Source organism: Alistipes finegoldii DSM 17242, assembly GCF_000265365.1.
Lineage (GTDB): Bacteria > Bacteroidota > Bacteroidia > Bacteroidales > Rikenellaceae > Alistipes > Alistipes finegoldii.
In genome coordinates, this window is record NC_018011.1 from 2,302,844 (window position 1) to 2,360,514 (window position 57,671).

The window sequence follows — 57,671 nt, forward strand, 5'->3', positions numbered from 1 at the left end:
ACGGCTACGGCCATCAAGCGCAACGACGACGTTGTGCAGACACTCTACGACCGTATTCTCGGCCGTACGGCACTGAACGACGTGATCCATCCGCTTACGGGCGAAGTGATCTGCAAGGCCGGCGAGGAGATTACCGAGTCGATCGCCGAAGCGATCGAGAAGTCGCCGCTGGAGTCGGTCGAGATCCGCTCGGTGCTGACCTGCGAGGCGCGCCGCGGCGTATGCGCCAAATGCTACGGCCGCAACCTTGCCACTGCCCGCATGGTGCAGAAGGGCGAAGTGGTCGGCGTGATCGCCGCCCAGTCGATCGGCGAGCCGGGTACGCAGCTTACGCTCCGTACGTTCCACGTCGGCGGTGTGGCCGGCGGTACGGCCGTCGAGACCAATGTCGTTTCGAAATACGAAGGCCGTCTGGAAATCGACGAGCTGCGCACCGTCAAGGGCAAGAACGCCATGGGCGAGGCGATCGACATCGTCATTTCGCGTCAGTCGGAGTTCCGCATCGTCGATCCCAAGACCGAAATCGTTCTCTATACGCACAACCTGCCTTACGGCGCGACGCTCTTCATGGCGGACGGCGCCGAAGTCAAGAAGGGCGACATGATCTGCGAGTGGGACCCCTACAACGCCGTTATTATTTCGGAGTACGAGGGCCGCGCCGTTTACGAAAACATCATCGAGGGCGTTACCTACCGCGATGAGCGCGACGAGCAGACCGGACTTTCGGAGAAGGTGGTCACCGAGTCGAAAGACAAGACCAAGAACCCCGTCATCAAGATCGTCAACAAGGAGGGCGAGGAGGTTAAGCAGTACAACCTGCCCGTTTCGGCCCACGTCGTGGTGAAGGACAACGCCAAGATCAAGGCCGGCGATATCCTCATCAAGATTCCGCGTGCCGTCGGCAAGTCGGGCGGTGACATCACCGGCGGTCTGCCGCGTGTTACCGAGCTGTTCGAAGCCCGCAACCCGTCGAACCCCGCCATCGTTTCGGAAATCGACGGCGAGGTGTCGTTCGGCAAGATCAAGCGCGGTAACCGTGAGATCATCATCACCTCGAAACAGGGCGATATGAAGCGTTACCTCGTGCCCCTGTCGCGTCAGATCATTGTGCAGGAGAACGACTACGTGAAGGCCGGAAGCCCGCTGTCGGACGGTGCCATCACTCCGAGCGACATCCTCAATATCCTCGGCCCGACGAAGGTGCAGGAGTACATCGTCAACGAGGTGCAGGAGGTGTACCGCATGCAGGGTGTGAAGATCAACGACAAACACTTCGAGGTCATCGTCCGCCAGATGATGAACAAGGTGCGGATCGAAGATCCGGGAGACACCCGTTTCTTCGAGGACCAGACCGTCGACAAGTGGGAGTTCATGGACGTCAACGACGAACTTTACGACAAGGTGGTCGTTACCGACGCCGGCGATTCGACGTCGCTGCAGCCCGGACAGATCGTTTCGCTGCGCAAGCTCCGCGACGAGAATTCGAGCCTCAAGCGCCGCGACATGAAGCCCGTGCAGGTGCGCGATATTATTCCCGCAACCTCGACGCAGGTGCTGCAGGGTATTACCCGCGCCGCGCTGCAGACTTCGAGCTTCATCTCGGCCGCATCGTTCCAAGAGACCACCAAGGTGCTCAACGAAGCTGCCATCCAAGCGAAGGTCGATCCGCTGGAGAACCTCAAGGAGAACGTTATCTGCGGTCATCTGATCCCCGGCGGTACGGGTCTGCGCGAGTACGACAACCTCGTGGTCGGTTCGAAAGCCGAGCTGGAATCGCTTCAGCAGGCGCAGTAAACCTACGTTATATATACGATTCGAAAGAAGCCGTTCCAGAAGGAACGGCTTCTTTTTTACCTTGTCCGGATTATTTCATTGTCTTTATCACGTCATTGTCCCGATAATTATGCGTAAATCGAAATGGTTCATAATCCCGGCGGCTTGGCTGGCTGTTTTCTTATCGGTCGGATGCGTTGGCTGCCCCAAACCGGGTGTTTCGGCGCAAGCGGAGATGACCGCTGACGGAGTTGCTGCGGATAGCTGAAAACCCTGTACGCTGCAGCGAAGCGTGCTTGGCGCTGTTCGAACTTACGGGACCGGCGAAAACCTGCCAAGCAGAGAGCTGGCAGACCGGAACTGCCGAAAAAGAGTGCGAGGAGTGGAGAGGATGCGCAGGCCGGGATGTCGGCGTTGCTGCCCTGTGATGCCGCAGGCCGGATCGTTGCGCAGAGGCTCGAATACGGGGACGATGCGGTGGGGGACGGCGAGCGGCCTGCCGAATTTTCATACGATGACGCCGGGCGGCTGACGCGGACCCATGCGAATCCCGGCCCGCAAAAACTGCGGGTTCCTGCCGGGGAGAGCCTGTCCGGGTTATTTTTTGTCGTTGTAACGCTTGGCGAGACCTCCGGTCGATGTTTCGCGGTAGAGACTCGGCAGGTTGTGGCCGGTTTCGTTCATCACCTCCACGACCTTGTCGAAACTGACCATATGCGAACCGTCGGAGAGCGTGGCGTAGGCGTTGGCGTCGAAGGCTCTGGCCGCGGCGATCGCGTTGCGTTCGATGCAGGGGACCTGCACAAGTCCGCAGACGGGGTCGCAGGTCAATCCCAGATGGTGTTCGAGTCCCATCTCCGCGGCGTATTCGATCTGCGCAGGCGTGCCGCCGAACAACTGGCAGGCCGCGGCGGCAGCCATGGCGCAGGCCACGCCGACCTCGCCCTGACAGCCGACTTCGGCGCCCGAAATCGAAGCGTTGGTCTTGGCGACGTTGCCGAAGAGTCCCGCCGTGGCCAGCGCCCGCAGGATGCGGATGCGCAGGAAGTTGCGCGAATTGGCCAGATGGTAGAGCACCGCCGGGACGACGCCGCACGAGCCGCACGTCGGGGCCGTTACGACGGTGCCGCCGGAAGCGTTCTCCTCCGAAGTCGCCAGCGCATAGGCGTAAATCTGGGCGCGGGATTTCAGCGAGTCGGTGTAGCTCTTCGATTTGACCCAGTAGGTGCTGGCTTTGCGGGCGACTTTAAGCCCTCCGGGCAGTACGCCGTCGTTGTTCAGGCCGCGCTGGATCGTCTCGCACATCACGGTCCATATCTCGTCGAGGTAATCCCAGATTCCGGGACCTTCGCAGTCGGTTACGTATTCCCAGTAAGTCTTGCCTTCGTGGCTGCACCACGCTTTGATCTCGCTGACGGTAGTCAGCGGATAGATGCTGTGCGGCGTTTCGAGACGCGACGTCTCGTTTGCCAGCGCACCTCCGCCGATGCTGTAGATGGTCCAGCTGTCCGTGACATTGCCTGCCTTCAGCCCTTCGAACAGCATGCCGTTGGGGTGGAAGGGCAGCACGACCTCCGGTTTCCAGACGATTTCGGTTGGAGCGAGAGGTTCCAGCACCGAGAGGATCGCGGTGTCGGTAAGGTGGCCTTTGCCGGTGGCAGCCAACGACCCGTACAGCGTCACGCGGTAGGCGTCCGCATCGTGACAGCGTTCGGCGAAACGTTCGGCGGCTTTCTTGGGCCCCATCGTGTGGCTGCTCGACGGGCCGTTGCCTATTTTGTACAACTCCTTGAGTGATTCCATCGTATCGTTGTTTTCGGGGCAAAGACAGTGCAGGCCGGGGGCAGAGACGAATTTATTCGAACCGTGCCGGGACGCCGCCTGTCTGAGCGGAGGTTTATCCGCCGCAAAGATAATGTAAATGTCGGAATTTTCTCTTCCCGAAAGAGATTTGAAGAGATCGGAGGCCTGCCCGGCGGGTTTATAAAACAGGAGAGAAGCCTCGGTTTCTCTCCTTGTAGTCTCACCGCGACTCGAACGCGAATCTAGGGTTTAGGAAACCCTCGTTCTATCCCTTGAACTATGAGACCCTGAAAAAAGCGGTGCACCTCCGACGAAGCGCACCGCAAAGATAATAATTTTTCCCGTTTTTAGAAACTGAAACCTACGCCGATCGAGAACGTGTGGGCGCGGGCGGTGTAATTACCCGAAAAATCGGCGATCGGGCTGGTGAGCTGGCTTTCGGGAACGCCTGCCGCCGTCAGTTTTTCGTTCACGATGCCCAGCACCGAATTGGTGTAGGGATAGGAACCCGTGCGCTCCGGATCGGCCGAATTGACATAGCCGTAGGCGATGTCGATGTTCATCCATTTGATCGGGCGGAAGGTGACGCCGGCCGTATAGGCGAGCTTGGTCATCGACGGGGTTTCGGGATTGAGGTAGTCGCTGCGCACGGGGCTTTCGTCCACGTACATACCCATGCGGGCCGTCAGCCAGTCGAGAGCGTGGTACTGGCCGCCGAAACGGAACGCCAGCGTATTGGAGTATTTCTTGTCGCTGACCGGAATGTTCAGCACGGGCGTATTGCTGTCGGGGTCGAGAATCCGGACGTCGAGCTGGTCGTAGGCGCTCCAGAGCACATATTGCAGATCGACGGCGAATTCCCACTTCGGAACGGGGCGGAAGCTGACGCCCCACGTCAGCGACGCCGGCAGGGGCAGTTCGGTCTTCACGACGGCCGACGTGAGTTTGGCGGGGTCGAGACCCAGCTGGGGCAGGAGCTGGCCGATTGCCTGAGCGATCTGGGCGTTGTCGATCATACGCAGGTCGATCGAACCCGAATCCACCTTCATTTTGAGTTTCGAACGGTAGGTGAAGCCCAGCGACCACTGTTCGTTGATGTCCCACATCATGCCGAGGTTGACGCCGACGGCCATCTTGGCTTTGCCTTCGAGGCCCAGCGACATCAGATTTTTGTCCCCGGCCATTTCGAAGAGGTTGGGCATTTGCTGCGGATTGAGCATTTGCAATGCGCCCATGAGCGCCTTGTTCTGTGCGTTGTCCGGACCGATAGGCAGCAGCGAACGCGAAAGGTCGAATTTACCCCACGTCATCATCAGACCGCCGCCGACGGAGAGGTGCTCGCAGAGTTTGAACGAGACGGTCGGCTGGACGTTGTATGCCTTGAGATTGATCGACTGCACGAGCTGTGCTCCCGGCCAGTTGTTGCCCCAGTCCATCGAGGAGCCGAACGGCGTGTTTAAGGCCAGACCGACCGACATCCAGTCGAGGGGTTTGTAGTTGAAGTAGGCGTAAAGCGGAGTGGCTATGCTGTTGTCCGAGGTGTAGTGCTGCGGTTTGGTCTTGCCCGTATAGTCGGGGAGCGACGTATAGGTAGCCTTCGAAGCGATACCCGTGATGCCGACCGAAATGTCGAACTCGGAGTCCTGAAACGAAGCGGCGGCGGGGTTGAACCAGATCGATTCGGAGTTGAGTTTCATGGCTGTACCCACATGGCCCATACCGTTCTGCTTCGAGGAGAGGTTGTTCACCTGATATCCTTCGGCGTATGCTCCGGAGGCGGCGGCAGCGGCGGCCAGAAGTAGGAAGATTTTTTTCATAACGTATTGGTTTGGTTTATACTGTCCGCACTGCGGAGTGCGAAAAATCGAGGGCAAAAGTATAAAAACTATTCCCGCCGCCCAAACTTTTTGGCCTAAATTTCCTGAAAATTGACCTGAATGGTATAGGATTGGCCGAAAGGACGGGTGGGGCGGGGGATGCGCTGCCGCATGAAAAAAGTGCGGCATGTTTCATGCCGCACCTGAGTCTTCGTTCCATGCCGGATTATTTCCGGTTGTTGTACGCTTCGAGCGCCTTGCCCAGAATGAGCAGCGAGCGTTCGAGGTCCTCTTTCTTGAGGACATAGGCGATGCGGACCTCGTTGCGGCCGCGGGTCGGGTCGGAGTAGAAGCCCGAAGCCGGGGCGAGCATGACGGTCTCTCCCTCGTATTCGAAATCCGAAAGACACCATGCGCAGAAGTCGTCGCTGTCTTCGACCGGGAGCCGCGCCACGGTGTAGAAGGCGCCCATCGGAATCGGCGAATAAACGCCCGGAATGCGGTTGAGACCGTCGATCAGGCATTTGCGGCGTTCGATATACTCTTCGTAGACTTCGGTGCTGTAGGAGCGCGGAGCGTCGATCGAAGCTTCGGCGACGATCTGGCCGATCAGCGGCGGCGAGAGCCGCGCCTGACAGAATTTCATCACCGCGTCGCGCAGTTTTTTGTTCTTGGTGATGAGCGCGCCGATGCGGATGCCGCATTCGGAGTAGCGTTTCGACACCGAGTCGATCAGCACGACGTTCTGTTCGACGCCTTCGAGGTGGCAGGCCGAAATATAGGGCGAACCGGTATAGATGAACTCGCGGTAAACCTCGTCGGAGAAGAGGAAAAGATCGTATTTCTTCACCAGATCGCGGATGCGCTCCATCTCCTTGCGGGTGTAGAGGTAGCCCGTGGGGTTGTTGGGGTTGCAGATCAGGATGCCGCGCGTGCGCTCGTTGATCAGTTTTTCGAACTCCGCGACGTCGGGCAGCGCAAAACCCTGTTCGATCGACGAGACGACCGGACGGATCACGGCGCCCGCCGAGATGGCGAAAGCCATATAGTTGGCGTAGGCCGGTTCGGGCACGATGATTTCGTCGCCGGGGTTCAGGCACGACATGAAGGCGAACAACACCGCTTCGGAACCTCCCGTGGTGACGATGATCTCTTCGGGCGAAAGTTTGATCTGGTATTGTTGGTAGTAGCCCGCCAGCTTTTCGCGGAGCGACCGGTAACCGTCGCTGGGGCTGTATTCGAGTACGTTGCGGTCGATCTTCTTCAACGCTGCGAGTCCCGTCTGGGGCGACGGCAGATCGGGCTGGCCGATGTTGAGGTGGTAGATTCTGATTCCCCGCGACCGGGCGGCTTCCGCCAGCGGAACGAGTTTGCGTATCGGAGATGCCGGCATCAGCTCGGCGCGTTGTGAGATTTCGGGCATGCGTAAAAAGGTTTTGAATGGCGCAGCAGACTATTCAAGCTCGATCGTCGGACGGAATTTGACGGCCTTGCGGGGCGGGATCTTCACGGCCGCACCCGTGCGGGGATTGCGGCCTACGCGCGCGGCTTTCTGCTGCACGCTGAACGTTCCGAGACCCGTGAGGGTAAGACGCTCCCCTTCGCGGAGCGACTGTACGGTCACCCGGATAATGGCATCGACGGCTTTGCGCGCGTCGATTTTCGAAATGTTCGCATCGAGAGCGATAGCCTCGACCAACTGCGCTTTGTTCATATTATTTGCGTGTGAAAAGTTGCGTCTCTTCCTAACCTATTGGCAAAGATATGCAATTTTCCTAAAAGTCAAAAATTATAGTGCGGAATTGGAACTTTGCCGCCCTCCGTCGGGAATAAACGGGATAAAGATTTGGCAGAATGGAAAATCCGTGCTACTTTTGTCTCCGGAAAGATGGCAGAGTGGTCGATTGCGGCGGTCTTGAAAACCGTTGAGCTGCGAGGCTCCGGGGGTTCGAATCCCTCTCTTTCCGCCAAGGAAGAGTGCAACATTTAGGTTGCACTCTTTTTTATATGTTTCAATTCGGAAGGGAGGGGATGAACAAGCCCCGGATTCCGGGGCTTGTTCTATTGCGCTTATTTGCGTTTCTTGCCTTTGGCGGCGATTCGCTGGGCTGCCGTGACGGTCCGTTTGGGTGTCTTGCGGACGCTTTTGGTGCCCTTGCCTTTGCCGTTCTCGTCGCGGCCCCATGCCGTGCCGTCGTCGAATTTCATGAAGGCCGACCAGTCGAAGCCTTCGTTCGACATTTTGCTGAAATCGGGGATTTCCGGACGGGGTTCGGTTTGGATCTTGGTTTTGAGCTTGCGGCGCGGCGCGGCGGATTCGTCGCCGGCGGCCGGGGCGGTTTGTGCCGGGGCGGCCGGTTTCTCCCTGCGGACGGATTTTTTCGGGGCCGGGGCGTATTCCTCTCCGCCGGCGTCGGCCGTTTTCGCGCGCCGGGGTTTGCGGGCTGCGGCTTCCTCGCCGTCGCGGGCGATTTCGGCTATCGGCCGGCGGCCCCGGTTCAGGCGGTTGAGCTTGCGGACGATCTCTTCGGCATCGTGGAACGGCACGCTCACGAACGAGAAGTTGTCCGAGATCTGGACGTCGTTGATGTATTTGTCGCGCAGGCCGCACTTGAACTTGAGCATATCGACCAGCTTGCGCGCCGTGTAGCCGTCGCGTCTGCCCACGGCGAGGAACAGCCGCGCCGTGCCTTTGCGGTCCACCGAGAACGAACGGATTTCGGGGTAGTTGCTCTGGTCGAGTTCGCTGCGGAACGCCAGACGCAATAGGGCGCCCAGCGCCACGTCGGGCGTGTATTCGGCCAGCAGTTCTTCGGCGAACTCCCGGTATCCGTCGTAACTTTCGTTTTCGACGATCTCCTGCATCTCATCCTTGATCTTCAGCCGTTTCATCTCGACGATGTCCTGCGGCGAGGGGAGGGTTTCGCGCTTGATCTCGACCTTGATGTCGCGCATCAGGTTGTTCAGTCCCCGGAATTCGGAGGGCGAGACGAAGGTGATGGCTGTGCCCTGCTTGCCGGCGCGGCCCGTGCGGCCGATGCGGTGCACGTAGCTCTCGGAGTCCTGCGGCAGCGAGTAGTTGATGACGTGGGTCAGATTGCCCACGTCGATGCCGCGCGCCGCCACGTCGGTGGCGACGAGGATATTGACCGAGCGGTCGCGGAACTTGCGGAGTATCTTTTCGCGCTGGGCCTGCGAGACGTCGCCGTGCAGCACCTCGGCGGCATAGCCGCGGGCGGCGAGCCGCGATGCGGTTTCGTCGGCCCCGATCTTGGTGCGGGCGAAGATGATGCCGTAGAATTCGGGCTCGACGTCGATGATGCGGGTCAGGGCGTCGAACTTGTCGGCTTCTCGCACCTCGAAGTAGATCTGCTCGGTGAGGTCGGTCGTGAGCTGCTTGTTCTCGACGCGCACGATCTCCGTGTCGCGCATGTAGGTTTTCGAGAGCCGGATGATGCGTTCGGGCATCGTCGCCGAGAAGAGCAGCACGCGCCGCTCCTCGCTGGTGTGGCTCATGATCTCCTCGACGTCCTCCACGAAGCCCATGTTGAGCATTTCGTCGGCTTCGTCCAATACGAGGTAACGGACGTTTTCGAGTTTCAGCGTGCCGCGGCGGATGTGGTCCAGCACGCGGCCCGGCGTGCCGACGACGATATCGACGCCTTTGGCGAGCCGGCGCAGCTGTTCGCTCATCGCGGCGCCGCCGTAGATGGCGGTGATCGAGAGCCGTTTTTCGCGGTTGTAGGAGAGCAGCTCCTCGGCGGCCTGCAGCGCCAGTTCGCGCGTCGGCACGAGGATAATGGCCTGAACCGGTCCGCGGGCGGGTTCGAGCGACTGGAGTATCGGCAGGCCGTAGGCCGCGGTTTTACCCGTACCGGTCTGCGACTGGGCTATGATGTCGTTGGTTTTGGTAAGCAGGTGGGGGATTGTGAGCTTCTGGATTGCGGTGGGCGTCTCGAATCCCTTGGCGCGGACTGCGGTGAGCATCTGCTCGGAAAGCCCCAGTGCGCTGAAATCGTCTGTAATGGTCATGTGCATATTTTAATCGGGGGCAAAGGTACGATAAATAAAGCAGATAGATACTGCGGCGCGCGAAAAAAGATGAAAGTCCGGCGGCGGGCGTTTGCCGGGATGCAGCCGATTTATACCCGATCCGGGCGGTCGGCGCGGTCGATTGAAATATTTTTGTTATATTTGCCCGAATTTTTAATCTAAATAGGATGGCATACAATTTATTGAAAGGCAAGAAGGGCCTTATTTTCGGAGCACTCAACGAGCAGTCGATCGCATGGAAAGTGGCGGAACGCGCCGTTGAAGAGGGTGCCGAAATCGTCCTCACGAATACTGCCGTATCTATTCGCATGGGTACAATCGGCCGGCTGGCTGAAAAATGCAATACGATCGTCGTTCCGGCCGACGCCACGAGCGTCGAGGATCTGGAGAATCTGATCGACAAGACGATGGAACATTTCGGGGGCAAGTTCGACTTCATGCTCCACTCGATCGGCATGTCGCCCAACGTCCGCAAGGGCCGCACGTACGACGATCTGGATTACGATTATCTCTCGAAGACGCTCGATATTTCGGCCATTTCGTTCCACAAGGCGATTCAGGTGGCACGCCGCAAGGACGCCATCAACGACTGGGGTTCGATCGTGGCGCTGAGCTATATCGCCGCGCAGCGTACGCTTTACGGCTACAACGACATGGCGGACGCCAAGGCGCTGCTGGAGTCGATCGCACGCAGTTTCGGCTATATCTACGGTCGTGAGAAGCACGTGCGCATCAACACCGTATCGCAGTCGCCGACCCCGACGACCGCCGGAAGCGGCGTGCTGGGACTGGGCGACCTGATGGAGTTCGCCGAGAACATGTCGCCGCTGGGCAACGCTTCGGCGGAGGACTGCGCCGACTATGTGCTGACGCTCTTCTCGGACCTTACGCGCAAGGTGACGATGCAGAACCTCTACCACGACGGCGGTTTCTCGTCGATGGGTATGAGCCGCCGCGCCATGAAGACCTACGAGAAGGGACTTCGTTTCGACGACGTGCACCAGAATCAGTATCCGTTCGGCGATGGCGAAAAATAGCCGGCGGAAAAGGTCGGAATAAAAAAAGGGGGAAAGTCTCAGACTTTCCCCCTCTTTCGTGTCAATACATATGGTCGTTCCCGCGTATCTCTTCGCGGGTGATCGGCTTGCGGTTCATGGCCCGCCATGCGTACCAGATATAGGCTGCGACGAACGGGATCATCAGCGAGACGACGCTCATCACTTTGAGCGTGAATTCGCTCGACGACGAGTTGTAAATCGTCAGCGACGACTGCATCTCCGCCAGCGACGGGTAGTAGGCCGTGTTGTTCCATCCGGCGCACAGCAGCAGGGCCAGTACCGTCAGCACGGTGCCCGCGCCGCCGAACCAGACGGCATTGCGTTTTCCGCGCCAGCCCGAATAGATGCTCCACAGCACCGATACCACGCCGATCAGCAGCGCTGCGGCCACATAGGGCATTTCGAGCATGTTGTGCAGGTATTTGTAAGGCTCGGCCGAAATGCGGCCTGCGGCATCGACCGCCAAACCGTCGGAAAAGAGCAGCCAGACGAAGAATGTCAGGAAGAAGACGAGGAACGGGGCGGCGAGGGTCAGCATGCGCCTGCGGGCGCGGGCGAAGAGCGTCTCGTCGGCGATGTTGTTCATGAAGTACTGGCAGGCCAGCATCCCGGCGAGGAACATCACGGCCAGCCCCAGCGCCACGTTGCGCATGTCTCCGAGCGCTTCGAGACCGTGCCACGGCGTGGTCCACTGCGAGATGACCGTTGCGCTGCCGCTGCCTGCGCCGTTGGCCAAGTTGAGGCGGTCCACCGTGAAGTTTGCACCCGTGAAGAGCGTCCCGACGGCTGTGCCCAGCAGCAGGGGACCTGCGATGCCGTTGATCGTCAGGAAGACATCGAACGTCTTTTCGCCGAAAACGTTGCCTGCCTTGCGGCGGAACTGGTAGGCGACGGGCTGTATGACGAAACTCAGCAGAATGGTCATCCACACATAGTAGGCGCCGCCGAACGAGGTGGAGTAGAAGAGCGGGAACGAGGCGAAGAACGCGCCGCCGAACGTCACGAGCGTCGTGAAGGTGAACTCCCATTTGCGGCCCAGCGAATTGACCAGCATGTTGCGTTCCTCCTCGGTCCTGCCGAGGCAGTAAAGCAGTCCCTGTCCGCCCTGCACGAAGAGCAGGAAGACCAGCAGCGCTCCCAGCAGGGAGATGATCAGCCACCAATAATGTTGCAAGAGTGTTATAGTTTCCATAGTAGTTTATTCTTTTTCTTGTTCGGGACCGATTTTAATCTGACGGAACAGAATGCTCAGTTCGGCGATCAGCAGCGCCGTGAAGAGCGCGAGGAAGATGAAGAAGGTCGCCGTGACCGACGTGCTGCCGATCTTCGACGCGGCGATGCCCACGGGCATCAGGTCCTGAATGGCCCACGGCTGCCGGCCGACTTCGGCCAGCACCCAGCCCGCCTGCGACGCGAGGTAGGCCAGCGGTACGGACCATACGGCGATCCATAGCAGCCAGCGTTTGTCCGCCAGCCGGTCCTTGCGGTTTAACCACCAGACGAGTCCCAGCAGCAGGATGAAGAAGCATCCGGCGCCCACCATCACGCGGAACGAGTAGAACAGCAGCGGCACGTCGGGAACGATGTCCTGCGGTGCGTCGAGGTAGCCGTAACCGAAGTAGGCGAAGTATTCGCGCAGGAACTCCTCGCCTTGGGGCGTTGCGGGATCGAATTTGGCGGTGACTTCGTCGATCGTGGCTTGGTCGCCCTCGTCGAGCGCCTTGCGGTAGCGGGCCAGCTCGCCGACGGCCACGCGGCCGCGTTCGATTTTCTCGCCCGCCGACATGACGCCGTACCGCTCGTTGCCGTTCACCAGATCGTTGATGCCCGCCACATAGGCGTCCGCATCGCGGAAACTCATGATGGAGAGCAGTTTCGGAATGTCGATTTTGAAGTAGAACGCGTCTTCGTTCGACGTGCGCTCGGCTTCGGGCTTGACGATGCCGATCGCTGTCAGGGGGGCGCCTTGCGAACCGTCGTAGAGGGCCTCCATGGCCGCGAGTTTCATCGGCTGCACGCGGGCGATGACTGCGCCGGACCGGTCGCCGGTCGTGGCCGTGACCAGCGCGAAGATGAAGCCGAAGGCCGAAGCGATGGCGATGCTCTTGCGGGCCATCTTCTGCTCGCGCCGCCTGAGCAGGTACCATGCGCTGACGCCCACGACGAACAGCGACGCCAGCACGAACGACGAGGTGACGGTGTGGAAGAACTTGTTCATCGCCACGGGCGAAAAGAGCACGTCCCAGAACGAGGTCATCTCGTTGCGCACCGTTTCGAGGTTGAACGTACAGCCTACGGGATACTGCATCCATGCGTTGGCGACCAGAATCCACAGGGCCGAGAGGTTGGCCCCGATGGCCGTGAGCCATGTCGCCGTGAGGTGGAAGCCCTTCGAGACCTTGTTCCATCCGAAGAATATGATGGCGATGAAGGTGCTCTCCATGAAGAAGGCCATGATGCCCTCGACAGCCAGCGGGGCGCCGAAGATGTCGCCCACGAAATGCGAGTAGTTGGACCAGTTGGTGCCGAATTCGAATTCGAGGATGATGCCCGTCGCCACGCCGATGGCGAAGTTGATGCCGAACAGGCGCATCCAGAATTTGGTGGTCCGTTTCCAGAATTCGTCGCCCGTGCGGACGTAGAGGGTCTCCATGATGGCGAGGATGAAGCCCAGTCCCAGCGTGAGCGGCACGAAAAGCCAGTGGTAGATGGCCGTCATGGCGAACTGCGCACGCGACCAATCGACTGTTTGCAAGTAATCGGATAGCATAGATACGGAGTTATTTTTCGGGGGTTAGTTCCTTCATCACCGAGCGGCTGCGCTCTTCGGGGCTTTGGCCGGCCAGAAAATCGGGAAAGAAAAAGAGTTTGAGAATGGCGAACATGATGAACAGCTTGACCAGAATGATGGCCCAGAGCGTCTTGCCTACAGTCATGCTGCGGAAGCCGTCCACATAGAACCGGAACACTTTTTTGAGAGTCTGAACTGCCATTGTGTCTGCATATTTAATCAAAAATAGATAAAAAATCGGAAATAAAAAAGAATGCCGCTCCGAAAAGCCGCACCCGTATATTATCCGGCCGGAAATGCTTATCGCCGGTCATGCCGCAGGCGCTCTTTCGCCCGTCTGCGGGGAGTGTCGTATTTGCTGGGCGCCCGAATTGATTCTGGAAAACGATAAATATTTTCTATATCTTCGGTTGAAAGAAAATTTATTTACTAAGCATTTTGGGGTGATGTTTTGGGTTAATTGTCAGATATTTAATATGTTTGTGTGATTGTGTTCTATAAAAATATTTTATTTATGTTTATTTTAAAGTAAAAAATATTATTATAAAAGTTTTGTGTAATAATTTTAATTATTACATTTGTTGGCGAACATACAATAAATCTGTTCAGAATATATATAAGGTATCCGAACCGAACCAAAACCCAATGCTGACTGAAATATGAAACTAAAATTTCTTGGCTTCGCCCTGCTTGCTGTCTGTGTCTGCGCCGTGTGCTGTATGTGCGGCAGCGATTCGAAAACGCCCGACTATGAATTTCCCGACGGACCCGATCCCGACCCGCAGCCGGGCGATTATCCTGCCGGCCTGACCGTAACCGAGTTTACGGACGATCTGGGCGGAGGAAAACAATGTCTCGGATTCGTGGCCGTGGCCGACCTGAAAGCCAATCCCAAACTGCGCTTCAACGCCGTGCATCTGCCGCAGCAGAAAACTCCGTCGCGCATTCATGCCGAATTCGCTTCGGCCAACCGGGGAACGGCTTGTGTGACGATCAATGCCGGGTATTGGTGGGCCGGGAACTCGCTGAGCCTGCTTGTTACCGGCGGTACCGTCAAGTCGATCGAGAATCAGACGGTGACACGTAACAATCAGACGGTTTATCCCGTGCGTTCTTCGTTCGGGCAGATGGCGTCCGGAGGGTTCGAGACGCACTGGATTTACTGCGTTCTCGACGACGGCAACAAGCCTTATGCCTTTCCGTCCGCACTCGACAACGACGAACGTACGAATACGTATATGTCCGCGCCGCCGACTTCGAAGACGCCCGGCGCCGTGCTCTGGACGCCGCAGGAAGCCGTCGGAGGCGGTCCGATGCTGGTCAAGGAGGGGAAGAACGTCGCCGTGGAGAATTATTGGAAAGAGGTGTTCGACGGCGGCGGCATCGCCGGGACTTCGCGTCAGCCGCGTACGGCGGTCGGCGCCACGGCCGACGGAAAACTGATCCTGCTGGTGTGCGACGGACGCAATATGCGGGGCAGCGCCGGGTTTACGCTGGCCGAACTGGCCGACAAACTGATCGAGCTGGGTGCCGTCGATGCGGTCAATCTCGACGGCGGCGGATCTTCGACCATGGTCGGCAGCGACGGCAAGGTGCTCAACCGTCCCAGCGACACGGGCAGCGCCGAGGTGATCGTCGAGCGCAAGATTTCGACGGCGGTCGTCATCTCCGAAGTGAACTAATCCATAAAGAATCATATGAAGAAACTTCTCCTTATCTGTCTCGCGGCCTTTGCAGCCGCCTCCTGCACGCAGGAAAAACAGCAGTCGAAACCGCTTTACATGTGGTTCGACTGCGAAGGCAATTACGCTACGCTGAGTCATCCCGATTCGATCCGTTATTACGTGTCCAAAATCCACGACATGGGCTTTACCGATGTGGTGGTAGACGTGAAGTCGATCATGGGCGAAACGCTCTACAAGAGCGATATTGCGCCTTACATGGGCGAATGGGACGGCGTGACCCGTCCTGAGAACTACGATCTGCTGGGCTATTTCATCGAGGAGGGACACAAGCTGGGCATGCGCGTGCACGGTTCGCTCAACGTGTTCGCCGGCGGTCACAACTTCTTCGACCGGGGAATCATCTACGGCGATCATGCCGACTGGCAGTCGCAGGTCTACACCGAAGGGAAGATCGTGCCGATCAGCGAAATAAAGAGCAACTACAACGGCATGCTCAACCCGGCTAATCCCGAAGTGCAGGAGTACGAGCTGGCGATTCTGAGGGAGTTCGCCGAGAAGTATCCCGATGTGGACGGCATCGTCTTCGACCGGGTGCGTTTCGACAATATCACCTCCGATTTCAGTCCGCTGTCGAAGGAGCTTTTCGAAGCCTATGCCGGAACGAAAGTCGCCGATTATCCCGATGACATTCTCCGCTGGACGCAGGATGCCGACGGCAAGTGGGACTGGTCGCAGGGCCCGCTGTTCCGCAAGTGGATCGAATGGCGCGCATCGGTTATCAAGGACTTCGTGACCGAAGCCCACAGGCAGCTCAAGGAGATCAATCCCCGGCTGCTGATCGGGGACTATACGGGCGCATGGTACCCGACCTATTATTACGTGGGCGTCAACTGGGCCAGCGAACAGTTCGATCCCGCCCGCTATTTCGATTGGGCGACGCCCGAATACAGGAATACGGGTTATGCCGACCTGCTCGACATCTATATGACCGGGCTTTACTATACGCTGGTTACCAAAGCCGAAGTCGACAAGGCAAACGGAGTCGTCGGGCAGCGTACCGAAGCGGGAATGTCCGACGAGCAGAATTACTGGTACTGCATCGAGGGCGGCGCCGAATGGGCGAAGAAAATCACCTGCGGCGTGGTTCCCGTGACGGGTTCGATCTATGTCGAGCAGTACGAGGGCGATGCCGCGCAATTCACCCGCGCCGTGGCGCAGGCGCTCCGCGACACCGACGGACTGATGATCTTCGATATCGTCCATATCATCAACCGCGGCTGGTGGTCGGAGCTGGCGGCCGGAATCGCCGAAGGGAGCAACTGATCTGCAACCAATATAAAACACTAAAAACTTAACCTTAAATGTAATTCTATGAAAGAGTTCTTCTCTAGATTCAGAGATTCTCTGGCGGCGAGGACGTGTCTGTGGACATTGTTCCTGCTGTTGGCGGGGGCCGGGACGGCCTTTGCGCAGCCTACCGTCGGGGGTACGGTTACCGATGAACAGGGCAATCCGCTCGTCGGTGTGACCGTGGTGGTCGTGGACTCGAACAAGGGTACGACGACCGACATAAACGGACAGTATTCCATTGCGGTTCCCAAAGGCGGTATACTGGAATTTACGTATATCGGAATGTTCTCACAGAGAATAACTTGTGGGGGGGGGGATTTCCAACCTTGACGTTACGATGAAAGAGGATGCCGCCCGTTTGGACGAGGTCGTCATCCTCGGTTACGGCTCGCAGCGCCGCGCCGACGTGACGGCGGCCGTGTCGCAGATCGACGGCAAGGAGCTTCAGAAGATGCCGATGTCCAATATCTCGCAGGGACTGGCCGGCCGTCTGCCGGGGCTTATCTCCGTGCAGAATTCCGGACAGCCCGGTCAGGACCAAGCCAGCATGACCATTCGCGGCGCGAAGTCGGGTATTCTCTATATCGTCGACGGCGTGCAGCGTTCGATCAATGACATCGACCCCAACGATGTGGAGTCGGTATCGCTGCTGAAGGACGGCGCCGCCGTAGCGGTTTACGGTCTCGAAGCAGCCGGCGGTGTGATGATCGTAACGACCAAGAAGGGCAGACAGGGTGCGATGAATCTGACTTACAAGGGGTCCTACGGTGCGTCGTTCAATACCTCGTATCCCGAATTCCTCGACGGTCCGGGTTATGCTTACTGGTACAACAAGGCGCTCGAACTCGACGGTCAGGAGCCGATCTTCACGGCCAAGCATGTACAGATGATGCGCGAAGGCACGAACGGCTGGGGCAACACCAACTGGATCGACGAAATTTTCGGAACCGGTACGATTCAGCAGCACAGCGTCACTTCGACGGGCGGCAGCGACCGGATCAGTTATTTCGCTTCGCTGGGCTATATGAATCAGACCGGTAATGTCAAGAATTTCGATTACGACCGCTACAACCTGCGTACGAATATCGAAGCCAAGATTGCCAAGAGTCTGACCTTTACGTTTGGAGTGGCAGGTCAGATAGGAGATCGGAAGGAACCCGGATTCCCTGCCGGAGGAACTTCCGGCACCAGCGTTTCGACGGCCCCGTGGCTCTCGATTGCCGAGCAGGCCGCCTATGCGCATCCTTATCTGCCGAAGACCTATGACGGACTTCCGACCGCGAGCCAGAATAATTACGGGAATACGATCAATCCGATTGCCGCTACCGAACTGTCGGGCTATTCGAAATCACAGACCGTAGCCGTACAGACCAACGCTGCCCTGCAATGGGATCTTCCGTGGGTAAAGGGTCTCAGCCTGAAGGTTATGGGTGCGTACGACCGCAGCTCTACGACATCCAAAATCCTGAGTACGCCTTACTTCCTCATGTTGGCCAGCACGCCGAATTCGACCAGTCAGGATATCACTTATTCCAAGGCGTCGGATCCGCGCAACAATGCGAACGTCACGACCGGCAAGAAAACCAATAACCTGACCGAAGGATTCTCGCAGTGGCGCCGAATTACCTCTCAGGCCAGCATCAGCTATAAAAATACCTTTGCGGAGAAACACAAAGTCGATCTGTTGGCGCTGATCGAAACCCGCGATTACAAGACCAATAAATTCTCGGCTTCGGGTAAGGACATTCCGTTCCCGCAACTGCCCGAACTGGACCAAGCGACGACTCCGGCAGATAAGCCGATAGGCGGTTCCAGCGACGCTTCGCGTAAGGTCGGACTGGTTTTCCGCGGACAGTACAATTATGCCGATAAATATCTGTTCGAATTCTCAGGACGTTATGACGGGTCTTATAAGTTTATCGGCAACGTTTCGGGACGCCGCTGGGGATTCTTCCCTTCGGTATCGCTCGGATGGCGCATGTCGGAGGAGAACTTCTTCGCTCCCCTGCGCAACGCGGTCGACAACTTCAAACTCCGTGCATCGTTCGGTTCCTTGGGCGACGACTCCGGCTCGGCGGCCTATGCTTTCCTGAGCACGTTCTCCAATGTCAGTACGGCACCGAGCGTCGTTCTCGGCGGCGTGGGGCAGAACGGTATCATGACGTCGCTGGTTGCGAACGAACTTCTGACTTGGGAGCGTAATTATTCCTACAACGTAGGTTTCGATCTGGCGATGTGGAGCGGAAAACTCGGAGTGGAGTTCGATGCTTTCTACAACTATATTTTCGATATTCTGGGATCGAACACCGGAAAACCCGCTTCGATGGGCGGCTATTACCCCACTTACATAAATAACAATGCGCAGGATGTAAAGGGTATCGACGTCAAACTGACTCATCGTAATCACATCGGCAAAGATTTCCAGTATGGCGTGACCGTCAATATGACTTGGGCGAAAGATCGCTGGCTCCGTTATCAGGACAGCCCCAATACGCCCGATTACGCCAAGCGCACCGGCAAGAGCCGCTACATGACGATGGGCTTTATGACCGACGGCCTGTTCCAGAGCGAAGAGGAGATCGACAATTCGCCGTGGATCTCCGGCTCGCGTCCCCGTGTGGGCGATATCAAATACAAGGATCTCAACGGCGACGGCGCCATTACGTACGATCAGGACCGCGCCTATCTCGGCCGCGGCCAGCGTCCGCAGTTCAACGGCAGTGTCAATCTCAATGCTTCGTGGAAAGGACTTGAATTCGATATTCTGTTTGTCGGGGCTGCCGTTTGCGACGTTTCGCTGACGGGTACTTATTACAACTGGAATGAGGACAATACGATTTTCACCCGTCCGTTCAAGGCCGGCGCCAACTCGCCGCGTTATCTCGTAGAAAAGGCATGGACGCCCGAAAATCCCAATGCGGAGTATCCCCGTCTGTCGCTCAATCCGCCTAACACGAACAACTCCTATGCTTCGTCGTTCTGGTACCGCGACGGAAAGTATCTGCGTCTGAAATCGGTTCATCTGGGCTATACGCTGCCCAAAAACTGGACCAACAAACTGCGCATCCAGAAGGTGAAGGTTTATATCGAGGGCAATAACCTCTGCACATGGTCGGGTCTGCCCGAAGGCGTCGATCCCGAATGGCCGGGCGTGACCAACGGTTACTATCCGCAGCAGCGTACGGTTGTGGGCGGTCTCGAAGTTTCGTTCTAACCGACAAAATTCAAAATCATGAAAAAGAAAATCATAAATATCGTTTTGCTGGCTGCTACGGTCGCCATGACGGGCTGTAACGATTGGCTCGACATGAGTCCGACCAACAAGGTGTCGGAAAAGATCGTATGGAGCGACGTCAATTATGTGACTCAGTATGTCAATGGGTTTTATCCCTACATCTCCCGGTACGGGGCGTTTGAGACCGGCGACAGTCAGGTCGGCCTGACGGACGGCCTGACCGAGACGCTCAAGTTCGGTTCGGCCACGCCGGGCACGAACGTGGGGTTTGCCAATATCATCGCTTTCGCCGAGGGCGGACTTGCCGCATCGACGGCCGCTTTCCATTTCGGAGCATGGGATGATACCTACACTCGTATCCGTCGCGTCAACGAGTTCCTTTACGGACTGAAAAAATACGGAAGCAATTTCGACGGCGACACTTACAAGCGTTTCGAGGCAGAGGCCCGGTTCTTCCGCGGATTCCTCTATTTCCAGTTGCTGAAGCGCACTCCGGAGGTGATTCTCTATAACGAGGATTTGCTGGCGATTACCGAGAATAAGGCCCTCTCGACCGAGGAGGAGGGGTGGAATATGGTCGAAGGCGACCTTTCCTATGCCGCCAAGACCCTTCCGGCCAAATGGGACAACGAAGCGGGGCGCATTACTTCCGGTGCCGCGTATGCGATGCTGTCGCGCGCGATGCTCTATGCCAAACGCTGGCAGTCGGCCAAAACCGCGGCCGAAGAGGTATTCAAACTCGGTTATGTGCTGATGCCGGGCAAAACGGCCGCCGATTACGCCAAGGCGTTTACCTCGATGCGCGACGGTAATACGGAGTCGATTCTGGAATACAACTATCTGGTCGGCGGCCCGAACCATAGCTGGGACAAGCTCTTTATGCCGGGCGGCGACAATACGACCATGGGCGGACGGGCCACTCCGACGCAGGAGATGGTCGAATCGTACGAACTGGCGACGACGGGCGGTTATCCCGACTGGACACCGTGGCACAATACGACGACCGGTACGACCGATACGCCGCCTTATGCCCAATTGGAACCCCGTTTCCATGCTTCCGTGCTTTACAACGGGTGCGAATGGAAAGGCCGTGCTCTCGAACCTTATGTGAGCGGTAAAGACGGCTATGCCGTTTACGACGACGGTTCGGCGCTCAACGGCCGTACGACCACGGGTTATTATCTGCGCAAAATGCTGAACGAAGGTTATACCGACTATTCGAAAGCCTGTACGCAGCCTTGGATCGCCATTCGTCTGGCCGAAGTCATTCTGAATCACGCCGAGGCGTGCTACATGCTGGGCGCCGACGGTGCGAACGACGACCTGCGCCAGATTCGGGAGCGCGTAGGCCTGCCTTACTCCAATAAGTCCGGCGAGGCGCTGATGGCGGCGATCCGGCAGGAGCGGAAGATCGAACTTTACTGCGAAGGACATCATTATTGGGACATGCGCCGCTGGAAACTCGCGCATACGGCTTATTCCGGTCAGAACAGCCGCGTACACGGTCTCAAAATCGAAAAGCAGGGTGCCGAGTTTATTTATACCTACGTCGACTGCGACCGTAAGGACCGCCTTTTCGAAGAGAAGCTTTACCGTATTCCGCTGCCTGAAACCGAGCTGAGCAACAATTCGGCCGTCAAGCAGTTCCCTGAGTGGTTATAATCTCTAAAAGAAACCGAAACCATGAAAAATAGCATTAAATTATTTGCATTGGCGGCTCTGCTCGGCTTAGGCGGCTGCCATGAGCCGGATGAGCTGACCCCGTCGGTCGTGGATCAGGGGCTGAACACCATCTCGGCGCAGTTCGCTACCGGGGAATATAAAAACGACCCGCTGGCAAAATTCACCGCGGCGGTGACCGAGGGACAGGAGCGTATCGTGATCGATGTTCCTTACTATTATCCCGAAAATTCGTCGAATACCACTTCGATTACCCAGATGCGCGTCACGGCTAATCTGGATGACAACTGTTTCATCACGCCGATGCTTGGGGTATTGGATCTGACGAAGGAAAACTGGTTTACGCTGACGCGTGTCGACGGTTCGAAGCGCAATTTCTGCGTGACGGGCAATATCAAGAAATCGGATAAATGCGAGATCATCTCTTTCGCCACCGACGAACCGGCTATTCAGGGTGTGATCGATAACGACCGTAACACGATTTCACTCATTACGGTCGATGACCTTTCGTCGGTGACGGCGCAGGTGATTCTTTCTCCCCACGCCACGATCTCGCCCGATCCCGCCGTTGCGGCCAATTACGAGGGCGAGGGCGTGAAATTTACGGTTACGGCGCATGACGGCGTGACCAAGCGGGTTTATTCCGTGAGCAAGGAGATTCCGCCCAAGATCAAATACGGTTGGCGTGCGGGCAGCGAGACGGAGGTTTGGCAGAACGTATCGCTCGACAAACTCGGAATCGTCAATGCCGGCGGTAAGATCTATTCGCTGGCGGCGTCGGGCAACAAGCTCGTGCTTTCGACCGGTGCGGACAAGTTCCTGTTCAACCGCGCGACAGGTGATTTCTTGGGTACACACGACATGAAGGGCGTAGCGGCCGACGGCGGTATGACCTCGGACGACGCGGGCAACATCCTCTATGCGAACTTGGCTAATCCCAATGCCGAATTCAAGGTTTATGCGGCGGCATCGACGGATGAAATGCCTGCCGAGCTGCTCTCCTATACGAACGCTACGGGCGCTTCGATGGGCAAGCACATTTCGGTGCAGGGCAACGTGAAGGGCGATGCGATCGTTACGGCCGTGATCTATACGTGGAACGGTGCCGTTTGCAAGTTCCTCCGCTGGGTGATTACCGGAGGCGTGCCGGCCAAGCCGCAGATGATCTCGGTTACGGGGGCGACCGCCGGCTGGAACGGCAACGGCCACGCCGACGTGGAGGCTTATTCGGCCAATCCCGACGATCCTTACTTCCTTGCCTACTACAGTGCCAATGCGCTGTATCGTGTCGATGCGACGGGCGCTGTAACCCACAAGATCGCCACTGCGACATGGGGCGCCAACTCCAACTACAACTGTGTGGATGTATGTACGTTCAATAACGCCAAATATGCGGCGATTTATGAGGGCGCGCATTTCACCTACGGAGAGTTCAAGGCCTACATGTTCGATGTGACGACGCCCGATCAGATGACGGGTGCGTGCGACACGTCGCCGTCGAAGGTCTTCGTATCGAACGAATACAAGCCTGCCGGGGCGGTGGTCAATGCGGCCGGCGACGTGCTGATGACGGCATCGGCCGACGGATACAAGATGAATCTCTACTATACGGACGCCAATACCAATGCGCTGGTCGCTTGGGAGTTCGACTGTATCGACAAGTAACACCCCTTTTGCCTGCATCCCTCTGACCGGGGATGCAGGTCCTAAAACAAACATAATTTTGAAGATGAAAAAGAATGTTAAATGGTTTGCGGCGGCTCTGGTGGCGCTGACGCTGGGATACGGGGCTGTTTCGTGCGGCTCGGATTCGAAGGAGCCCGAATGGGAGTGGCCCGATCCCGACCCGGATCCCGATCCGCAACCGGGAGTGGAGAAACCCCGCTTCATCTGGGTCGATGCCGCGGCCAACTTCCCCGATTTCGCCAACAGCAAGGAGAATATACTGCGCGATCTGACCAAGGCCAAGGAGGCCGGATTCACCGATATCGTGGTCGATGTGCGGCCTACTACCGGCGACGTGCTTTTCCGTACGTCGGTGGTCGATCAGGTGGAATGGCTCGGCGCATGGCTGCCGGGCGGATATTCCAAGGTCGAACGCACGGCCACGTGGGACTACCTGCAGGCGTTTATCGACGCCGGAAAGTCGCTCGACCTGCGCATTCACGCCGCGATCAATACCTTTACGGGCGGCAACCAGACCTTGCTGGGCGGCGCCGGAGTCGTTTTCCGGGATGAGGCCAAGCGGGCGTGGACGACCGATCTGAATCTGGCGGGCGGCATCACGAACATCATGTCAACCTCGCAGTCCGCCAAGTTCTTCAATCCGGTATTGCCCGAAGTGCAGGAGTATCTCTGTTCGATGCTCAGGGACCTCGCGGCCTATGACGGACTGGCGGGAATCTTCCTCGACAGGGGGCGCTTCGACGGATTTACCAGCGATTTCTCGAATTATACGCGCAAGGAGTTCGAGAAGTATATCGGCCAGTCGGTTGCCGGTTTCCCCGCCGACATTCTGCCTGCCGGCCATACTTCGGGCATACCCTCGCCGGTGCCCGTGCATATGAAGCAGTGGCTCGAATTCCGGGCGAAGGTGATCCACGACTTTATGGAGAAGGCGCGCGCCGCCGTCAAGTCGGTCAATCCGTCGGTCAAGTTCGGCGTATACGTCGGAGGCTGGTATGCCAGCTATTACGACGTGGGTGTCAACTGGGCCAGTCCCAATTACGACACCTCGTCCAAATTCTCGTGGGCTACCAAGAAATACATGAACTACGGCTATGCCGACCTGATGGACCAGATGCTCATCGGCGCCTACGCCTCCCCGACGCGCGTTTACGGCACGACCGAATGGACCATGCAGGGATTCTGCCTGCTGGCCAAAGAGCGTACGATGGGAGCCTGCCCGATGGTGGCCGGCGGTCCCGACGTGGGAAACTGGGATGCCGACGACAAGGTGCCGCAGGAGGAGGAGAACCGGGCCATCACCGCTTCGGTCGCCGCCTGCATCAACGCCTGCGACGGTTATTTCCTGTTCGATATGATTCACCTGAAAAAAGCCGATCAGTGGTCGTATGTCAAGACCGGTATCGACGGCGTAATTAAAAAAGACTGATTATGAAACGCATCGTCATATTGTTTCTGGCCGCCCTTTTCGCGGCGTCCGGCGCTTCGGCGCAGAAATTCCATAACGCCTACTACGATACCCGCCGTGCGGCCCACGACGAAGAGGGACTGCAACAGGGGGCGATCGTCTTCCTCGGCAACAGCATTACCGAACAGGGGTGGTGGAGCCTGCTGCTCAAACGCGGCGACGTCGAGAACCGCGGCATCGGCGGCGACAACACTTTCGGCATGATCGACCGTCTGCCCGACATCCTGAAAAGCAAGCCCCGCAAAATCTTCCTGATGGCGGGCATCAACGACCTGACGGGCGGGCAGCCTGTCGATACGATCGTGATGAACATTACCCGCATGGCGGACATGGTGCACGAAGCCGTTCCCGGCTGCCGGCTCTATATCCAGAGCGTGCTGCCGGTCAATACCCGGCGGCTGGCATATCCCGGACTCAAGGGGCACAATCCGCAGGTGCGGGCGCTCAATGCGCGGCTGGTGCGGTTGTGCGACGCCAAGCCGTGGTGTACGTTCGTCGATCTTGCGCCGCTGCTTTCCGATGCCGACGGCGAGCTGCGCATCGACCTGACGAAGGACGGAATCCACCTCCATCCCGCGGGATATGTGATCTGGACCGATTACCTCAAGAAACAGAAATACCTGAAATAACGTAACGTGCAGATGGAAAAACGAGCTTATACGGTCGATTTGCTGCGGGGACTGGCTATCGTGGGAATGGTGCTGTCGGGGCAGATCCTGTGGCACGCCGAACTTCCTGCGTGGCTGTTTCATGCGCAGGTGCCGCCGCCGTCGTTCCGCTTCGACCCGTCGGTGCCGGGAATTACGTGGGTCGATCTGGTCTTCCCGTTTTTCCTCTTCTCGATGGGTGCCGCTTTCCCGCTGGCCCTGCGCCGGCGGCTGGAACAGCGGGGCGAATCGGTGGCGCTGATCCTGACGGTCGTGGCGCGCAGGTGGGCGTTGCTGGCGCTTTTCGCCATCGCGCTCGCCAACCTGCGTTCCGGAGTGACGGGAACGCTGCCGGGATGGGGCTCCTCGCTGCTGCAACTGGCGGGCTGGGGCTGTTTCTGTGCGCTTTTCATGCGCTTCGGCCGGCTTTCGGACCGGCAGAACCGCATGGTCTGTCTGGCCGGCGTCGCCGGCATCGCCGCCCTGCTGGCGGCCGCCCGGTGGATCTGGGGACTGCCCGTCTCGGCGGAGCGGAGCGACGTCATCATTCTGGTCCTTGCGAATATGGCGCTGTTCGGCAGTCTGGTGTGGCTCTACACGCGGAACAACCTGCTGGCGCGGTTGGGTGTGCTGGCGCTGCTGGCGGCACTGCGTCTGGGCAGCGGCGTCGAAGGTTCGTGGAACGAGGCGTTGTGGAACTGGTCGCCTGCGCCGTGGCTTTTCCGCTTCGACTACCTGAAATACCTTTGTATCATCATTCCCGGCACGATTGCGGGAGACCGTATCTACGAATGGATGACGCAGAGCGGCGAAGATGCGCCGGGGGCGTCCCGGCGGCGGGAGGTCTGGATACTCGTTCTGCTCGTGACGCTGATATGCCTGAATATGTGGGGGCTTTTCGCGCGGCAGCTGGTCGTGAATCTCGCGGCGGGCGTCCTGATCTGTCTCCTGCTCCGGCGTCTGCTGCGCGGGGACGGCTCGGCGACCGGAAGACTGCATGGTTCGCTTTTCGGCTGGGGATTTTTCTGGCTGATGCTGGGACTGGCGCTGGAGGCGTTCGAAGGGGGCATCAAGAAGGATTACGCGACGTTCAGCTATTTTTTCGTCACCTCCGGGCTGGCTTCGTTTGTCCTGATCGCCGCCGGAATCGCGATGCGGCGGCTGAATGTGCGTTTCTCGGCGCTGGTCAAATGCGGGCAGAATCCGATGGTGGCCTATACGGCGGCCGGATTCCTCATCATGCCCCTGCTGACGCTGCTGCATCTGGCGCCTTATTTACAGACCTTTGCCGAGCTATGCCCGTGGATGGGCGTGGTGCGGGGCGTGCTGGTCACGGCCGCGGTCATGGCCGTTACGGTCTTTTTTACGAACCGCAGGCTTTTTTGGAGAACCTGATTTGAAATTTAAATAAATGAGTTATGCGAATAAAAGGAACTTTTCTCGACGAAATCAGTCATGATATTCCCCATCAGAACTGGGGCGAAGCCGAATGGGACCGTGACTTCGGCTACATGCGCGAAGCCGGCATCGACACCGTGATCCTGATCCGCTGCGGCTACCGCCGCTGGCAGACTTTTCCCTCGCGGGTGCTCACGGCCGAGGAGGGGTGTTACGAACCGCCCGTCGATCTGGTCGATATGTTCCTGCGCCTGAGCGACAAGTGGGGCATGAACTTCTGGTTCGGGCTCTACGATTCGGGCAAGTACTGGGACCGCGGCGAATACGAACAGGAGGTTGCGCTGAACAAACGCGTGATCGACGAGGTGTGGAGCCGTTACGGACATTACAAATCCTTTGCGGGCTGGTATATTTCGCAGGAATGCAGCCGCAATACCGGCAAGATCGTCGATCTGTATGCGAGTCTGGGACGCTATTGCAAGGAGGTTTCCGGCGGTCTGCCGACCATGATTTCCCCTTATATCGACGGCAGCAAGAACGTCAGCCAGTACAATGCTTCGACTTCGAAGCAGAACGTCGTGACGCTCGAAAGCCATGAACGCGAGTGGGACGCCATCTTCGCCGGAATCAAGGGCGCCGTGGATATCGTCGCCTTTCAGGACGGCCATGTGGAGTATGACGAGCTGGTCGATTTTCTGAAAGTCAACAAGAAACTGGCCGACCGTTACGGGCTGGAGTGCTGGACCAATTCCGAGACCTTCGACCGCGACATGCCGATCAAGTTCCTGCCGATCAAGTGGGAGAAACTGCGGCTCAAGATGGGGCTGGCGGCTCAGGCCGGTTACCAGAACGCCATTACGTTCGAGTTCTCGCACTTCATGAGTCCGCAGTCGGCCTACCTGCAGGCGGGGCACCTGTACGACCGTTATATGGAGTATCTGAAAACCTTGGAATAGAGACCGATGAACGGACATTACCCTAAACCGGGCGGTTTGGCGGCGGCGTTGGCCGTGCTGATCGCAGTCGTGCTGGCGGCCTGCTCCCCGAAGGGTGCGGCGGGCGGCGACGCGGCCTGCGGCCTGTCGGACGACGATTTCAGAACAGAAGGCATTCTCCAAGCGATTCCCGTTCGTGCGACGTTCCTCGACGAGGTGAGCTGGGACATTCCCCACCAGAACTGGGGCGTCAGGGAGTGGGACGCCGATTTCCGGGCGATGAAAAACATGGGGATCAACACCGTGGTGCTGATCCGCGCCGGGCTGGGACGGTGGATCGCCGCGCCGTTCGAGTGCCTGCTCGAAAGCGAAGAGGTGTACTATCCCCCGGTCGATCTGGTGGAGATGTTCCTTACGCTGGCCGACAAATACGATATGGCGTTCTATTTCGGCATGTACGATTCGGGCAAATACTGGCAGGAGGGACTCTTCCAGCGCGAGATAGACCTGAACCTGAAACTGATCGACGAGGTGTGGGCCAGATACGGCCACCACGAGTCGTTTCAGGGGTGGTATCTGTCGCAGGAGATCAGCCGCCGGACCAAGAACATGTCGCGCATCTATGCGGAAGTGGGCCGCCATGCCAAGGCGGTTTCGGGCGGTCTGAAAACGATGATTTCACCCTACATCTACGGCGTCAAGACCGATCAGGTGATGGCGGGCGACAAGGCCCTTTCGGTCGAAGAGCACCGCCGCGAGTGGAACGAGATACTGGGCAATGTCGCCGGAGCGGTGGACATCCTCGCGTTTCAGGACGGGCAGGTCGATTACCACGAGTTGTACGACTATCTGGTGGTGAACAAGGCGCTGGCCGACAAGTACGGCATGGAGTGCTGGACCAACATCGAGTCGTTCGACCGCGACATGCCGATCCGCTTCCTGCCGATCAAGTGGGAGAAGCTGCTGCTGAAGCTGGACGCCGCACGGCGGGACATCTTTACGATCGCTACTGCGATTATTTTAAAATCGACAACCCTTACCGGAAACGGTAAATATACTCCATGAAACGGCGCGGCAACATATCCTACATGCTTTTTCTTGCGGTCACGGCGGCCGTGGGCGGACTCCTGTTCGGGTACGACACGGCCGTGATTTTCGGCACCGTCGAGCTGGTGACGGCCCGCTTCGGGCTGGACAGCCTGCAGCAGGGGTGGTATGTGGGGTGTGCGCTGGCCGGCTCGATCGCCGGCGTACTCTGTGCGGGCGTGCTGAGCGACCGGCTGGGCCGCAGGCGGACGATGCTCGTCTCGGCCGTGCTGTTCACGGTGTCGGCCGCGGGGTGCGCCCTTTGCGCCGATTTCACGCAACTGGTCGTCTACCGGATCGTGGGCGGGCTGGGCATCGGCGTCGTTTCGGTCGTCTCGCCGCTTTACATCTCCGAGGTGTCGGCGGCGCGCCGTAGGGGCATGCTGGTGTCGTTTTACCAGCTGGCCGTCACGATGGGATTTCTGGCGGCCTATACGGTCAATTACCTGCTGCTCCGCATGGGACAGACCGCCGGTTTCGAAACGGCGTGGATGCAGCGGATCTTCGTCGATGAAGTGTGGCGGGGCATGCTGGGAGCCGAAACCCTTCCGGCGCTGGTTTTCTTCGTCATCATCTTCTTTATTCCCGAAAGTCCGCGCTGGCTGGCGCTGCGCGGACATACGGACCGCGCCCTGCGTGTGCTCGGCCGCATCAACGGCGACCGGGCGGAAGCCGCCGCCGAACTTGCGGCCATCGAAACGGCCGTCGGCGGCGGGCAGGCCCCGCAGTGGCGGCTCCTGCTGTCGAAAGGCATCCGGACGGCGGTGCTCGTCGGTGCGGCGATCGCCATTCTCGGACAGTTCATGGGCGTCAATGCCGTGCTTTACTACGGGCCGTCGATTTTCGAGCGGGCCGGATGGTCGGGCAGCGACTCGCTGTTCGCCCAGATACTGGTCGGAGCGGTCAATATGCTTACGACGGTGCTGGCGCTGGCGATCATCGACCGCGTAGGGCGCAAGAAGCTGGTTTACTGGGGTGTGTCGGGTATGGTGCTGTCGCTGCTGCTTATCGGGACCTGTTTCCTGACCGGTGAGCGGTCGGGGATGCCGGACGGCGTACTGCTGGCGGCGTTCCTGTGCTATATTTTCTGCTGCGCCATCTCCGTTTGCGCCGTGGTATGGGTGCTTTTGTCGGAGATGTATCCGATTCGTGTGCGCGGCGCGGCGATGTCGATCGCGGGTTTCGCACTTTGGGTGGGGACCTATCTGGTCGGGCAGCTTACGCCGTGGATGCTCGCGAACCTGACGCCGGCGGGGACCTTTTTCCTCTTTGCCGCGATGTGCGTGCCCTATATGCTGCTGATATGGAAGGCGGTGCCGGAGACGTCGGGCCGCACGCTCGAAGAGATCGAACGATACTGGACAAGATAACAATATAAATCAGATAAGATTATGGACTTCAAAAGATTAGCGGAACAGTACAAAACCGAATTGCTGGATGGCGTACTGCCTTTCTGGCTCGAAAAATCGCAAGATAGGGAATTCGGCGGCTATTTTACGTGTCTCGATCGTGACGGAAGCGTCTACGATACCGACAAATTCATCTGGCTGCAGGGGCGCGAAGTGTGGATGTTCGCCATGCTCTATAACAAGGTGGAGCGTCGCCCCGAATGGCTCGAATGCGCCGTGCAGGGGGCTGAGTTCCTGCGCAAATACGGCCACGACGGCAACTACAACTGGTATTTTGCGCTGACGCGCGAAGGCCGCCCGCTGGTGCAGCCCTATAATATTTTCTCCTATACGTTCGCGGCGATGGCTTTTGCGCAGGTCGCCGTTGCGACGGGCAGCGACGAGTACGCCCTGATCGCAAAGCGGACTTTCGACCGGATTCTGGAGAAACGCGCCAATCCCAAGGGCGAGTGGTGCAAGGCTTATCCCGGAACGCGTTCGCTCAAGAGCTTCGCCCTGCCGATGATCCTCTGCAACATGGCGCTGGAGATCGAGCCGATGATCGACAAACAACTGTTGGCCGACACCATCGGGGAGTGCCTGCACGAAGTGATGGAGGTGTTTTACCGGGAAGAGCTGGGGCTGATCGTCGAGAACGTCACGGAGGACGGACGGCTTTCCGATACGTTCGAGGGCCGTCAGATGAATCCCGGACATTCGCTCGAAGCGATGTGGTTCATCATGAACCTCGGCGTGCGTCTCGACGACCGTGCGCTGATTGACAAAGCGGTGAAAATCGCGCTCAATACCGCCGAATACGGCTGGGACAAGGAGTACGGCGGCATTTTTTATTTTCTGGACCGCAAGGGCGCGCCCCGCGTGGAGCTGGAATGGGACCAGAAGCTCTGGTGGGTGCATATCGAATCGACGATCGCGATGATCAAGGGCTATCAGCTGACCGGATCGAAGGAGTGTCTGGAGTGGTTCGGGAAACTGCACGAATATACGTGGGCGCATTTCAAGGACACGGAGCATCCCGAATGGTTCGGTTACCTGAACCGCCGCGGCGAGGTGCTGCTGCCGCTCAAGGGCGGGAAGTGGAAGGGATGTTTCCATGTGCCGCGCGGGCTGTTCCAGTGCTGGCAGATTCTCGAACAATGCAAATAGAACTAAAATACGGAACGATGAAAAGATATTTACTGACAATTCTGTTGTCGTTGTGGTGCGCCTGCGCATGGGCCGCGGGCAGCGTCACGGTCAAGGGGCGCGTCCTTTGCGGCGGCCGGGGCGTGGAAGGCGTCTGGGTCTCCGACGGCGAAGAGTTCGCGTGCACCGACAAAAGAGGAAATTACAGACTGCAGGCCGGCGCCGACAACCGCTTCGTCTTCGTTTGCGTACCTGCGGGCTACGACGCTCCGGTGGAAAAGGGCGTGGTGCGCTATTTTCACCCGCTGCCGGCCGACGGCAAATCCTGCGATTTTACGCTGCTCCGCCGTGCGGGCGACGATTCGCGTTACGGGTTCATCGCCATTGCCGATCCGCAGATATGGGCGCCGAAGGAGTTTGCGAAACTCGCGGCGGCGGCCGACGACATCGCTGCTACGGTCCGCAGTTACGGCGGCATGCCTTTCCACGGCATCTGCTGCGGCGACATCGTGTCGCACGACCATTCGCTTTACGGCCGGTACAACGAAGTGATGGAGCGTACGGGAATCACGTTCCGCAACGCGATGGGCAACCACGACATGAAGGTCTACGGACGCTCTTACGAAACCTCCTTCTCGAAGTTCGAGCAGATGTACGGTCCGGTCTACTATTCGTTCGACGTCGGACGCATCCACTATGTGGTGCTCGACGACAACTTCTTCATCGGGCGCGACTATTTTTACATCGGCTATCTCGAAGAGCGGCAGATGCGCTGGCTCGAAAAGGACCTTGCCCGCGTGCAGCCCGGTTCGACGGTGGTCGTCTGCCTGCATATCCCTTCGACCTGCGAGGAGCAGGACCGCAAGCAGTTCCGCTACGACCGCGCCGGATCGACGATGACCAACCACAGGGGGCTTTACGAAATTCTGAAACCCTACCGGGCGCATATCATTTCGGGCCATACCCATACGACCTTCAACCAGCCGATCGCGCCCGGCCTCTACGAGCATGTGACACCCGCCCTGAGCGGCGCATGGTGGCAGGGTCCGCTCTGCACCGACGGTACGCCCGCCGGGTACGGCGTCTATGAGGTGAACGGCGACCGGATCGACTGGTATTACAAATCGACGGGTTATCCGGCCGACTACCAGATGAAAATTTACAGCGGTCGCGAATATCCCCAGTTCGAAGGGTACGCCGTGGCCAACGTCTGGGCCAGCGACCCGGCGTGGGAAGTCCAGTTTACGATCGACGGCGTGCCGTGCGGTCCCGCCGAGCGGTTTCAGGCTTACGATCCCGCCGCGAAACAGATGTACTCCGACACCAGTCAGATGGACCACAAATGGATTTACCCTTCGATTTCGGACCACTATTACCGCGTCGCGCTGCCCGAAGGGGCGAAGCGCGTCGAGGTGTCGGCTACAGACCGCTTCGGGCGGATCAGCCGGGCCGCAGCCGATTTGAAATAAATGACCGAATATGAGATTTACCGGACTGAAATATTTGCAGCTGCTGGCGTGCTTGGGGCTGTTTGCGTGCGGTTCCGCCGAGCGTTACGACGTGGTGATCGTCGGCGGGGGAGCGAGCGGAACGGCGGCCGGACTGCAGGCGGCCCGCATGGGGGCGCGAACCTTGATCGTCGAGGAGTTCGACTGGCTCGGCGGCATGCTCACCTCGGCGGGCGTGAGCGCCACCGACGGCAATTACCGCCTGCGCGGCGGCATCTGGGACGAGTTCCGGACGGAGCTGGCCCGGCATTACGGCTGCGATTCGGCCTTGATAACGGGGTGGGTCAGCAACGTGATGTTCGAACCTTCGGTGGGCGACAGTATTTTCAAACGGCTCGTCGCCCGCGAACCGAACCTCACCGTGTGGTACCGTTCGGCGGCCGAGACGGCCGAACGCGGGAAGGATGTATGGCGGCTGGGTGTCCGGCGTGACGGCCGGCTCCGGCCGGTCGAAGCCGACGTGCTCGTCGATGCGACGGAGCTGGGCGACGTCGCCCGGATGGCGGGCGTCCCCTATGACGTCGGCATGGATTCGTCGGCCGTCACGCACGAGGATATCGCCCCGGCCGAAGCCAACGGCATCGTGCAGGACCTGACCTACGTCGCCGTACTGAAGGATTACGGCCGCGACGTCACGATTCCGCGGCCCGACGGGTACGATCCGTCGCTTTTCGCCTGCTGCTGCGTGAACGACCTCTGCATCGCTCCGAAGGAACCGCATCGCATGTGGTCCCGCGAGATGATGATTACCTACGGAAAACTGCCCGACGGCAAATACATGATCAACTGGCCGATCGAGGGCAACGATTACTACGTGGACATGATCGACATGACGCCCGAAGAGCGGGCCGACGCCGTCCGCAGGGCCAAGAATCATACGCTGTCATTCGTCTATTTCCTCCAGCATGAGCTGGGATTCAATACGTTGGGATTGGCCGACGACGAGTTCCCTACGGAGGACCGGCTGCCGTTCATTCCCTATCACCGCGAATCGCGGCGCATTCATGGGGCCGTGCGTTTTACGCTCAACGACATCACCGACCCCTACGCAGGAACGCTTTACCGTACGGCGGTCGGCGTGGGCGATTATCCGGTCGATCAGCACCATACCCGCTATTCGGGCTGGGACGAACTGCCCGACCTCTATTTCCATCCCATCCCCTCGTACGGTTTTCCGCTGGGCATCGTGATCCCCGCAGGATTTCCGGGGTTGCTCGTAGCCGAAAAATCGGTGTCGGTAACCAACCTCGTCAACGGCTCCACGCGCCTGCAACCCGTCGTGTTGCAGATCGGGCAGGCAACGGGAGCCTTGGCGGCGTTGGCCGCGGCGGCGGGCGTCGATCCGTCCGAAGTCGCGGTGCGCAGGGTGCAGGAGGCGGTGCTCGATGCGGGCGGCTACCTGCTGCCGTACCTCGACCTGCCGGCCGACGATCCGCGCTTCGGGGCGATGCAGCGGATCGGCGTGACCGGAATCCTCAAGGGGCGCGGAGCCAACGTCGGCTGGGAGAACCAGACTTGGTTCGACGCCGATCGGACGATCGCGGAATCCGAACTGCGCGAAGGGCTGCGTGAAGTCTATCCGTCGGTCCGGCCCTCCGTTCTGGAAACGCCGGTCGATGGGGCGCTCCTGACGGCGATGCTGGCAGAAGCGCTCGGCAAGCCGGCCGGGGATGTTGCGGCGCGGACGGAGCGTGCCGCCGCCGGACTGCTGTCCGGTTACGATCCGGCGCGTCCGCTCACGCGGCTCGAATGCGCGCTGCTGATCGACGCGGTGGCCGATCCTTTCCATGCGGCCGAAGTCGATATTTACGGGAACTACAAACGAAAATAGCTTTTAATTTTTCATGAAAAAACTGCTGACTGTATGCCTGCTGGCCTTTGCCGCGGCAGGTGCGACCGGCTGCCGGAGTGCCGCCGAGGGGGTGAAACCCAAACTGATGTGGCTCGACTGTTCGGCCAACTGGGTGCGTTTCAGTTACCCCGATTCGATCCGTTATTATGTGAACAAGTGCCGGGAGGCCGGCATGACGGCGCTGGTGCTCGACGTCAAGGGCACTTCGAGCGAAGTGGTATATCCCAGCGAGCATGCGCCCCAAGTCCGGGAGTGGAAAGGGTTTGTCCGCCCCGATTTCGATTTCGTGGGTACTTTCGTCGAAGCTGCGCACGATGCCGGACTGGAGATTTACGGTTCGTTCAACACCTTTGCCGAAGGCAATGGCGTATTCCGTCGCGGACTGATCTACGACGGGCATCCTGAATGGCAGGCCGTGAACTATGTCCCCGGCAGGGGACTGGTGCCCCAGCTGGAGATTCCGGAGAAGAAGGTGCTGTTCGCCAATCCCGCGCTCCCGGCCGTTCAGGATCACGAAATCGCCATTTTCAAGGAGGTGGCGCAGAAGTACGATTTCGACGGTCTGCTGCTTGACCGCGGCCGTTACGACAATATCCAGTCCGACTTCTCGGATTTCTCGCGCGGGAAATTCGAGGCTTATATCGGGAAAAAGCTGGAGCGGTTCCCGGAGGATATCTATACGTGGGAGGAGGACGGCGACGGCGGCTGGAAACGCATCGACGGCCCTTATTTCAAGCAGTGGATCGAGTGGCGCGCGTCGGTGATCTACGACTTCTTCAAACGCACCAAAGAGGAGCTGAAAGCCGTGAAGCCCGGCCTGAAGTTCGGCGCTTATACGGGTGCGTGGTACCCCTCCTATTTCGAAGTGGGCGTCAATTGGGCCAGCAATACGTACGATCCTTCGCAGGATTTCGCATGGGCCACGCCCGATTATAAGAATTACGGATATGCCGAACTGCTGGACATCTTCACCAACGGCAATTATTACTGGAACGTGACCATCGACGAGTACCGTCGCAGCAACGGCCTGCATAAGAACGAGACCGACAGCGAAATGTCGAAGGGCGACCACCTCAGCGTCGAGGGCGGGTGCCGCTATTCGCGCCGTCTGCTGGGCGGCAGACCCTTCTTCGGCGGGATGTACGTCGAGGACTACAAACGCGATACGACCCAGTTCAAGCGGGCCGTGGAGATGAATCTCCGCGAATCGGACGGACTGATGGTGTTCGACATCGTGCATATCATCAACCGCGACTGGTGGGGACCGCTGCAGCGGGCTGTCAGCGCCTATGAAGCGGAGGCGAAGCAATGAGCAGACGGCTGATTTTTGCAGCGCTGGCGCTGTTGTGCGCCGGCGCCGTTTCCGCCCAGAAGCGGACGGAGGCGCCCGCCGCGTCGTCCGAAGTGCGCTATGTCGGACGTACGCAGACGAAGGGCGGCGACGTGAGTTTCGACTGGAGCGGAACCAGCTTCGAGTGCCGTTTTACGGGCGGTTCGCTGGCCATGCGCGTTTCGGATACGAAAAAGAACTACTACAACCTGACCGTCGACGGCCGCGACGCCGGCGTCGTTACGACGTTCGGGACGGATTCGGTCGTGGTGCTGGCCGAGAAGCTGGGCCGCGGCGAACATACCGTGCGGATGCAGAAGCGCACCGAGGGCGAGCAGGGGCGTACGACGATCCATGCCTTCCTGCTCGACAGGGGAGGACGTCTGCTGCCAGCCTCGCCCGCGCCCGGACGGCATATCGAATTTATCGGCAACTCGCTGACCTGCGGTTACGGGACCGAGGGGCTTTCGAAGGACGAGCCGTTCAAACCCCAGACCGAGAACTGCAACAAGGCGTACGCCTGCATCATCGCCCGTTATTTCGGCGCCGACTATACGCTGATCGCCCATTCGGGACGCGGCGCGGCGCGCAATTACGGCGATAAGAACACCACTTCGCAGAATACGATGGCCGACCGCATCGCCAATACGTTCGACGAGGCGGCGGAACCGGCGTGGGACTTCGCGGCGTCGCCGTACCGTCCCGATCTGGTCGTCATCAATCTGGGATCGAACGACTTCTCGACCCTGCCGCATCCTTCGCGCGATGAGTTTGCGGCCGCCTACACCCGCATCCTGCAGACTCTGCGCGGCGCCTACGGCGACGAAATGCCGATCCTCTGCGTGGCGCCGCGCGTCAGCGAACCGGCCTTCACCTATATCCGCGACCTGTGTCAGTCCGCCGTCGTGCCGAACCTCCATTTCGCGGCCATCCTGCCCGGCTACTGCAACGACGGAAGCGAGCTCGGATCGTCGGCCCATCCCAATTACGCCGGCCAGCGCAAGATGGCGATGCTGCTGATCCCCTACGTTTCGACGCTGACGGGATGGGAGGCGGAGATCAAACCGGTCGAATAGGCGTTTGGCCGTATCGCGGCTTTTTGCTACTTTTGTCCCCGATTAGGAACGGAGTAGCGAATTATGGAATCTCACAAGAACAAATTGCCCTCGGCATGGGTGTCGGCGCTGCCGCTCGCAGTGCTGACACTCCTTTTATATGTGGTCATCCGCTGTTTCGGGGGCGATGCGATAAACGGCGGAAGCCAGATCGCGCTGCTCTCGGCCACGTCGGTCTGCGTGATGCTCTCGATCGGCATCTACCGCTGCAAGTGGTCGGTGCTTGAAGATGCGATCATCGACAACATACGCGCCTCGGCGTCGGCCATCATCATTCTGCTGCTGATCGGCGCCATCGCCGGATCGTGGATGGTGAGCGGCGTGGTGCCGACGATGATCTATTACGGGCTGAAAATCTTGCATCCCTCGTTTTTTCTCGTCGCCTCGTGCGTCATCTGCGCCGGCGTGTCGCTGATGACCGGCAGCTCGTGGACGACGATCGCCACGATCGGCGTGGCGCTGATGGGCATCGGGCAGGCGATGGGCTTTCCCGAAGGGTGGATCGCGGGCGCGATCATTTCGGGGGCCTATTTCGGCGACAAGATTTCGCTGCTCTCCGATACGACGGTGCTCGCTTCGTCCACCGTCGGCGTGCCGATCTTCACGCATATCCGCTATATGCTTTACACGACCGTTCCGTCGTTCGTCGTCGCGCTGGCGGTCTTCGTCGTCGCGGGGCTGACGCTGAGCCATACCAGCGGCGCGCATGCCGAACTTTACGCCGATTCGCTGCGCGGCGCTTTCCGCATTACGCCGTGGCTGCTGCTGGTGCCCGTGGCGACGGGCGTGCTGATCGTGCGGAAACTTCCGGCCATCGTGACGCTTTTCTGCGCCGCGGTCTTCGCCTGCGTCGCCATGCTGCTGGCGCAGCCCGAACTGGTGGTGAGGGTGGCCGGAGTCGAAGGGCTGAACTTCATGTCGGGATTCAAAGGCGTGCTGATGAGCTGTTTCGGGCCTACGGCGCTGGAGACCGGAAGCCCGCAGCTCGACGAGCTGGTGGCCACGCGCGGCATGGCCGGCATGCTCAATACCGTATGGCTCATTATCTGCGCCATGTGCTTCGGCGGCGTGATGACCGGCAGCGGCATGCTGGGTTCGCTGACGGCCGTTTTCCTGAAATTCGTCCGTCATAGCTTCTCGGCCGTGGCTTCGACGGTCGGGGCCGGAATCTTCTTCAACCTCTGCACCGCCGACCAGTATATCTCGATCATCCTTTCGGGCCGTCTGTTCCGGGAACTCTATGCCGAACGGGGGCTGGAATCCCGTCTGCTGAGCCGCTCGGTCGAGGATTCGGCGACGGTCTGTTCGGTGCTCGTGCCGTGGAACTCGTGCGGCATGACGCAGGCCACGGTGCTGGGCGTCTCGACGTTCGTCTACATGCCTTACTGTATCTTCAATATCGTCAGTCCGCTGATGTCGCTGTGCGTGGCGGCTCTCGGCTGGAAAATCAAAAAGGCCGCATCTTCTGCCGGCCGCAGACAATGATTATGGAAACGACTGTAAATACCGATCTGGTCATCTTCGACCTCGACGGCACGCTGCTCGATACGATCGGCGATCTGGCCGTCGCCTGCAACGCCGTTCTGGCCCTGCGCGGCCTTCCGCAGCACTCCTACGAGGAGTACTGCCATTTCGTCGGCAACGGCATCATGCGGCTCGTGGAGCGCGCGCTGCCCGAAGAGCTTCGCACGCCCTATACCGTAGCGGCCGTGCGCGCCGATTTCGTGAAATACTATACCGAGCATATCGACGCCTACACCAAGCCTTACGACAGGATTCCGGAGCTGGTCGCCGGACTCGTGCGGCGCGGCGTGCGTATCGCCGTGGCGTCGAACAAATTTCAGGCGGGCACCGAGAAACTCGTCCGGCTGTTTTTCCCCGACGTTCCTTTCGCCGCGGTCTTCGGCCAGCGCGAAGGGGTGCCTCTGAAGCCGGATCCGGCCGTGGTGGAGGAGATTCTCTCGCTGACGGGCGCGGCGAAGGAGCGGGTGCTCTACGTCGGCGATTCGGGCGTGGACATGCAGACCGCCGCGGCTGCGGGCGTACGCTCGGTGGGCGTCACGTGGGGATTTCGGGATCGGGAAGAGCTTGTCGAATCCGGAGCCGCTCATATCGTCGATAAACCTGCGGAAATCCTCGATCTGCTGTAATCGGGCAGTTCGGTTCGAAAAAGCGACAACCGGTCCGTAAGGGCCGGTTGTCGCTTTTTCAGCAGTAGGTCTTCACGTCGTCGAGCGTGATGCGCTCTTTGCTGAGGATGATGAGCCGCTCTATGACGTTGCGCAGTTCGCGGATGTTGCCGCTCCACCGCATCGCCTGCAGTTCGCGCAGGGCGTTGCTCTCGATGCGTTTGGGCGGGATGCCGTATTCGGCGCAGATCGTGCGGATGAAATGGTCGGCCAGCAGCGGGACGTCCTGCGCGTGGTCGCGCAGCGCCGGAACGCGCACCACGATCACGCCGATACGGTGGTAGAGGTCTTCGCGGAAGTTGCCCTTCGTGATCTCGTCGCGCAGGTTCTTGTTCGTGGCGGCGATCACCCGCACGTCCACGTCGATGTCCTTGTCGCTGCCCACGCGGCAGATCTTGTTCTCCTGCAGCGCGCGCAGCACCTTGGCCTGCGCCGCCAGCGACATGTCGCCGATCTCGTCCATGAAGAGCGTGCCGCCGTCGGCCTGCTCGAATTTGCCTTTGCGCTGTTTGATCGCCGAGGTGAAGGCACCCTTCTCGTGTCCGAAGAGTTCGCTTTCGATCAGCTCCGAGGGGATGGCCGCGCAGTTCACCTCGACGAACGGCGCCGCGGCGCGCGAGCTTTTGGCGTGCAGCCAGCGGGCGACAAGCTCTTTGCCGGTGCCGTTTTCGCCCGTGATCAGTACGCGCGCCTCGCACGGCGCCACCTTGTCGATCAGCTGGCGTACGTGTTCCATCTGCGGCGAGGTGCCGATGATTTGTTCCGTATGCATATTGCGCGAACGGCGCGAGCGGCGTGCGGGAGCTGCCGCGGGTGCGCAGGCGGGTGCGGGCGCCGGGTTGTCGATGGTGCGGTGTATGGACTGCAGCAGGCGGTTCATGTCGATGGGCTTGGTGAGGTAATCCTGCGCACCGTTGCGTACGGCTTCGACCGCCGAGTCGATCGACGCTTCCGCCGAAAGAACGATGAACGGGATTCCGGCGTCGGGAATCTTGCAGCCCCGGTCCGAAAGGATGACGTCGAACGGTATTTTCTCGCACATCGTCGATGCAGCCTCCTCATCTTCGGCGGCTTCGGTCGAGAAGCCTTCGAATTCGAGACGCTCGCGGAGCGTGTTTCGCATACTTTTTGATTGGTCCAGAATTAAAACCTTTGCCATAGCTTGTTTTTACTGAAATTTTACCTACTTTTGTCCCAAAGTTATGACTTTCTGCGGTGCAAAACCAATCTTGAGGGGCCTTGCCGAACAGGGCGGAGAGTCGGATAAAACGTCTTGAATCGGTCCATCGCGACAACCCCGCCGGACGCTCCGGCGGCCGTTTTGCAACAGTGCCGAGGACCACAATTACAATATGAAAAAGAATTACAATTACACACGACGCAAGTTGTACCTGCCCGAATACGGACGGCATATTCAGGAGATGATCGACTCGCTGCAGCTGATCGAGGACCGCCGCGAGCGCAACCGTCAGGCCCGTGCCGTGATCGCCGTGATGGGCAATCTCAACCCGCTGCTGCGCGATACCGCCGATTTCACCCATAAGCTGTGGGACCACCTCTTTATCATGTCTGATTTTCAGCTCGATGTGGATTCCCCCTATCCGCAGCCGACCCGTCAGGAACTGACTATCACGCCGCGTCGCATGGCCTATTCGCAGGGACGCATCTCCTTCAAGCACTACGGCAAATACGTCGAGCGGATGATCCGGAGTCTTGCCGGCGACAAGGACCGCAGGGAGGTGTCGCGCACGGTGGACAATCTGGCCCGGTACATGCGCTCGAAGAGCTACGAATACAATCAGGAGCATCCCAACAACGAAGTGATCGTTAAAGACATCAAACGCATGTCCGGGGGTGCTATTGAAATAGATGAAGTTGCTTTAAACAATCTCCGAAGCGACTATAAACAGCACTTTACGGCACGTCCCCAGAAAGGTCCCCAGCAGCGCAATCAGCAGCGTCAGCAGAAAAACCGCAATCAGCAGCACAACCGCAATTTTTCGAAAAACAACGGTCCGCACCGCAATTCGTCGAAATAAGAGGTGCGTATTTTCGGAAATTTGCTATATTTGTGAGCATTTTACTGCAGAAACGTGAGATTAATGAACAAACAAACGCTTTTCGTCTCCCTGACCGCGGCCGTCTTGTTGTGTGCCTGCCAGTCGTCGAAGGTGAAGATTTCAGGCCGCATCGTCGGCAACGACGCCAAAAATGTTTACTTGGAGCAGGTGTCTCCCCTGTCGCAGTCGGTCATCGACTCGGCCGTGCTCGACAAGGAGGGTAATTACCGTTTCGAGCTGAAGGGCGTGACCCGGACGCCTTCGCTTTACAATATAATTTACAACGGCGAACGTATTCCGCTCTTTCTGGCGGGCGGCGACCGCTTGTCCGTGAATTCCGTGGGCAGTTTCATCCGCAACTATACGGTCGAAGGGTCGAAGGAGACCGAGCTGCTGCGGCAGTTCTATCAGGCTTTCGTCGGCGGCGCCCAGCGGCTCGACAACATCGCCGGCCAGTTCGCCCGGACGAACCTCTCCGAGGAGGAGCGCAAGGCGCTGGTGAAGGAGTATACCGACGAATACTACCGCATCCGCCGCGAACAGCTGCGCTTCATCATCGAAAACAAGTCTTCGCTGGCGGCGGTTTATGCCCTGTACCAGCGGTTGCCGGGCGACACCTATCTGTTCAACGGTGACAGCGACGTGGTTTATTACCGCACGGTGGCTGAAGCGCTCGAACAATCCTATCCCGATTCGCCTTACCTGCAGTCGCTGCTGGCCGAGATTACGCGCATGGACGCCCGCATCAGCCTGACGTCGCGCATCTCCGAAGCGGGGTATCCCGATCTGGAACTCTCGGACATTTACGGCAAGAAGGTGCGGCTCTCGTCGCTGACGGGCAAGGTCGTGCTGCTGGACTTCTGGTCGGCCGAACTGGGCAACAGCAATACGCTCAATGCCGAGCTGAAGGAGGTCTACAAGAAATACGCCGACGCTCCGACGCCGTTCGAGGTCTATCAGGTGGCCGTCGATTCGTCGAAACCCCTTTGGATCACCGCCGTGCAGGAGCAGCAGCTGCCTTGGATCTCGGTGAGCGATCTGCGCGGTCAGGCTTCGACGGCGCCCCGGCTCTACAACGTGCAGAAACTTCCGGCCAATTTCCTGATCGACCGGGAGGGCACGATCGTGGCCAAGGATATTTACGGCAAGAGTCTTGAGCGGAAGCTCGACGAACTGACGAAATAGGGCGTGTCCGAATCCCGGATGCTTTCCGGCTGCGCTCGGACAAACCTCGGAAAATGCGGCGTTTTGCCGTGCGAGTCCCCGGCAACGGGGATTCGGTCAATTGTTTAGAACGATTTATGAACCATTATTTCGCATCCGACATCCATCTGGGCGCAGGCGGCGAGGCGTTCGCCGGGGAAACCGAACGCCGTTTCGTGGCTTGGCTCGACGATGCGGCGAAGGATGCGGAGTCGATATTTCTGGTCGGCGACCTTTTCGACTTCTGGTTCGAATACCGCGAGGTCGTGCCGAAGGGCTTCGTGCGGACGCTGGGCAAGCTGGCCGAGCTGACCGACCGGGGCGTGCGGGTCGTCTTTTTTACCGGAAACCATGATATGTGGGTCGGCGACTACCTCGCCCGCGAATGCGGCGTCGAAGTCTACACTTCGCCGCAGCGGTTCTGCCTGAACGGCAAACATCTCTTTATCGCCCACGGCGACAACATGAAGATCGACGGACAGCCGGTGCTCAAACTGCTCAACACCGTATTCCGTTCGCGGACGCTGCGCTGGCTCTTTTCGTGGCTGCTGCATCCCGACTGGGCGATGCGTTTCGGCCATTGGTGGAGCGGCAAGTCGCGCAAGTCGCACGCCGCCGACACCCTCGACGTCTCGCTTACCGAGCCGCTGATCCAATACGCCCGCGAATATGCCGCCATGCACGATGTCGATCATTTCGTTTTCGGGCATATGCACTTCCCGCGCGACTTCCGCGAAGGGAATCTGCATGTGATAAACCTCGGCTGCTGGGAACAGTATCCCTCTTATGCCGTTTTGGACGCGTCGGGCGAACTGACGCTGAGAAGGCTCGAAGCGTTCCGTTAGTGCGGGGGCGCGGGGCGGCCCGCTGCTCCGCGCGGAAGAAATGTCTATTTGAGCGGAAAAAATGTCTATTAAAGAAGAACGATGAAACAATACCTCGATCTGCTGCGCAGGATCAAGACCGAAGGCGTCGTGCGCGGCGACCGTACCGGCACCGGTACCAAAGGCGTCTTCGGACATCAGATGCGCTTCGATCTGGCGGAGGGCTTTCCCCTGCTGACGACCAAAAAAGTATTTCTGAAGGGCGTGATCCACGAACTGCTCTGGTTCTTGGCCGGCGATACCAATATAAAATACCTCGTGGACAACGGGGTGCATATCTGGGATAACGATGCATTCCGCTATTACAACGAGCTTTGCGTGCGCCACGGCGTGCTGCCTGTCGACCGCGACACGTTTCTGCGGGCGGCGCAGGAGGGAGTCGAATCGCCGGTCGAAGGGTATAAATTCGGCGATCTGAACCACGTTTACGGCTATCAGTGGCGCAGCTGGCCCAAGCCCGACGGCACCGTCGTCGATCAGATCGCGCAGGCGGTCGGGCTTATCAGGAGCAATCCCGAATCGCGGCGCATTCTCGTCTCCGCATGGAACGTCGCCGAGGTGGAGGATATGGCCCTGCCGCCGTGCCATGTGCTGTTCCAGTTCTACGTGGCCGAAGGAAAACTCTCGTGCCAGCTTTACCAGCGCAGTGCCGATACGTTTCTGGGCGTGCCGTTCAATATCGCCTCCTATGCCCTGCTGACGTTGATGACGGCGCAGGTCTGCGGCCTGCAGCCCGGCGAATTCGTCCATACGCTCGGCGACACGCACCTCTATCTGAACCATCTGGAGCAGGTGGACGAACAGCTTGCGCGCGAACCCCGTCCGCTGCCCGTAATGCGGCTCAATCCTGCCGTAAAGTCGCTCTTCGACTTCCGCTACGGGGATTTCACGCTCGAAGGCTACGATCCGTGGCCGGCGATCAAGGCGCCGATGTCGTTCTGAATCGTTTCGCTCCCGGCAGGGGCGGCGAATCACTTTCGCGCTGATCCGCCGGAACCGAAAAACAACAGGCGTCCCCTTTGCAGGGACGCCTGTTTTCGCTGACTGTTTCGCTGACCGTTATTTCCGGACGATGCTGATTTTCCCCGGCTTCTTGTAGCGGTTGTTTTTGATGACGACCTGCTGCGAGCTGCGGATGTCGATCGTCGGGAGGTCGTTGTAAGGCTTGTACTTCTCCGATAATTCGATGGTGTTGTCTCTGAAAATCAGTCCTCCGACGGATTTCGCCCGGAGCAGCTGCTCGTTGAAGGTCCGGAACAGATTGCCTTCGATGGTGATGTTGCGTTCGTAGGGATGGCCCGGAACCTCTTTTTTCTGGTGCGGGTTGATGAAGATCGTCGGGAAATCGGCGCCGCCGTATGTGCCGTCGAGAAACCTGTTGTTGCGGATCGTCACGTCGCGCACGGCTCCCGATTCGTACCAGTGGTCCATGTCCCCCTCGAACAGAATGGCGGACATCATGGACGAGAAGGTGTTGCCCTCGACGACGACTTTCCGGGGCGTGCTGACCAGAATGCTTCTCGCCCGGTTGTTGCGCACGACGTTGTTCCGGAAGATCAGTTCCGGGTACCACGACATGTTTTCCAGCCCGTCGCCGACCGTGAGTCGGCCTTCGACGGGAGCGGTGAACGTCAGCCGGATGTAATGGGCGTTGATGCGTTCCGATTTTTTCACCCGCAGGGTGTGTTTCGCAAGCAGGGTCTCCGCGTCCACGACGTCGATTTCGTCGCCCTTTCCGGCAAACTCATACCCGGCCTGCTGGGGGTGGTTGATGCGGGCGATGACCTGATCGGGCGCCGTGATGCCGGTCACGCGGACGTAGGAGCCGTGTACGTTGGTCGCATCGTCGAGCATGTTCTCGAAAACGCACTCTTCGATCAGGACGGTTCCCCGGCAGTTGCAGAAGTGGGTGGCGTCCGCCGTGGTCGTTATCATCCGGGGGCTTCCCTTCCGCAGGACCACCTGCAGCCTGCGGACGGTTACGTTGTCGGCCTTTTCGGCGATCAGCCCCATGCCGCCGCAGTGGTGGATGGTGACATCCTCGACCAGAACGCCGGACGACGCAGTCGCGTGGATGGCGGGCGAATGCCGGTTCTGGGTAAAGACGCCTTTGAACGTCAGGATCGTTCCGACGGGCGGCAGGGCGCGCACGAACCGGGTGTGGAGTTCATAGCGGCCGGGAGCCGTCGGCGTAACCCGTATGTCGAAGTTGTCCGGCTTGGGGATGTAGTAATCGTCGCTGCGGTAGGCGGTGGCCATGGTGCGGGGATCGAAAACGATGTTCTCGCCCGGAATACGCTCTTCCCAGCCTTCTGCCCGCATGATGAGCTTGCCGTTTTCGACCGCATGGCCGAACTCGTCCGGAATCTCGATCTCGACACGCTGCGTCTCCGCATCCGCGGTCGTCACCTTCGCCTCCAGCGTGAAGGGAACCTCCCAGTCTACGGTGAAATTGCGCAGCGTCACGCCGTGCGAATCCTCGATCAGAAACGGGATGATCCGGCCGTGGAAAATGAATTCCGAGCCGCCGCCGTCGATCTCGATGTTCCGCCGTCCCGTCAGCGGGAATGCGAAATGGCGGTATCCGTTGTCGTGGTTGGTGATGCAGTGGTATTTTCCGGCGGCGAATTCCGGCCGGAAATGGTAGGTGCCTTCGGGAAATACCAGTTTTACCGGCTTGTCTGCCGGGATGCTTTCGAGCAGGGTGTAGACGAACGGAGTCATGTCCTGCGTGTCGTACCTGCCTTTGTAGTCCGCGATATCGATTACTCCGGTTCGGGCGGATGCCGTACCGCAGACCATACTCACGAGGAGTATGACCGTTCCCAAGCGTGGTTTCATGCGCATGGCTATTTCTTTATGTTGTTCTTTTCCCAGACCGGCGCACCCGTGTCGGCGCCGTACCGTTCTCCGTGGCTGCGCGTCACCTCTTTTGAGTTTTCGACCTCGTTGTCCGACATTTTCAGTCCGTCCACCGACGTGACTGCGATTGCCGGGCAGGGGCAGCCGGTCACCTTGTTCTTCTGGACGGTGATGTTTATGAATGCGCCCGGTTCCGCGACCTTCGCGTCGCCCGTGATGTAGAAGAGCGACAGCGCTCCGGGAGGTATGCGCGGATTGCCGCGTTCGAACATGCACTCCTCGATCGTATTGCCGACGATCTGCACGTTCGAGGAGAAGCCGCCTCCCATCCATTCGATTTCGGGCGACATGAGGATTCCCTGCATGGCGCATCCGGTTATCCTGTTCGACGCCACCACTCCGTCGATGCCCTTGATCAGGATTCCGCGCGAGCGTACGTGACCCACTTCGTTGTCTTTGACGAGGAATCCGCTGCCGACGGCGTCGGCGTTGAAAACCACGTCGCCGGGGCCGATTTCGAACGGCATCTGCTTCACCTTGAGCCGGAATCCGAGCTTGTAGGAGGCTTTTGACAGCAGCGAGGGATAACCCGTCGTCACGGCGTTGCGCTGCTCTTCGGTCGGGTCGAAGCGGCTGACTGAAACCAGCCGGAGTTCGCCTTTGCGTTTCCCGTCGTAACCGACCACGACCAGTCTGTCGCCGCGCCGGAATACGGGGTGGGTTTCGCGCGTCACCAAGTCGATCGTACCCTTCGCGGCGTCGGCCGATCCGACCGGGAACGAGCGTCCGCAGACGATGATGCAGTCGTCGCCGTTGTGGCCTACCTTGCACCCCGTGACGGTCGGGCCTTTCCGTGCCTGACTGCTGTGGATGCCGTCGGCGTTGCCCGAACGCAGGCGGGGCCTGATGCCCTGCGGCATGGGGCCTCGGTCTACGACGCAGTTTCTGTACTCGTTGGCGTAGCCCTCCTTCTCGAAAAACGAGAAGGTGTTGGACCCGTATACCGTGACGTTTTCGAGTTTGGTGTTGTAGCACTTGTTGAGCATGACGGTATGGACGCCGGCGTTCGGCTTGTCGGTCTTGACGTCCATGACCACCAGATCCCCGACCTGCTCGCCTGCGCTCCACGTTCCGTTCTTGACGGCCCGGAAGAGGTTGTGACCGAGCTGTTTGAGTGCGGAGTAGTTGCTCGTGTAGGTGGTGATGCTGTTGCGCTTGAGCAGGCGTGTCTGCGGATCGTAGAACTGCACGCGGTTGGCGGCCAGACCGGTTACGGGATACCCCTCGTCGATCCGGACGTCGAACCAGCTTCCGTCTTCGGCTACGGCCGTAATCTCGCCCTGCGTAAAGCAGAGCGGATCGTAGTCGATGGTCAGGTCGCGCAGCTCCACCCGCACGCAGTTGTAAAAGCTGAACGCCTGCTCCTGATTGTTGCAGATGACCGTCGATCCGTTGCCGTTGATGTGGACGTCGGTCAGGTTGTGGAACTTGTACGGCCCGTTGCTGCGCACGTCGAGCGTGTAGGTGCCTTTGGGTATTTCGATGAGGTTCCGGCCTTTCTGCCGGTCGAGGACCTCGTGAAGATCGGGATGATTCTGCGCCGCCGCGGATGCCGCGAGACATGCGGCGGCACAGAAAACAGTCAGTTTTTTCATCTCAACAGGGTTCGTTGTCGGAGTTCGTCCGCAGGAATCGTCAGATCGTCTGCGTGTACCCCGGATTCTGGCTCAGGTTTTTGTTCACTTCGCGTTCGCGCTTGGGCACCGGCATCCAGATCTTGTACGGTTTGTAATTGTTCTTGATCGGCTCCATCTGCGGGGCGAAGTAGTAGTATTTGTTGCCGGCGTCGTTGACGGTTTTCATGTTGCCGATGACCTCCGTCATTTTGCCCGTGCGGATCAGGTCGATGCGTCGCCACCCCTCGACGCAGAGTTCGCGCGAACGTTCGTCGAGCAGCTCTTCCATGAAGTCGGTCTTGTAGTAGGCCGAATTCATGGCGTTGAGCGCCGATTCGTCCAGTTTGCCGTCCGTATCGGTGCAGGCGCGTTCGCGCACCTCCTCGACCAGTTCGCGCGCAAGGGATTCGTCGCCCGTCTTGTAAAGCGCTTCGGCGTACAGCAGAACGATGTCGGCGAAGCGGAGCATCGGGAAGTCGATGTTGCTTGCCCACGTCGGAATGCCCTGCGACGTTCTGGCCGCGGGGTCCGATTGGCGGAATTTGCCGTGGCAGAGGTTGGCGCCCGATGCGTAAAGCGCCACGGGACTGAAATATTTGGCTCCGTTGATCGTCGTGTAGTCGGTGACGTTGTTGCCCAGACTGCCGCAGAGGTTCCAGCCCATGCGGCTGTCCTCGGTCACGTATTTGTCCGACAGCTCGCCCGTCGGGCGTATCCAGCCGTAACCGCCTCCGTTGGTACCGACGTTGCCCTGCGGCCCGGCCCAGTAGGCGAAGAGGAAATATTCGTTCGAGCCGCCCGCTCCGGTCTGTACGACCATCATGCACTCCTCTTTCTGACTGCTTTTGGTGTCGGCCAGAAAGTTGTAGTGGTAGGGCTTGATGAGCTTGTAGCCGCTGTGTGCGTAAATATCTTCGGCGATGGCCGCGGCTTTCTGCCAGCACGCTTCGGCATCGACCCAGTCGAAACTGTTGGTCGGCGAGCCGAGTTCCTGCCCTACGCGGTTCTCCTTGCAGGAGGCCAGATAGGTATACATCTTGAGCAGATAGCCGCCCGCGGTCCATTTGTTGACGCGGCCGTTTACGTTCGAATTGCGGTCGGGAAGCTCCTTGTAGGCTTTGTCGAGGTCTTCCTCGATGCAGGCGTAAACCTTGTCGAGCGGTTCGCGCGGAGCCTCGGCCGACGAGTTGGGCGTATTGGGCAGGGGCACTTCGCCCCAGAGCCACGCCTGATAGAGCCGGTAAAGGCCGCGCAGCAGCTTCGCTTCGTTGACGATCTCGTCGCGGCGTTTGGGATCCATGTCGATGGCCGGCACTTTCTGGATGATGTGGTTGGCCCGGTCGATGCCGACGAAGAGTCCGAACCATGCCATCGAGACGAAATCGGCCTCTTCGTTGTAACCGCAGCTGGCGATGATCTGATGGTGCGGGTCGCTGATGCCGTTGGGGGCGATCTCGTCGCCGAGCATCATCAGGTAGTGCATGCCGCGTCCCCAGAGGGGCTGGTTGCCGGTTCCCTGAATCGCACCTGCGTTGAGTATGTCGTATACGCCCGTGAGGGCCAGCTCCGCATTCGCGGCGGTGGTGTAGAGGTCGTCGCCCGAAACGAACGAATAGGTCTTCTCGTCGAGGAAACTGGTGCAGCCCGCCGTCGCCGTGCAGAGCAGGAGCGCAGCCGTGTATTTTAGTGCTTTCGAATAGAACGTTTTCATATTCATATCGCTGTTTTAGTATTTGATTGAAACTCCGAAGAATACGGACCGTGCGCGCGGGTAGTTGGTGTAGTCCAGTCCGGGAATCAGGCGGTTCCAGAACGATACTTCCGGGTCATAGCCCGAATAGCCCGTGCAGGTGAAGAGGTTTTCGGCCGTGACGTAGACCCGCAGGTGGGAGAGTCCTATTTTGCGCGTGATGTGCGTGGGCAGCGTATAGCCCACCGTCAGGTTTTTCAGGCGGAGGTAGGAGCCGTCCTCGACGTAGTAGCTCGACATTTCGGTCTTGCCCTCGCCGTTGAGCGACGGATACCTGTTGCCCGGACGCTCCTCCGTCCAGCGGTTGCGCCAGTAGTCCGTCGAGACGTTGTTGTAGCCCACGAAACCCTCGTAGCGGTAGCGGCCGATGTTGATGATGTCGTTGCCGTAGGACCACTGGAACATGAAGCTGAGGTCGAAATTCTTGAACGTAAAGCTGTTGGTCATGCCGCCGAAGTGCTTCGGGTCGCTGTTCGCAATGACCGTTTTGTCGTTGTTCGGGTCGATGACGTTGTCGTTGCCCGCGATGTCCTTGAACTTCATGTCGCCCGGCTTCACGGTGATTCCCGCGAACGACGGCACGCCCTCTTTCAGGTTGCCCTGCTCGTCGAAGTCGGATTGCTGGTAAATGCCGTCGAAGACGTATCCCCAGCCCGAACCGATCGGGTGTCCCACCATGACGCGGCCTACTTCGGTGATGTGTCCGCCGGCGACCTTGACCGGGATCGAGCTGACGTCGCCCAGCGATACGACCTTGTTGCGGTTGAGGTTGAAGTTCAGGCTCGTAGACCATGTGAAGTTGCGTTTCTGGATATTGACCGTGTTGATCGTAAGTTCGAAACCCTTGTTGTCCACCTGCCCGATGTTCTGCCACTGACGGTAGGAGCCGATCTGGCTGGGAACGTCGGCATGCAGGAGCATGTCCTTGGTCTTTTTGTAGTAAACGTCGGCCTCGATGCTCAGACGGTTGCGGAACATGCTGATGTCCAGACCTCCGTTGAGCTGGTAGGTCGTCTCCCACTTGAGGTCGGGATTCGATATCTCCGAAGGCGACAGGCCCAGCTGCACGGAGTTGTTGTCGCCCGAATAGTAGGTCTTGTCGGTACGGCTCAGCGACTGATAGGCCGGAATGCGGTCGTTACCCGTCACGCCGTAGCTGAGCCGCAGTTTCATGTCGCTGAAAATCTTCTGCTGCTTCATGAACTCCTCCTTGCCGATGCTCCATGCGAAGGCGGCCGAGGGGAAGTAGCCGTACTTGTTGTTCTTGCCGAATTTGGACGAACCGTCGCGGCGGATCGAAGCCGTGAAGATATACTTTTCGGCAAGGGTGTAATTCAGGCGCAGGAATTCCGATTCGGAGGTGTTGCGTTCGCGGTTGGTCTGTACGTTTTCGGGGAATACGGAACCCTGACCGATGTCGAACGCCCCGTTGAAGCTCTGGTTTTCGAATCCTTCGGCGCGGGTGCTGAGACGCGTGGCGGTGTAGCCGCGCAGTTCGAATCCCAGTACGGCGTTGAGATAGTGCTTGCCGCGCGAGATGGCGTAGGTCAGCGTGTTGGAGGTCTGCCACGATTCGGCGCCGCTCTCCGCGACGACGGCCATGCCGTTCTTGGAGTACCCCCACGATGTCGTCGAGGGATACCACTCCTCGGTCTTCGAATTCAGGATCGTGCCGCCGCCGCTGATACGCAGCGTCAGGTTCTTGAGGATCTTGTATTTGAGGTAGAGGTCTCCGATCGTACGGTTCTGGGTGGAAGCCTTGTAGGAGTCGTTGATGAAGGTGATGGGGTTGGTCAGATTGTAGTTTTCGGGGTTGGACGCTTCGTCATCGTCCTCGCTCAGGAAGATCGGCTTGTAGAGGACGAAGCTCTGCACCAGTCCGTTGTACGAGTTGGCGCCCGCATTGGTGACGGCTCCCTTGGTCACGATGTGGGAGAAGTTGATCGTGCCGCCGATGGTGAACCGCTTGCTGAGGTCGCTGTCGAAACGGATGCGACCCGTGAAACGTTCCATCTGGTTCTTCTTGACGATGCCCTCCTGATTGAGGTAGCCTGCCGAAGCGGCCACCTTGGTCTTCGCGCTGCCGCCTGAAGCGACGCCGATGTTGTAGCTCTGGATGATGCCCGTGCGCATGACCTCCTCCTGCCAGTTGCGGCTGCGGTAGTCGGAGAAGTCCCTCACCCGGTCGGGCAGACCGTCGCCGTTGGTGTCGATACCCCACGCATCGCTGGTCGGGAACTTGGCGAAACGGTAGTCCGCGAACTCCTGTCCCTGAAGCACGTCGATCGTATTCGACATCCGGGCCAGACCGACGCTCATGTCGAAATCGACGGAGGCCTTTTCGCCGCGCCCGCTTTTGGTCGTGATGATCACGACGCCGTTGGCTCCGCGCGATCCGTAAATGGCCGTCGCCGACGCATCCTTGAGGACGGTGATCGACTCGATGTCCGACGGGTTGATGCCCGCCAGCGGATTGTAGCGCACGTTGGCCGAAGTGTAGCTGCTCGTGGCTACTTCGTCGGCGTTGACGTCGATCTGCACGTCGTCGATGATATACAGCGGCTGCGTTCCTGCGTTGATCGAGTTGCCGCCGCGGATCGTAATGTCGATGCCCGCACCGGGTTCGCCCGAACTGGAGCTGACCTGCACGCCTGCCATGCGGCCTTGGAGCGCATCCATAAAGCTCGTGCCCTTCGATTTGGTGATCTCGGACGTGCTCAGCACGCCCAGCGAGCCGGCGACGTTTTTCTTCTGGGCGTCGCCGTAGCCGATCTGCACGACGACGTTCTCGATCTGGGTCACATCCTGCTGCAGTTCGACCCGCAGATCGGTGTTGCTGCCGACCATGATGTTCTGCGGTGCCATGCCGATAAACGAGAAGGTCAGGACGGACTGGTGGTTTTTGACGCTTATGGCGAAGCGGCCTTGGGTGTCGGTCGTGGTTCCGCTGGTGGTTCCCTGCTCGATCACGCTCGCGCCGGCCATCGGTTCGCCGGTCGCGGCGTCCAGCACGGTGCCCGTTACTCGAAGCTGGGCATAGACGCTGCCGCACGTAAACAGGGCCGATAATAGTAAAAGTAGTACACTTTTCTTCATGGTTATATTCGGGTTGGTTTTTACTGGATGGTATGTCGTGGGTCCGTAGCCCCGGAGCCGCCCGTGTCCGGGACGGCTCCGGGAGATGCCGGACACGGAATTATCTCATTTCGGCGGACGCCTTGTCGAGCGGAGTGTGGCGGATGCACCGCACCGAGTAGGCGTTGGTGCGCTGGTAGTTGTTCAGGTATACGCTGGTGCCGTTGAGCATGATGAAACGCGCCGCATTGGTGAAGATGTTGCCTGCGCCGGCGATGATGGGCATGTTCGTCCAGTAGACGCCGCGGCCTCCCGATACGGTTCCTCCGACGACGGCCTGTCCTGCCCACGGCATCTTGAGCGGGCTTCGGGCGAATACGGCGGCCAGATCGGTCACCTTGTAGGAGGTGTCGCCGTAGACCATCGTTTCGAGTCCGGTGACGGCTTTGGCCATCTCGATGAATTCGTTCACCGTCGGTACGCGGTAGCCCGGAGGGCAGGGGTTGTTGTCCTGCGTGGCGGCATCGAGCGGCGCCGCATACGTCTTGTCCTCGAAGCGGCCGCCCCAGAGTCCGTCCCGGTTCGACGTGTCGTCGCGCGCCCAGTCGTGGGGTTCCTTGTTGGTCGGCATGAAACCTTCCCGGCCCGACTCCCGGCGGTCGGCGGTGGGGGTGTTCAGCGGTGCGAGGGCGTTGACGAACGAACCTGCCGTGGCCGATGTCCATTTGGTCTTTTCGTGTCCGTCGGCTTTGCGCGACCACTGGAAGAGCGATCCGAAGGCCGTGTGGTCGTTGGATGCGGCGGCGATGCCCTTTGCGCCGAGATTGCGGTCGAGCCATGTCTGTTCCGTATCCTGCCCGTTCTCGTCCTTGACGGTGATGTTCACGGGGAAATAGATGATCTTGTAATAGTCGTCGGCCGAATCGTAGTTGCGGTCCTTTACGCCGATCACGGTCACTTCGCACCGGGCGGTTTTATTTCCGCCGTCGGTGGTCGAGACGCGGATGGTCGTTTTGCCGTGCGATACGGGAACCAGCACTCCGTCGTCGTCGATTCCGGCGACGAGCGGATCGTCGGAGGTCCACTTGAGCTTTTTGTTCGTGGCGTTCTCCGGCAGGATCGCCGGGGCGAACCGGAAGGCTCCGACACCCGGATCGGCCGCGAAGTCGAATGTCTTGGACGTGGCGTCGAGCGTCAGGCTTTCGATGGGAATGCTGTTGTCCACGTCGTCGATCGTGAGACGGATCGCGTCGTTGACGTGCATGTCGTTGGCTTCGGCCGTGAGCGTCACTTCGCCGAAAGCCAGCGCCGTGACCAGACCGCTCTTGTCGACGGTGGCCACGTTGGTATTGGAGCTGTACCAAGCGATTCTCCGGTTGGTGGCGTCCGCCGGTTCGATCGTGACCGAAAGCTGGTACGTCTTGCCGGGGTTGAGGTGCAGTTCCCGAACGTCGATGCTTACTTTCTCGACATGGACGAATGTCTCCTCGTCGTCTTTGCAGCCGGAGTGGACGGCAGCGACGGCGGCGATCAGAAAAGCGTAAAGAAGTTTTTTCATATTTTAGGGTTTGTTTGTTGGTTGCATGCGGCGGATAAATCGCCTGATCCTGTAAGCAAAATTATCAGGATGAATATTTTTTGGCCCCCGTGTCGTGAAATAAATTAGCGGGAACGGTTTCGGGAACGGTTTGATTGGCCGGGAGCGTTCCCGAAAAAGTCCCAAAAAGGAAGAAAACCGCCCTGAAAAAACTTTTTCAGGACGGAATTGAGGCTGATTCTGCTATTCTGGGGATGCTTCTCCCGCTTCGCCGAATGTGCGTGCCGCTATTGCTGCGGCCTTACGTCGGTGGATTCGCGGATGTTGATCCGTGCATCGAGTACCACCGTGCGGTCCGGAGCGTCGGGATTCTTGATCTTTTCCAGCAGCAGGTTGGCCGCCGTTTCGCCGATCAGGTCGAGGGGCTGGGCCACGGAACTCAGCTGCGGTTCGGTCAGCAGGGCCGACTGCGACTCCGAGAAGCCCATCACGGCGATCTGTTCCGGAATGCGGTAACCCCGTTTTTTGATCGCCTTGAGCGCCCCGATGGCGAGTTGGTCGTTGAAACAGAACACCGCGTCGGGAATGCGGTCGCCGTCGAGTATCGCGTTCATGGTCTCGAAGCCGCATTCGCGGGAGATGTCCCTGCATTGGACGAAGGTATCGGGCGCGGGGGCGATGCCGTGTTTGCTGAGCGCCTGCTTGTAACCTTGGTGGCGTGTGGCCGAGTTGAAAATCCCTTTCGGTCCCATCAGGTGCAGCGGCCGGGTGCGCTTTGTCCCGTTGGCGTAGAGAACGTGCTCCACGGCGAAGAACGCCATCCGGAAATCGTCGATGACCACTTTGCTGGCTTCGACCTCGTTGCTCGGACGGTTGAAGAAGACGATCGGGATTCCGTTGTCGATCAGTCTCCGGTAATATTCGTCGTTGCGGCCCTTTTCGGTGACGGAAAGGATGATGCCCTCCACCATGCTGTTTTCCAGCAGATGCAGATTCTTGAGCTCGATCTCTGCGGATTCGCCCGACTGGGTGATCAGGACGTTGAATCCCTCCTTCTCGAAGACCTTCTGTATCTGGATGATGATGCGCGGGAAAAACGAATTGACGAATTCGGGTACGACGACGCCGATGACCTTCGAGCGTCTGCGTATCAGGTTCTGGGCGTACGGATTAGGCCGGTAGTTCATCTTTTCGGCCATTTCGAGCACCAGCCGTTTGGTCTCCGGCTTGACGTCGGAGTGATCGGCCAAAGCGCGTGAAACAGTGGATTTGGATATGCCCAGAGCTTGGGCGAGATCCTTTATCGTGGCATGTTTTATCATTTCCAGCTTTTTCACGCAAAATAGTATTTTTTTTTACAGTTTACAAAAAATAAAAGATTCCCGCTTTCCGGAAGATTATTCGAGCACGGCGATAAATCCCCCATTCTCCGGCAACTGCACGCTGAGGGGTTCCGGCGCCGGCAGTGCGACCTCGGTCGTCTGCAGCGAACCGTCCGCCGCGTCGCGGGCGATCTGCGCCTTTCGGGCCGTCGCGGGGATCAATCCGGCGGGAATCGTCACCTCTGCGGGAGCGGTGTTCACACCGGCTATGTACCACGTGCCGCCCTTGCGGCGGGCGATGACGGCCAGCCGCCCGATCTCGCTTTGCGGCAGGACGACCGTTTCGTCCCATACCGTCGGCAGGCGGCGGATGATGTCGAGCGCCGGGCGGTAACGCTCGTCGCCGGAGAGGACGAACGGATTTTCGGCGATCGTCAGCAGCGGCGAGTCGAGCAGCAGCGCGAACGCCAGCTGGTGGGCGGCCGTCGTGCCGCCGGGCATGGTGAATGCGACCGGAGTGTAGTCCGCGGCGCCCAGTACGCCGCGCGTGAAGGGCAGGGCCGCATTGTGGCTGGCCGGAATGTTCTGGTTTTCGTCGCCGGGGACGTAGCGGTCCGGATCGGGGGTGCGGCTTTCGTCCCGCATCCGCTTTTCGTAGTTGGCCGTGATGCGGTTGAGTTCGATGCCACGCACGCCCTCGCGGGTGATTTCGTTGGGGTAGGTGCGGATTTCGCCCGTCGGCTTCTGGCAGCCGTGGAGATTGACCAGCAGCCTGCGCCGCGCCGCGTTTTTGAGCAGGTGGGTGTTGAAGTCGATCTGGCGTATGCCTTCGCCGTTCATGAAGTCCACCTTGACGCCCTTTATGCCGACCGCCGCGACCGAGTCCAGAAAGCCGCGCATCTGGCGGTAGTCGTCCGCCGGATCGTTGAGCTTCTCCCAATGGCGCCATACGAACAGCCCCACGCCGCGGGATTGGGCGTATCCGGCCAGCTCGTGCAGGAATTTCCATTTGTCGGGACGCTCTTCCCACCCGTCGTCGACGGTGCTGTACTCGATGCCCAGCGATGCTGCGGTGTCGATCACCCGCTTTTCGCCTTCGAGGGTCATGAAGCCGCCGTCGATGCCGCTCCACCAGCTCCACAGCGAGCGTCCGGGGACGATCCACGACGTGTCGGCGAACAGTTCCGGGTCGGGAGCCGGGTTGAGACTGGTGATGATGTCGGTATTTACCAGTGCGTCGAGGTCGCGGGCGATGATCGTGACGCGCCACGGGGTGACGATGTCGCCTGACAGCTCGAATCCCTCCTGTTCGGTGAAGTCGGCCCGCAGGCTGGCTCCGGGTTCCGCGCGCAAACGCATGCCGCTGTAGTCGTACAGCGCGGCTTCGGCTATCATCACGTATTCGTCGGGGGGGCGGTAGAGCAGCGGCATGGTCTGCACCGGTCCCTGTCGGGAGACGATGTGCAGGCTGTCGGCCGTCGTGGATATCCACTCTCCGGCATAGGTGAGCAGTTTCCACCCGGAATTCCGCTCGGCGAACCAGACCCTGCTCTGGTGGGGCGGCCGCCATTGGGCCGCTTCCCCGTTGACGGTCCGCGTGCCGTCTCCCGGCAGGACGAACCGGTAGGCGAAGCCGTCGTCGTAGAGACGCGTCTGGAGCCGGTATTTATAGGCCGAAGGACGGTGCGTCACGTCGAAGAGGTATTCGTTGCACCGCCCCTCCGATACGGCTTTGCGTCCCGTGACGGAGTAGGTCTCGTCGATTTTCCGTGTGCCTGCCGGGCGCAGGGCCGCATCGCGGAACAGCTCCGTGTCGTCGATGGTTATGCCCAAGGCCGAGGTGTCGATGACCGTGCGGCCGTCGTGGGTTACGGTGTAGTACAACCCCTCCTTGCCGGCGAATACCTCTGCCCGGATGTTGCCCGAAGGGCTTTTTTGTGCGGTGCCGCCGCAGCCTGCGGACAGAAGGGCCATGAAGGCGAAAAATGCTGTTGTTCTCACGTTGCGTTATTTTTTAAGTTCCAGAGTTTCCCATTCGATGATTCGGCCCTGCCGGGTGAGGGCTTTTACCGTTATTTCCGTCCGCTCCCCGTCGATGGGTGCCGTATGTTCGAACGGATAGTCGGTGTCTTCGGTCGTTCGTCCGTCTACGGTGAACCAGACTTTCCGCAACTGCGTGTCGTCTTGGGTGAGATAGACGAATACGTTGTTTGCGGCCCGGCCGAAACCGACCCGCATGCAGCGTACGGCGTCGTCCTGCGTTGCGGCGTAAGGGGTTTGCCAGCGCGTCTCTGCGGTGAAGAGTGCGG

41 protein-coding genes, 2 tRNA genes and 1 pseudogene (2 of these 44 running past the window's edge) are annotated in these 57,671 nt (G+C 59.2%); 26 read left to right on the forward strand and 18 right to left on the reverse strand.

The window, feature by feature from the left end:
- Window positions 1-1,794: the end of a DNA-directed RNA polymerase subunit beta' gene (rpoC, locus tag ALFI_RS10020; protein ID WP_009596320.1), read on the forward strand. The gene continues 2,466 nt to the left of window position 1, outside the view; only the last 1,794 of its 4,260 coding nucleotides appear in the window; its start codon lies off the left edge, out of view; its stop codon occupies window positions 1,792-1,794.
- A 576-nt stretch (window positions 1,795-2,370) separates the two neighbouring features.
- Here the strand turns inward: rpoC and ALFI_RS10025 are convergent.
- From ALFI_RS10025 to ALFI_RS10040, 5 genes and pseudogenes are all read right to left on the reverse strand, one after another.
- On the reverse strand, window positions 2,371-3,576 hold the full coding sequence (locus ALFI_RS10025) for an L-serine ammonia-lyase, iron-sulfur-dependent, subunit alpha (RefSeq protein WP_014775719.1): 1,206 nt from the start codon (window positions 3,574-3,576) through the stop codon (window positions 2,371-2,373).
- Window positions 3,577-3,791: 215 nt separating this feature from the next.
- Window positions 3,792-3,863, reverse strand: a tRNA-Arg gene (locus ALFI_RS16935).
- 60 nt (window positions 3,864-3,923) lie between these two features.
- On the reverse strand, window positions 3,924-5,393 hold the full coding sequence (locus ALFI_RS10030; RefSeq protein WP_014775720.1) for an OmpP1/FadL family transporter: 1,470 nt from the start codon (window positions 5,391-5,393) through the stop codon (window positions 3,924-3,926).
- Between the two features lie 226 nt (window positions 5,394-5,619).
- A complete protein-coding gene (locus ALFI_RS10035; RefSeq protein ID WP_014775721.1) occupies window positions 5,620-6,816 on the reverse strand; it encodes a pyridoxal phosphate-dependent aminotransferase in 1,197 nt (398 codons plus the stop codon).
- A gap of 30 nt (window positions 6,817-6,846) precedes the next feature.
- Window positions 6,847-7,110: pseudogene (locus tag ALFI_RS10040) on the reverse strand (HU family DNA-binding protein); the annotation flags it as partial.
- Window positions 7,111-7,275: 165 nt separating this feature from the next.
- On the opposite strand from ALFI_RS10040, the gene ALFI_RS10045 reads away from it, so the two are divergent.
- Window positions 7,276-7,363, forward strand: a tRNA-Ser gene (locus tag ALFI_RS10045).
- Between the two features lie 100 nt (window positions 7,364-7,463).
- On the opposite strand, the gene ALFI_RS10050 is transcribed toward ALFI_RS10045, so the two are convergent.
- A complete protein-coding gene (locus ALFI_RS10050) occupies window positions 7,464-9,425 on the reverse strand; it encodes a DEAD/DEAH box helicase (protein ID WP_014775723.1) in 1,962 nt (653 codons plus the stop codon).
- Between the two features lie 188 nt (window positions 9,426-9,613).
- Here ALFI_RS10050 and ALFI_RS10055 point away from each other — a divergent pair, with 188 nt between their 5' ends.
- Complete coding sequence (locus ALFI_RS10055) at window positions 9,614-10,483, forward strand: enoyl-ACP reductase FabI (RefSeq protein WP_009596461.1); 870 nt, start codon at window positions 9,614-9,616, stop codon at window positions 10,481-10,483.
- Between the two features lie 61 nt (window positions 10,484-10,544).
- On the opposite strand, the gene ALFI_RS10060 is transcribed toward ALFI_RS10055, so the two are convergent.
- The 3 genes from ALFI_RS10060 to ALFI_RS10070 are packed head-to-tail and all read right to left on the reverse strand — an operon-like array spanning window position 10,545 to window position 13,497.
- Window positions 10,545-11,696: a cytochrome d ubiquinol oxidase subunit II gene (locus ALFI_RS10060; RefSeq protein ID WP_014775724.1), complete on the reverse strand. Its 1,152-nt coding sequence runs from the start codon at window positions 11,694-11,696 to the stop codon at window positions 10,545-10,547.
- A 6-nt stretch (window positions 11,697-11,702) separates the two neighbouring features.
- Window positions 11,703-13,274 carry a cytochrome ubiquinol oxidase subunit I gene (locus ALFI_RS10065; RefSeq protein ID WP_014775725.1) on the reverse strand — a complete coding sequence of 524 codons (1,572 nt, stop codon included), beginning with the start codon at window positions 13,272-13,274 and terminating at the stop codon, window positions 11,703-11,705.
- Between the two features lie 10 nt (window positions 13,275-13,284).
- Window positions 13,285-13,497, reverse strand: a complete 213-nt coding sequence (locus ALFI_RS10070; protein ID WP_009596367.1) for a DUF4492 domain-containing protein — start codon at window positions 13,495-13,497, stop codon at window positions 13,285-13,287.
- A gap of 457 nt (window positions 13,498-13,954) precedes the next feature.
- On the opposite strand from ALFI_RS10070, the gene ALFI_RS10080 reads away from it, so the two are divergent.
- The 19 genes from ALFI_RS10080 (at window position 13,955) to ALFI_RS10165 (ending at window position 38,954) form a co-directional block, all read left to right on the forward strand.
- A complete protein-coding gene (locus ALFI_RS10080; RefSeq protein ID WP_014775726.1) occupies window positions 13,955-14,977 on the forward strand; it encodes a phosphodiester glycosidase family protein in 1,023 nt (340 codons plus the stop codon).
- A gap of 15 nt (window positions 14,978-14,992) precedes the next feature.
- On the forward strand, window positions 14,993-16,303 hold the full coding sequence (locus ALFI_RS10085; RefSeq protein WP_014775727.1) for an alpha amylase family protein: 1,311 nt from the start codon (window positions 14,993-14,995) through the stop codon (window positions 16,301-16,303).
- A gap of 48 nt (window positions 16,304-16,351) precedes the next feature.
- The gene (locus ALFI_RS17460) at window positions 16,352-16,660 is read left to right on the forward strand and encodes a carboxypeptidase-like regulatory domain-containing protein (protein ID WP_244264961.1); all 309 of its coding nucleotides are present in this window, start codon (window positions 16,352-16,354) and stop codon (window positions 16,658-16,660) included.
- 7 nt (window positions 16,661-16,667) lie between these two features.
- On the forward strand, window positions 16,668-19,544 hold the full coding sequence (locus ALFI_RS10090) for a SusC/RagA family TonB-linked outer membrane protein (protein WP_244264962.1): 2,877 nt from the start codon (window positions 16,668-16,670) through the stop codon (window positions 19,542-19,544).
- An 18-nt stretch (window positions 19,545-19,562) separates the two neighbouring features.
- The gene (locus tag ALFI_RS10095) at window positions 19,563-21,227 is read left to right on the forward strand and encodes a RagB/SusD family nutrient uptake outer membrane protein (protein ID WP_014775728.1); all 1,665 of its coding nucleotides are present in this window, start codon (window positions 19,563-19,565) and stop codon (window positions 21,225-21,227) included.
- 21 nt (window positions 21,228-21,248) lie between these two features.
- Window positions 21,249-22,910 carry a DUF5018 domain-containing protein gene (locus tag ALFI_RS10100; RefSeq protein ID WP_009596496.1) on the forward strand — a complete coding sequence of 554 codons (1,662 nt, stop codon included), beginning with the start codon at window positions 21,249-21,251 and terminating at the stop codon, window positions 22,908-22,910.
- Between the two features lie 64 nt (window positions 22,911-22,974).
- Window positions 22,975-24,360, forward strand: coding sequence for an alpha amylase family protein (locus ALFI_RS10105; RefSeq protein ID WP_014775729.1), 1,386 nt, complete (start codon window positions 22,975-22,977; stop codon window positions 24,358-24,360).
- 2 nt (window positions 24,361-24,362) lie between these two features.
- Complete coding sequence (locus ALFI_RS10110) at window positions 24,363-25,028, forward strand: GDSL-type esterase/lipase family protein (protein ID WP_009596485.1); 666 nt, start codon at window positions 24,363-24,365, stop codon at window positions 25,026-25,028.
- 12 nt (window positions 25,029-25,040) lie between these two features.
- On the forward strand, window positions 25,041-26,441 hold the full coding sequence (locus tag ALFI_RS10115) for a DUF5009 domain-containing protein (protein ID WP_014775730.1): 1,401 nt from the start codon (window positions 25,041-25,043) through the stop codon (window positions 26,439-26,441).
- A gap of 23 nt (window positions 26,442-26,464) precedes the next feature.
- On the forward strand, window positions 26,465-27,400 hold the full coding sequence (locus ALFI_RS10120) for a DUF4434 domain-containing protein (RefSeq protein ID WP_009596508.1): 936 nt from the start codon (window positions 26,465-26,467) through the stop codon (window positions 27,398-27,400).
- 6 nt (window positions 27,401-27,406) lie between these two features.
- The gene (locus tag ALFI_RS10125) at window positions 27,407-28,444 is read left to right on the forward strand and encodes a DUF4434 domain-containing protein (RefSeq protein WP_014775731.1); all 1,038 of its coding nucleotides are present in this window, start codon (window positions 27,407-27,409) and stop codon (window positions 28,442-28,444) included.
- Window positions 28,441-29,835 (forward strand): sugar porter family MFS transporter, encoded by a 1,395-nt coding sequence (locus tag ALFI_RS10130; protein WP_014775732.1) that lies wholly within the window; start codon window positions 28,441-28,443, stop codon window positions 29,833-29,835. Before ALFI_RS10125 ends, ALFI_RS10130 begins: the two co-directional genes overlap by 4 nt.
- A 21-nt stretch (window positions 29,836-29,856) precedes the next feature.
- Complete coding sequence (locus ALFI_RS10135; protein WP_009596356.1) at window positions 29,857-31,020, forward strand: n-acyl-d-glucosamine 2-epimerase; 1,164 nt, start codon at window positions 29,857-29,859, stop codon at window positions 31,018-31,020.
- Between the two features lie 17 nt (window positions 31,021-31,037).
- Window positions 31,038-32,468: a calcineurin-like phosphoesterase C-terminal domain-containing protein gene (locus ALFI_RS10140; protein WP_009596341.1), complete on the forward strand. Its 1,431-nt coding sequence runs from the start codon at window positions 31,038-31,040 to the stop codon at window positions 32,466-32,468.
- Between the two features lie 10 nt (window positions 32,469-32,478).
- A complete protein-coding gene (locus tag ALFI_RS10145; RefSeq protein ID WP_014775733.1) occupies window positions 32,479-34,338 on the forward strand; it encodes an FAD-dependent oxidoreductase in 1,860 nt (619 codons plus the stop codon).
- Between the two features lie 13 nt (window positions 34,339-34,351).
- Window positions 34,352-35,671 carry an alpha amylase family protein gene (locus tag ALFI_RS10150; RefSeq protein ID WP_014775734.1) on the forward strand — a complete coding sequence of 440 codons (1,320 nt, stop codon included), beginning with the start codon at window positions 34,352-34,354 and terminating at the stop codon, window positions 35,669-35,671.
- Complete coding sequence (locus ALFI_RS10155) at window positions 35,668-36,765, forward strand: SGNH/GDSL hydrolase family protein (protein WP_014775735.1); 1,098 nt, start codon at window positions 35,668-35,670, stop codon at window positions 36,763-36,765. Before ALFI_RS10150 ends, ALFI_RS10155 begins: the two co-directional genes overlap by 4 nt.
- Before the next feature lie 63 nt (window positions 36,766-36,828).
- The gene (locus ALFI_RS10160) at window positions 36,829-38,289 is read left to right on the forward strand and encodes a Na+/H+ antiporter NhaC family protein (RefSeq protein WP_014775736.1); all 1,461 of its coding nucleotides are present in this window, start codon (window positions 36,829-36,831) and stop codon (window positions 38,287-38,289) included.
- Window positions 38,286-38,954 (forward strand): HAD family hydrolase, encoded by a 669-nt coding sequence (locus ALFI_RS10165; RefSeq protein WP_009596523.1) that lies wholly within the window; start codon window positions 38,286-38,288, stop codon window positions 38,952-38,954. The genes ALFI_RS10160 and ALFI_RS10165 overlap by 4 nt, the downstream gene beginning before the upstream one ends.
- Before the next feature lie 58 nt (window positions 38,955-39,012).
- Here the strand turns inward: ALFI_RS10165 and ALFI_RS10170 are convergent, their stop codons facing one another.
- Window positions 39,013-40,152 (reverse strand): sigma-54-dependent transcriptional regulator, encoded by a 1,140-nt coding sequence (locus ALFI_RS10170; protein WP_014775737.1) that lies wholly within the window; start codon window positions 40,150-40,152, stop codon window positions 39,013-39,015.
- A 193-nt stretch (window positions 40,153-40,345) separates the two neighbouring features.
- Between ALFI_RS10170 and ALFI_RS10175 the strand changes: the two genes are divergently transcribed.
- The 4 genes from ALFI_RS10175 (at window position 40,346) to thyA (ending at window position 44,082) form a co-directional block, all read left to right on the forward strand.
- The gene (locus ALFI_RS10175) at window positions 40,346-41,032 is read left to right on the forward strand and encodes a DUF4290 domain-containing protein (protein WP_014775738.1); all 687 of its coding nucleotides are present in this window, start codon (window positions 40,346-40,348) and stop codon (window positions 41,030-41,032) included.
- A gap of 63 nt (window positions 41,033-41,095) precedes the next feature.
- Entirely contained in the window at window positions 41,096-42,238 is a 1,143-nt protein-coding gene (locus tag ALFI_RS10180) for a TlpA disulfide reductase family protein (RefSeq protein ID WP_014775739.1), read from the forward strand.
- 53 nt (window positions 42,239-42,291) lie between these two features.
- Window positions 42,292-43,101 carry a UDP-2,3-diacylglucosamine diphosphatase gene (locus ALFI_RS10185; protein WP_014775740.1) on the forward strand — a complete coding sequence of 270 codons (810 nt, stop codon included), beginning with the start codon at window positions 42,292-42,294 and terminating at the stop codon, window positions 43,099-43,101.
- A gap of 81 nt (window positions 43,102-43,182) precedes the next feature.
- Window positions 43,183-44,082, forward strand: a complete 900-nt coding sequence (gene thyA / locus ALFI_RS10190; protein ID WP_009596467.1) for a thymidylate synthase — start codon at window positions 43,183-43,185, stop codon at window positions 44,080-44,082.
- A 117-nt stretch (window positions 44,083-44,199) separates the two neighbouring features.
- Here the strand turns inward: thyA and ALFI_RS10195 are convergent, their stop codons facing one another.
- The 8 genes from ALFI_RS10195 to ALFI_RS17145 all read right to left on the reverse strand — a co-directional run.
- Window positions 44,200-45,981, reverse strand: a complete 1,782-nt coding sequence (locus tag ALFI_RS10195) for a right-handed parallel beta-helix repeat-containing protein (protein ID WP_014775741.1) — start codon at window positions 45,979-45,981, stop codon at window positions 44,200-44,202.
- Between the two features lie 8 nt (window positions 45,982-45,989).
- Window positions 45,990-47,657 carry a right-handed parallel beta-helix repeat-containing protein gene (locus tag ALFI_RS10200; RefSeq protein ID WP_014775742.1) on the reverse strand — a complete coding sequence of 556 codons (1,668 nt, stop codon included), beginning with the start codon at window positions 47,655-47,657 and terminating at the stop codon, window positions 45,990-45,992.
- Between the two features lie 40 nt (window positions 47,658-47,697).
- On the reverse strand, window positions 47,698-49,389 hold the full coding sequence (locus ALFI_RS10205; protein ID WP_155835654.1) for a RagB/SusD family nutrient uptake outer membrane protein: 1,692 nt from the start codon (window positions 49,387-49,389) through the stop codon (window positions 47,698-47,700).
- A 15-nt stretch (window positions 49,390-49,404) separates the two neighbouring features.
- Entirely contained in the window at window positions 49,405-52,524 is a 3,120-nt protein-coding gene (locus ALFI_RS10210) for a SusC/RagA family TonB-linked outer membrane protein (protein WP_014775744.1), read from the reverse strand.
- 100 nt (window positions 52,525-52,624) lie between these two features.
- On the reverse strand, window positions 52,625-54,061 hold the full coding sequence (locus tag ALFI_RS10215) for an Ig-like domain-containing protein (protein WP_014775745.1): 1,437 nt from the start codon (window positions 54,059-54,061) through the stop codon (window positions 52,625-52,627).
- A 266-nt stretch (window positions 54,062-54,327) separates the two neighbouring features.
- The gene (locus ALFI_RS10220) at window positions 54,328-55,377 is read right to left on the reverse strand and encodes a LacI family DNA-binding transcriptional regulator (RefSeq protein ID WP_244264963.1); all 1,050 of its coding nucleotides are present in this window, start codon (window positions 55,375-55,377) and stop codon (window positions 54,328-54,330) included.
- 60 nt (window positions 55,378-55,437) lie between these two features.
- On the reverse strand, window positions 55,438-57,363 hold the full coding sequence (locus ALFI_RS10225; RefSeq protein WP_244264964.1) for a glycoside hydrolase family 97 protein: 1,926 nt from the start codon (window positions 57,361-57,363) through the stop codon (window positions 55,438-55,440).
- A gap of 6 nt (window positions 57,364-57,369) precedes the next feature.
- On the reverse strand, window positions 57,370-57,671 hold the 3' portion of the coding sequence (locus tag ALFI_RS17145) for a hypothetical protein (RefSeq protein ID WP_139022440.1). It continues 676 nt past the right edge of the window; the window shows 302 of its 978 coding nt (coding positions 677-978); its start codon lies beyond the right edge, outside the window; the stop codon is at window positions 57,370-57,372.

Coding starts and splice junctions, on each gene's coding strand:
- ALFI_RS10025 (WP_014775719.1), bottom strand. CDS start 3,576: ATGGAATCACTCAAGGAGTTGTACAAAATAGGCAACGGCCCGTCGAGC.
- ALFI_RS10030 (WP_014775720.1), bottom strand. CDS start 5,393: ATGAAAAAAATCTTCCTACTTCTGGCCGCCGCTGCCGCCGCCTCCGGA.
- ALFI_RS10035 (WP_014775721.1), bottom strand. CDS start 6,816: ATGCCCGAAATCTCACAACGCGCCGAGCTGATGCCGGCATCTCCGATA.
- ALFI_RS10050 (WP_014775723.1), bottom strand. CDS start 9,425: ATGACCATTACAGACGATTTCAGCGCACTGGGGCTTTCCGAGCAGATG.
- ALFI_RS10055 (WP_009596461.1), top strand. CDS start 9,614: ATGGCATACAATTTATTGAAAGGCAAGAAGGGCCTTATTTTCGGAGCA.
- ALFI_RS10060 (WP_014775724.1), bottom strand. CDS start 11,696: ATGGAAACTATAACACTCTTGCAACATTATTGGTGGCTGATCATCTCC.
- ALFI_RS10065 (WP_014775725.1), bottom strand. CDS start 13,274: ATGCTATCCGATTACTTGCAAACAGTCGATTGGTCGCGTGCGCAGTTC.
- ALFI_RS10070 (WP_009596367.1), bottom strand. CDS start 13,497: ATGGCAGTTCAGACTCTCAAAAAAGTGTTCCGGTTCTATGTGGACGGC.
- ALFI_RS10080 (WP_014775726.1), top strand. CDS start 13,955: ATGAAACTAAAATTTCTTGGCTTCGCCCTGCTTGCTGTCTGTGTCTGC.
- ALFI_RS10085 (WP_014775727.1), top strand. CDS start 14,993: ATGAAGAAACTTCTCCTTATCTGTCTCGCGGCCTTTGCAGCCGCCTCC.
- ALFI_RS17460 (WP_244264961.1), top strand. CDS start 16,352: ATGAAAGAGTTCTTCTCTAGATTCAGAGATTCTCTGGCGGCGAGGACG.
- ALFI_RS10090 (WP_244264962.1), top strand. CDS start 16,668: ATGAAAGAGGATGCCGCCCGTTTGGACGAGGTCGTCATCCTCGGTTAC.
- ALFI_RS10095 (WP_014775728.1), top strand. CDS start 19,563: ATGAAAAAGAAAATCATAAATATCGTTTTGCTGGCTGCTACGGTCGCC.
- ALFI_RS10100 (WP_009596496.1), top strand. CDS start 21,249: ATGAAAAATAGCATTAAATTATTTGCATTGGCGGCTCTGCTCGGCTTA.
- ALFI_RS10105 (WP_014775729.1), top strand. CDS start 22,975: ATGAAAAAGAATGTTAAATGGTTTGCGGCGGCTCTGGTGGCGCTGACG.
- ALFI_RS10110 (WP_009596485.1), top strand. CDS start 24,363: ATGAAACGCATCGTCATATTGTTTCTGGCCGCCCTTTTCGCGGCGTCC.
- ALFI_RS10115 (WP_014775730.1), top strand. CDS start 25,041: ATGGAAAAACGAGCTTATACGGTCGATTTGCTGCGGGGACTGGCTATC.
- ALFI_RS10120 (WP_009596508.1), top strand. CDS start 26,465: ATGCGAATAAAAGGAACTTTTCTCGACGAAATCAGTCATGATATTCCC.
- ALFI_RS10125 (WP_014775731.1), top strand. CDS start 27,407: ATGAACGGACATTACCCTAAACCGGGCGGTTTGGCGGCGGCGTTGGCC.
- ALFI_RS10130 (WP_014775732.1), top strand. CDS start 28,441: ATGAAACGGCGCGGCAACATATCCTACATGCTTTTTCTTGCGGTCACG.
- ALFI_RS10135 (WP_009596356.1), top strand. CDS start 29,857: ATGGACTTCAAAAGATTAGCGGAACAGTACAAAACCGAATTGCTGGAT.
- ALFI_RS10140 (WP_009596341.1), top strand. CDS start 31,038: ATGAAAAGATATTTACTGACAATTCTGTTGTCGTTGTGGTGCGCCTGC.
- ALFI_RS10145 (WP_014775733.1), top strand. CDS start 32,479: ATGAGATTTACCGGACTGAAATATTTGCAGCTGCTGGCGTGCTTGGGG.
- ALFI_RS10150 (WP_014775734.1), top strand. CDS start 34,352: ATGAAAAAACTGCTGACTGTATGCCTGCTGGCCTTTGCCGCGGCAGGT.
- ALFI_RS10155 (WP_014775735.1), top strand. CDS start 35,668: ATGAGCAGACGGCTGATTTTTGCAGCGCTGGCGCTGTTGTGCGCCGGC.
- ALFI_RS10160 (WP_014775736.1), top strand. CDS start 36,829: ATGGAATCTCACAAGAACAAATTGCCCTCGGCATGGGTGTCGGCGCTG.
- ALFI_RS10165 (WP_009596523.1), top strand. CDS start 38,286: ATGATTATGGAAACGACTGTAAATACCGATCTGGTCATCTTCGACCTC.
- ALFI_RS10170 (WP_014775737.1), bottom strand. CDS start 40,152: ATGGCAAAGGTTTTAATTCTGGACCAATCAAAAAGTATGCGAAACACG.
- ALFI_RS10175 (WP_014775738.1), top strand. CDS start 40,346: ATGAAAAAGAATTACAATTACACACGACGCAAGTTGTACCTGCCCGAA.
- ALFI_RS10180 (WP_014775739.1), top strand. CDS start 41,096: ATGAACAAACAAACGCTTTTCGTCTCCCTGACCGCGGCCGTCTTGTTG.
- ALFI_RS10185 (WP_014775740.1), top strand. CDS start 42,292: ATGCGGCGTTTTGCCGTGCGAGTCCCCGGCAACGGGGATTCGGTCAAT.
- thyA (WP_009596467.1), top strand. CDS start 43,183: ATGAAACAATACCTCGATCTGCTGCGCAGGATCAAGACCGAAGGCGTC.
- ALFI_RS10195 (WP_014775741.1), bottom strand. CDS start 45,981: ATGAAACCACGCTTGGGAACGGTCATACTCCTCGTGAGTATGGTCTGC.
- ALFI_RS10200 (WP_014775742.1), bottom strand. CDS start 47,657: ATGAAAAAACTGACTGTTTTCTGTGCCGCCGCATGTCTCGCGGCATCC.
- ALFI_RS10205 (WP_155835654.1), bottom strand. CDS start 49,389: ATGAAAACGTTCTATTCGAAAGCACTAAAATACACGGCTGCGCTCCTG.
- ALFI_RS10210 (WP_014775744.1), bottom strand. CDS start 52,524: ATGAAGAAAAGTGTACTACTTTTACTATTATCGGCCCTGTTTACGTGC.
- ALFI_RS10215 (WP_014775745.1), bottom strand. CDS start 54,061: ATGAAAAAACTTCTTTACGCTTTTCTGATCGCCGCCGTCGCTGCCGTC.